The sequence below is a fragment of the Methylobacterium indicum genome (assembly GCF_017347565.1).
Lineage (GTDB): Bacteria > Pseudomonadota > Alphaproteobacteria > Rhizobiales > Beijerinckiaceae > Methylobacterium > Methylobacterium indicum.
Genome location: NZ_AP024145.1, coordinates 1793460 through 1848643, shown reverse-complemented (window position 1 = coordinate 1848643; position 55184 = coordinate 1793460). Strand labels below are relative to the sequence as shown.

The 55184-nt window shown below is 71.9% G+C and carries 54 protein-coding genes (2 of these 54 cut by a window edge); 23 read left to right on the top strand and 31 right to left on the bottom strand.

Annotated features, from left to right (window positions below):
* Positions 1-2498, top strand: partial view of a sensor histidine kinase gene (locus miv_RS08625; RefSeq protein WP_207182300.1) — the 3' portion only. Its footprint begins 58 nt before the window's first position; the window shows 2498 of its 2556 coding nt (coding positions 59-2556); its start codon lies beyond the left edge, outside the window; its stop codon occupies positions 2496-2498.
* A 91-nt stretch (positions 2499-2589) separates the two neighbouring features.
* Positions 2590-3918 (top strand): CHASE3 domain-containing protein, encoded by a 1329-nt coding sequence (locus miv_RS08620; RefSeq protein ID WP_207182299.1) that lies wholly within the window; start codon positions 2590-2592, stop codon positions 3916-3918.
* Between the two features lie 66 nt (positions 3919-3984).
* Here the strand turns inward: miv_RS08620 and miv_RS08615 are convergent, their stop codons facing one another.
* Positions 3985-4287: a GcrA family cell cycle regulator gene (locus tag miv_RS08615; protein WP_244748920.1), complete on the bottom strand. Its 303-nt coding sequence runs from the start codon at positions 4285-4287 to the stop codon at positions 3985-3987.
* 313 nt (positions 4288-4600) lie between these two features.
* Here miv_RS08615 and miv_RS08610 point away from each other — a divergent pair, with 313 nt between their 5' ends.
* Together miv_RS08610 and miv_RS08605 are read left to right on the top strand one after the other, a co-directional pair.
* Positions 4601-6316 carry an inorganic phosphate transporter gene (locus miv_RS08610; protein ID WP_207182298.1) on the top strand — a complete coding sequence of 572 codons (1716 nt, stop codon included), beginning with the start codon at positions 4601-4603 and terminating at the stop codon, positions 6314-6316.
* Between the two features lie 97 nt (positions 6317-6413).
* Entirely contained in the window at positions 6414-7427 is a 1014-nt protein-coding gene (locus miv_RS08605) for an NAD-dependent epimerase/dehydratase family protein (RefSeq protein WP_207182297.1), read from the top strand.
* A 270-nt stretch (positions 7428-7697) separates the two neighbouring features.
* Here miv_RS08605 and miv_RS08600 read toward each other — a convergent pair whose 3' ends face one another.
* Genes miv_RS08600 through miv_RS08590 form a run of 3 tightly spaced genes read right to left on the bottom strand, consistent with a single transcriptional unit; the run spans position 7698 to position 9611 of the window.
* Entirely contained in the window at positions 7698-8174 is a 477-nt protein-coding gene (locus tag miv_RS08600) for a DUF3237 domain-containing protein (protein WP_207182296.1), read from the bottom strand.
* Positions 8175-8195: 21 nt separating this feature from the next.
* Positions 8196-9041, bottom strand: coding sequence for a DUF1206 domain-containing protein (locus miv_RS08595; RefSeq protein WP_207182295.1), 846 nt, complete (start codon positions 9039-9041; stop codon positions 8196-8198).
* A gap of 12 nt (positions 9042-9053) precedes the next feature.
* A complete protein-coding gene (locus miv_RS08590) occupies positions 9054-9611 on the bottom strand; it encodes a tellurite resistance TerB family protein (protein ID WP_048430800.1) in 558 nt (185 codons plus the stop codon).
* A gap of 100 nt (positions 9612-9711) precedes the next feature.
* Here miv_RS08590 and miv_RS08585 point away from each other — a divergent pair, with 100 nt between their 5' ends.
* Both miv_RS08585 and miv_RS08580 read left to right on the top strand, forming a co-directional pair.
* Positions 9712-10509, top strand: coding sequence for a DUF3750 domain-containing protein (locus miv_RS08585; protein ID WP_058617769.1), 798 nt, complete (start codon positions 9712-9714; stop codon positions 10507-10509).
* A 117-nt stretch (positions 10510-10626) separates the two neighbouring features.
* Entirely contained in the window at positions 10627-10842 is a 216-nt protein-coding gene (locus tag miv_RS08580) for a hypothetical protein (protein ID WP_048430801.1), read from the top strand.
* 9 nt (positions 10843-10851) lie between these two features.
* Here miv_RS08580 and miv_RS08575 read toward each other — a convergent pair whose 3' ends face one another.
* Both miv_RS08575 and miv_RS08570 read right to left on the bottom strand, forming a co-directional pair.
* Positions 10852-11847, bottom strand: coding sequence for a LacI family DNA-binding transcriptional regulator (locus tag miv_RS08575; RefSeq protein WP_207183433.1), 996 nt, complete (start codon positions 11845-11847; stop codon positions 10852-10854).
* Between the two features lie 151 nt (positions 11848-11998).
* On the bottom strand, positions 11999-13039 hold the full coding sequence (locus tag miv_RS08570; protein ID WP_207182294.1) for an L-idonate 5-dehydrogenase: 1041 nt from the start codon (positions 13037-13039) through the stop codon (positions 11999-12001).
* A 162-nt stretch (positions 13040-13201) separates the two neighbouring features.
* On the opposite strand from miv_RS08570, the gene miv_RS08565 reads away from it, so the two are divergent.
* Positions 13202-13969, top strand: a complete 768-nt coding sequence (locus miv_RS08565; RefSeq protein ID WP_207182293.1) for an SDR family oxidoreductase — start codon at positions 13202-13204, stop codon at positions 13967-13969.
* A gap of 117 nt (positions 13970-14086) precedes the next feature.
* Here the strand turns inward: miv_RS08565 and miv_RS08560 are convergent, their stop codons facing one another.
* From miv_RS08560 to miv_RS08545, 4 genes are all read right to left on the bottom strand, one after another.
* Positions 14087-14368 (bottom strand): hypothetical protein, encoded by a 282-nt coding sequence (locus miv_RS08560; protein WP_207182291.1) that lies wholly within the window; start codon positions 14366-14368, stop codon positions 14087-14089.
* Between the two features lie 11 nt (positions 14369-14379).
* The gene (locus miv_RS08555) at positions 14380-16266 is read right to left on the bottom strand and encodes an OmpA family protein (protein ID WP_207182289.1); all 1887 of its coding nucleotides are present in this window, start codon (positions 16264-16266) and stop codon (positions 14380-14382) included.
* 184 nt (positions 16267-16450) lie between these two features.
* Positions 16451-18085 carry a porin gene (locus miv_RS08550; protein WP_207182287.1) on the bottom strand — a complete coding sequence of 545 codons (1635 nt, stop codon included), beginning with the start codon at positions 18083-18085 and terminating at the stop codon, positions 16451-16453.
* A 362-nt stretch (positions 18086-18447) separates the two neighbouring features.
* Complete coding sequence (locus miv_RS08545; protein ID WP_207182285.1) at positions 18448-20280, bottom strand: ABC-F family ATP-binding cassette domain-containing protein; 1833 nt, start codon at positions 20278-20280, stop codon at positions 18448-18450.
* Between the two features lie 116 nt (positions 20281-20396).
* On the opposite strand from miv_RS08545, the gene miv_RS08540 reads away from it, so the two are divergent.
* The 4 genes from miv_RS08540 to miv_RS08525 all read left to right on the top strand — a co-directional run bounded on the left by miv_RS08540 (position 20397) and on the right by miv_RS08525 (position 23624).
* Complete coding sequence (locus miv_RS08540) at positions 20397-20885, top strand: DUF4365 domain-containing protein (RefSeq protein WP_207182281.1); 489 nt, start codon at positions 20397-20399, stop codon at positions 20883-20885.
* Positions 20882-21262, top strand: a complete 381-nt coding sequence (locus miv_RS08535; RefSeq protein ID WP_207182280.1) for a hypothetical protein — start codon at positions 20882-20884, stop codon at positions 21260-21262. The genes miv_RS08540 and miv_RS08535 overlap by 4 nt, the downstream gene beginning before the upstream one ends.
* A 92-nt stretch (positions 21263-21354) precedes the next feature.
* A complete protein-coding gene (locus miv_RS08530) occupies positions 21355-21597 on the top strand; it encodes a BrnA antitoxin family protein (RefSeq protein ID WP_207182279.1) in 243 nt (80 codons plus the stop codon).
* A 194-nt stretch (positions 21598-21791) separates the two neighbouring features.
* Entirely contained in the window at positions 21792-23624 is a 1833-nt protein-coding gene (locus miv_RS08525) for a gamma-glutamyltransferase family protein (protein WP_207182278.1), read from the top strand.
* Between the two features lie 60 nt (positions 23625-23684).
* Here the strand turns inward: miv_RS08525 and miv_RS08520 are convergent, their stop codons facing one another.
* From miv_RS08520 to miv_RS08510, 3 genes are all read right to left on the bottom strand, one after another.
* Positions 23685-23891: a hypothetical protein gene (locus miv_RS08520; RefSeq protein WP_048430683.1), complete on the bottom strand. Its 207-nt coding sequence runs from the start codon at positions 23889-23891 to the stop codon at positions 23685-23687.
* Between the two features lie 66 nt (positions 23892-23957).
* A complete protein-coding gene (locus miv_RS08515; protein ID WP_048430684.1) occupies positions 23958-24272 on the bottom strand; it encodes a polyhydroxyalkanoic acid system family protein in 315 nt (104 codons plus the stop codon).
* Positions 24273-24360: 88 nt separating this feature from the next.
* Positions 24361-24732: a septal ring lytic transglycosylase RlpA family protein gene (locus miv_RS08510; protein WP_048430685.1), complete on the bottom strand. Its 372-nt coding sequence runs from the start codon at positions 24730-24732 to the stop codon at positions 24361-24363.
* Positions 24733-25377: 645 nt separating this feature from the next.
* On the opposite strand from miv_RS08510, the gene miv_RS08505 reads away from it, so the two are divergent.
* Positions 25378-26568 (top strand): site-specific DNA-methyltransferase, encoded by a 1191-nt coding sequence (locus miv_RS08505; protein ID WP_207182276.1) that lies wholly within the window; start codon positions 25378-25380, stop codon positions 26566-26568.
* A 143-nt stretch (positions 26569-26711) separates the two neighbouring features.
* Positions 26712-27317, top strand: a complete 606-nt coding sequence (locus tag miv_RS08500) for a hypothetical protein (protein ID WP_125901124.1) — start codon at positions 26712-26714, stop codon at positions 27315-27317.
* 650 nt (positions 27318-27967) lie between these two features.
* Here the strand turns inward: miv_RS08500 and miv_RS08495 are convergent.
* From miv_RS08495 to miv_RS08455, 9 genes are all read right to left on the bottom strand, one after another.
* On the bottom strand, positions 27968-28252 hold the full coding sequence (locus miv_RS08495) for a DUF6894 family protein (protein ID WP_244748917.1): 285 nt from the start codon (positions 28250-28252) through the stop codon (positions 27968-27970).
* 247 nt (positions 28253-28499) lie between these two features.
* Positions 28500-28985 carry a F0F1 ATP synthase subunit B family protein gene (locus miv_RS08490; protein WP_089504192.1) on the bottom strand — a complete coding sequence of 162 codons (486 nt, stop codon included), beginning with the start codon at positions 28983-28985 and terminating at the stop codon, positions 28500-28502.
* Between the two features lie 22 nt (positions 28986-29007).
* Entirely contained in the window at positions 29008-29577 is a 570-nt protein-coding gene (locus miv_RS08485; protein ID WP_048430689.1) for a F0F1 ATP synthase subunit B family protein, read from the bottom strand.
* A gap of 200 nt (positions 29578-29777) precedes the next feature.
* Positions 29778-30005 (bottom strand): F0F1 ATP synthase subunit C, encoded by a 228-nt coding sequence (locus miv_RS08480; protein ID WP_048430690.1) that lies wholly within the window; start codon positions 30003-30005, stop codon positions 29778-29780.
* A 126-nt stretch (positions 30006-30131) separates the two neighbouring features.
* Complete coding sequence (locus tag miv_RS08475) at positions 30132-30887, bottom strand: F0F1 ATP synthase subunit A (protein ID WP_048430691.1); 756 nt, start codon at positions 30885-30887, stop codon at positions 30132-30134.
* A 90-nt stretch (positions 30888-30977) separates the two neighbouring features.
* On the bottom strand, positions 30978-31355 hold the full coding sequence (locus miv_RS08470) for an AtpZ/AtpI family protein (protein WP_058617766.1): 378 nt from the start codon (positions 31353-31355) through the stop codon (positions 30978-30980).
* A 158-nt stretch (positions 31356-31513) separates the two neighbouring features.
* On the bottom strand, positions 31514-34963 hold the full coding sequence (locus miv_RS08465; RefSeq protein WP_207182275.1) for a chromosome segregation SMC family protein: 3450 nt from the start codon (positions 34961-34963) through the stop codon (positions 31514-31516).
* 338 nt (positions 34964-35301) lie between these two features.
* A complete protein-coding gene (locus miv_RS08460; RefSeq protein ID WP_048431493.1) occupies positions 35302-35946 on the bottom strand; it encodes a DsbA family protein in 645 nt (214 codons plus the stop codon).
* A 181-nt stretch (positions 35947-36127) separates the two neighbouring features.
* Entirely contained in the window at positions 36128-36616 is a 489-nt protein-coding gene (locus tag miv_RS08455) for a DUF721 domain-containing protein (protein ID WP_048431494.1), read from the bottom strand.
* Positions 36617-36786: 170 nt separating this feature from the next.
* On the opposite strand from miv_RS08455, the gene mutY reads away from it, so the two are divergent.
* A complete protein-coding gene (gene mutY, locus miv_RS08450; RefSeq protein ID WP_207182274.1) occupies positions 36787-38019 on the top strand; it encodes an A/G-specific adenine glycosylase in 1233 nt (410 codons plus the stop codon).
* 46 nt (positions 38020-38065) lie between these two features.
* Here the strand turns inward: mutY and fcl are convergent, their stop codons facing one another.
* The 5 genes from fcl to miv_RS08425 all read right to left on the bottom strand — a co-directional run bounded on the left by fcl (position 38066) and on the right by miv_RS08425 (position 43096).
* Positions 38066-39073, bottom strand: coding sequence for a GDP-L-fucose synthase (gene fcl / locus miv_RS08445; protein WP_207182273.1), 1008 nt, complete (start codon positions 39071-39073; stop codon positions 38066-38068).
* Positions 39063-40139, bottom strand: coding sequence for a GDP-mannose 4,6-dehydratase (gene gmd / locus miv_RS08440; RefSeq protein WP_207182272.1), 1077 nt, complete (start codon positions 40137-40139; stop codon positions 39063-39065). The genes fcl and gmd overlap by 11 nt, the downstream gene beginning before the upstream one ends.
* Positions 40140-40883: 744 nt before the next feature.
* On the bottom strand, positions 40884-41405 hold the full coding sequence (ldtR, locus tag miv_RS08435) for a transcriptional regulator LdtR (protein ID WP_048431356.1): 522 nt from the start codon (positions 41403-41405) through the stop codon (positions 40884-40886).
* Between the two features lie 173 nt (positions 41406-41578).
* On the bottom strand, positions 41579-42040 hold the full coding sequence (locus tag miv_RS08430) for a DUF6163 family protein (protein WP_048431355.1): 462 nt from the start codon (positions 42038-42040) through the stop codon (positions 41579-41581).
* Positions 42041-42043: 3 nt separating this feature from the next.
* The gene (locus tag miv_RS08425; protein ID WP_207182271.1) at positions 42044-43096 is read right to left on the bottom strand and encodes an enoyl-CoA hydratase/isomerase family protein; all 1053 of its coding nucleotides are present in this window, start codon (positions 43094-43096) and stop codon (positions 42044-42046) included.
* Positions 43097-43348: 252 nt separating this feature from the next.
* Between miv_RS08425 and hemB the strand changes: the two genes are divergently transcribed.
* Genes hemB through miv_RS08410 form a run of 3 tightly spaced genes read left to right on the top strand, consistent with a single transcriptional unit; the run spans position 43349 to position 46117 of the window.
* Positions 43349-44398 carry a porphobilinogen synthase gene (hemB, locus tag miv_RS08420; protein ID WP_048430793.1) on the top strand — a complete coding sequence of 350 codons (1050 nt, stop codon included), beginning with the start codon at positions 43349-43351 and terminating at the stop codon, positions 44396-44398.
* A 56-nt stretch (positions 44399-44454) separates the two neighbouring features.
* A complete protein-coding gene (locus tag miv_RS08415; protein ID WP_207182270.1) occupies positions 44455-44826 on the top strand; it encodes a hypothetical protein in 372 nt (123 codons plus the stop codon).
* A 49-nt stretch (positions 44827-44875) separates the two neighbouring features.
* Positions 44876-46117 carry a threonine ammonia-lyase gene (locus tag miv_RS08410; RefSeq protein WP_048461570.1) on the top strand — a complete coding sequence of 414 codons (1242 nt, stop codon included), beginning with the start codon at positions 44876-44878 and terminating at the stop codon, positions 46115-46117.
* Between the two features lie 18 nt (positions 46118-46135).
* On the opposite strand, the gene miv_RS08405 is transcribed toward miv_RS08410, so the two are convergent.
* Together miv_RS08405 and miv_RS08400 are read right to left on the bottom strand one after the other, a co-directional pair.
* The gene (locus miv_RS08405; RefSeq protein WP_425312966.1) at positions 46136-47050 is read right to left on the bottom strand and encodes a transporter; all 915 of its coding nucleotides are present in this window, start codon (positions 47048-47050) and stop codon (positions 46136-46138) included.
* 129 nt (positions 47051-47179) lie between these two features.
* Entirely contained in the window at positions 47180-47464 is a 285-nt protein-coding gene (locus tag miv_RS08400; RefSeq protein ID WP_207183695.1) for a hypothetical protein, read from the bottom strand.
* Positions 47465-47770: 306 nt separating this feature from the next.
* On the opposite strand from miv_RS08400, the gene miv_RS08395 reads away from it, so the two are divergent.
* The 3 genes from miv_RS08395 to miv_RS08385 all read left to right on the top strand — a co-directional run bounded on the left by miv_RS08395 (position 47771) and on the right by miv_RS08385 (position 51258).
* Positions 47771-48292 carry an RDD family protein gene (locus tag miv_RS08395; protein ID WP_048431121.1) on the top strand — a complete coding sequence of 174 codons (522 nt, stop codon included), beginning with the start codon at positions 47771-47773 and terminating at the stop codon, positions 48290-48292.
* A gap of 163 nt (positions 48293-48455) precedes the next feature.
* Positions 48456-49208: an arginyltransferase gene (locus miv_RS08390; protein WP_207182268.1), complete on the top strand. Its 753-nt coding sequence runs from the start codon at positions 48456-48458 to the stop codon at positions 49206-49208.
* Positions 49209-49365: 157 nt separating this feature from the next.
* The gene (locus miv_RS08385) at positions 49366-51258 is read left to right on the top strand and encodes an autotransporter domain-containing protein (protein ID WP_207182266.1); all 1893 of its coding nucleotides are present in this window, start codon (positions 49366-49368) and stop codon (positions 51256-51258) included.
* A gap of 38 nt (positions 51259-51296) precedes the next feature.
* Here the strand turns inward: miv_RS08385 and miv_RS08380 are convergent, their stop codons facing one another.
* Complete coding sequence (locus miv_RS08380; RefSeq protein ID WP_207182258.1) at positions 51297-53054, bottom strand: hypothetical protein; 1758 nt, start codon at positions 53052-53054, stop codon at positions 51297-51299.
* 260 nt (positions 53055-53314) lie between these two features.
* Positions 53315-53782, bottom strand: coding sequence for a hypothetical protein (locus tag miv_RS08375; protein ID WP_207182257.1), 468 nt, complete (start codon positions 53780-53782; stop codon positions 53315-53317).
* 21 nt (positions 53783-53803) lie between these two features.
* Between miv_RS08375 and miv_RS08370 the strand changes: the two genes are divergently transcribed.
* From miv_RS08370 to purB, 3 genes are all read left to right on the top strand, one after another.
* The gene (locus miv_RS08370; RefSeq protein ID WP_165602022.1) at positions 53804-53959 is read left to right on the top strand and encodes a hypothetical protein; all 156 of its coding nucleotides are present in this window, start codon (positions 53804-53806) and stop codon (positions 53957-53959) included.
* Between the two features lie 53 nt (positions 53960-54012).
* Entirely contained in the window at positions 54013-54117 is a 105-nt protein-coding gene (locus miv_RS33705; RefSeq protein ID WP_280529465.1) for a CU044_2847 family protein, read from the top strand.
* 141 nt (positions 54118-54258) lie between these two features.
* Positions 54259-55184 carry the 5' portion of an adenylosuccinate lyase gene (purB, locus tag miv_RS08365; RefSeq protein ID WP_207182256.1) on the top strand. It continues 385 nt past the right edge of the window, so 926 of the gene's 1311 nt are visible here — the first part of the coding sequence; the start codon lies at positions 54259-54261; its stop codon lies off the right edge, out of view.

Genomic DNA, 55184 nt, shown 5'->3' with positions numbered 1-55184 from the left:
TCGCCTTCGTGATCGCCCTGATCGGGCCGGGGCTGCTGTTCACCGCGATCCTGCTCGGCCGCTACGCCGCCCTGGACCGGGTCCGCTTCGAGCAGGACGCGCGCGAGAGCGTGCGCGGCATCGCGCTCACCATCGACCGGGACATGGCCGGGCTGGTCTCGGTGCTCCAGACCCTCGCGGCCTCGCCGCGCCTGCGCAAGAGCGGGCTCGACGGCTTCGAGATGCAGGCCCGGGCGGTGCGGGAGACGACGGGGCTCGACCTGTCCCTGCGCCGGCCGGACGGGACGCAGCTCCTCAACACTGCGCTGGCGCCCGGCGCGCCGGTCCCGCAGGACCCGCACAAGGAGGATGCCGAGGTCCTGGCGACGCGCCGGCCGGTGGTCGGCGGCGTCAGGATGGGCGCCCCCGGGCGGCCACCGACCTTCGACGTGGCGGTGCCGGTGATGGTCGATGGAGCGCCGGCCTACGTGCTCAGCGTCACCGTGCCGGTGGAGCGGCTGCGCCAGATCCTGGTCCAGGACCTCGCCCCGGGCTGGACCACCGGCATCGTCGACCGCGCGGGCCTCCTGCTCGCCCGCTCGGAGGATCACGCGGCCCTGGCGGGCCAGCCGATGCTGGCCGCCTTGCGCGGGCGCCCGACGGCCGCCGACGGCATCTGGGAGGGCGTCGACCGGCGCCGGCAGCCGGTGCTCTACGTCGAGACCCCGGTCCGGGCCACGGGCTGGGCCGTCGGCGCCAGCATCCTGCGGGAGCGGGTCGAGGCGCCGTTGCGCCACTGGATCCTCGCCTTCGGCGGGTTCGGGCTCCTGGCGCTGGCCGCCTCCTCGTTCCTGGCGGTGCGGCTCTGGACGCGGGTCGCCGGGCCCTTGCGCCAGCTCGCCACGGCCGGCGGGGCGCTGGCCGCCGGCCATCCGGTGCCCCGGGTCTCGACCCCGATCCGCGAGATCCGCCAGCTCGCCGACGTGCTGGCCGACGCCTCGCAGAGCCTGCGCCGGCGCATCGCCGAGCGCGACCAGGCGCTGGCCGAGCAGAGCCGCAGCCTCGTCGCCCTGCGCGAGAGCGAGGCGCGCTTCCGCCACATGGCCGATTCCGCCCCGGCCCTGATCTGGATGACCGACGCCGAGGGCGAAATCGTCTTCGCCAACATGCATTACGAGTACCAGTTCGGTCGCTCGGTCGAGGCGCTGACGCGGGGACGCTGGCGCGAGATCCTGCACCCGGACGATCTCGCCGGCTTCGAGGAGGCGTTCGTCCGGGCCTTCACGGCCCGCACGCCGTTCCGGCACGCGACCCGGGTGATCGACCGGCACGGGGCGACACGCTGGATCCTGTGCGAGGGCGTGGCGCGCCTCGACGACCACGGCCGCTTCCTCGGCTATACCGGCTGCAACGTCGACATCACCGAGGCCAAGGGGGCGGAGCTCGCCCTGCGCGAGGGCGAGGAGCGCCTGCGGCTGGCGCTGGCCGCCGGGCGGCTCGGCACCTGGGAGATCGACCTCGCGACCGGGCAGCACCGCCTCTCGGCCCGCTCGGCCGAGATCTTCGGCCAGGCCCCGCTCTCGCACGAGGGCTGGACCCGTGCGGTGCATCCGGAGGACCGGGCCCGCATCGAGGCGGCGCTGTCCGCCCTTCTGGCCGAGGAAGCTCCGTACCGGACCGAGTTCCGGATCCGGCCCGAGGCGGAGACGCCGCACGGCAACGGCACCCGCTGGGTCAGCGCCCAGGCGATCGTCCAGCGCGATGCCGGCGGCCGGCCGCGCCGGGTGATCGGCATCCACCAGGAGGTGACCGAGCGCAAGCGAGCCGAGGAGCACCTGCGCCTCCTGGTGCACGAGCTGAATCACCGGGTGAAGAACACGCTCGCCACCGTGCAGTCGATCGCGATGCAGAGCCTGCGCGGCATCCGGGGAGCATCCGCCGACGCGGCGAAGGCCGCCTTCGAGGCCCGCCTGATCGCCCTGGCGCGGGTCCACGACGTGCTCACCCGCGAGAGCTGGGAGGGGGCGGAACTCGCCGAGGTGGTCAAGGACGCGCTCGCGCCCCATGACGGCCCCCAGTCCCGCTTCGCCGCCGAGGGTCCGGCCGTGCGCCTGCCGCCCCGCATCGCCCTCTCGATCGCCATGGCGCTGCACGAGCTCGCCACCAACGCGGTCAAGTACGGCGCCCTCTCGGTGCCGGCGGGCCGGGTCGCCCTGTCGTGGCGCGTCGCCGAGGGGCGGCTCGCCCTGCACTGGCGGGAGAGCGGCGGCCCGCCGGTCGACCCTCCGGTCCGCACCGGCTTCGGCTCCCGGCTGATCGAGCGCAGCCTCGCCCGCGAGCTCGACGGCACGGTGGACCTGAGCTTCCCGCGCGAGGGCGTGACCTGCACCATCGTGGCGCCGCTCTCCGACCCGACGCCGCCGCTCGCCGCGCCGGCGGCGGGCCCGGCCGGACCGGATGCGGCGCAGCCGGAGAGCGGGGGCGGCGAGATGCCGGCCCCGGCGCGGGCCCGGAGGTAGGCCGGCCGGTCGATTGCGGCCGGCGCCGGTCTCCCCATATCGGTCGGAGCCGAGGGCCCGTCCCGCGCCCGGCGCCGGACCCGCCCCGCCGATGACGCCAGACGCGCCCCCCTCCCCCGCCCCGGCCCGCCCGCGCGTCCTGCCGCGGGTCGGTCCGGTGCGCAGCCGGGCCGGGATGACCTTCGTGGGGGCGGTGCTGCTGCTGCTCGTCGGCTCGGCGAACGGGCTGCTGCTCGCCTGGCAGAGCACCGTGCAGCACCGCATCACCCACACGTTGTCGATCGACCGCGCCCTGATGCAGGTGCTGGCCGACCTTCTCGACAGCGAGACCGGGCAGCGCGGCTACCTGCTGACCGGCGACGCGGCCTTCCTGGTCCCCTACACCCAGGGCCTCGGCCGGGTGGCCGCCGAGATGCCCCGGCTCGCGGCGGAACTGCGCGGCAACACCGAGCAGGAGACCCGGCTCGCCGCCCTGCGCCCCGCCATCGACCGCAAGTTCGCCGAACTCGACCGCACGATCGCCCTCGACCGCGCGGGCGATCGCACCGGCGCGCTCGCCCTGGTCCGGGCCGGCGAGGGCAAGGCCGAGATGGACGAGATCCGTCGGATCGTCGAGACGATGAGGAGCCGGGAGGACGAGCTGCTGATCGGCTACCAGCGGCACGCCCACCAGATCGAGACCTGGGTCGGCCTCGGCAGCGTCGTGTCGGTCGGGATCATGGCGCTCCTGGCGGTGCTGGCCCTGCGCGAGGCGGCGCGGCGGGCGGCCCTGTCGCGCTTCCTGCCGGCGGAGCTGGCGCCGCTCCTGGAGCACGGCGGCAGCATGGAGCAGGGCGGCGGCCTGCGCCTCGGCGAGCGGCGGCACGCCGGCATCGCCTTCGTCGACATGCGCGGCTCGACCACCATCGCCGAGCGGGCCGACCCCGAGACGGTGGCGATCCTGATCACGGGCTTTCGCCGCTGCGTCGTCCAGGCCGCCCGGGAGACCGGCGGCATGATCGACAAGTTTATGGGCGACGGCGCGCTGGTGGTGTTCGGGGTGCCGGAGGTCCGGGCGGACGCCGCGGCGGGCGCCCTCGCCTTCGCGGAGCGGCTGGAGGCCCTGGTCGAGGCCTGGAATGCCGGCTCGACCCACGACCCGGTGCGGATCGGCATCGGGGTGCATTGCGGCGAGGTGTTCGTCGGCGTGGTCGGCGACGACGACCGGCTCGAATTCACCGTGCTCGGCGACGCGGTCAACGTCGCGGCTCGGCTGGAGCAGGCGACCAAGACCTTCGGGGTCACCACGCTGGTATCGCAGGCGGCCCTCGACGCGGCGCGGCCGGGAGAAGGCCCGCACGGCGCCGCATGGCGCGAGGTCAGCCGGACGGCGTTGCGCGGGCGCCGCGAGGGCTTCCCGATCTACGGCCGCGCAGCGTGAGCGCCGCCCCCGCGGGCGCCCGACGAAAACAGGCGCCGGACGGGTAGCGGAGCCGGCCGGCCTCTGCTATCGCAGCCGCCCCGGACGGGTCGGCTCGAAGACGATCCGGCGGTGGAAGGCGCACCAGCTCTTTCCGTCCTGCACCGGCGCGCCGCAACAGACCGCTCGGTCGTTGGGTTCGCCGATGATGAATTTGCACACGAAGGCGCCCGATTGGGCGAAGGGAACCCGGAGGCTCGGGGAGGGCTCCTCGACGGCGTCTGCGGTCACGATATGCGACATGCGCACGAGCTGGTTCATCGGGTACTGACTCGCTGGCCTTCCGTCACCCTCGACCAGAAGGGCATCGGGCCGGTTCGTTGAAGGCAACGGCCTCGCCGCCCGTGAAGGCGCCGGACTCGTTGCCCGTGGGGAGCCGCGCCTCCATGACCCGTGCGCACACGCATCGCAGCGGCAGCGGTGATCCGTTGAATTTGGGGTTGCGTTTTGCAGAACGCAAGCCCCTTAGGCATTTACACATGGTTTTCGCACGTCCGGCCGCCTCCGCGGCGGTCCGCGGCGACAACCGACCTTGCCGTCGACTTGACCCGGCGTCGATGTGGCCCGCCGACTTGCCGCGTCATCGACTTGCCATCCGGGCGCCCTATTCCTTGAGGGGCAGCCCCGCCGGAGCGAGTCCCTCATGTCCGACGCCGCCCTCGCCCGACGCCCCGCCGGGGCGGCGCCCGGTCCCGCCGGCCCGGGATCTGGAGAGGAACCCCGCACGGGGCCCCGCTTCGGCCACCGCATCCACCCGGCCGCCACGGTCGGGTTCCTGGCGGTGCTGGCCGCGGGGCTCGCCTATGCGGGCTACAACCTCGTCGCCGACATGCGGCAGGCCGGCCAGCCGCCGCTCGCCGTCGGGGCCTTCGCGCTGCTGGGCCTCGCCCTGCTGATCGCGCTGGCCTTCGAGTTCGTGAACGGCTTCCACGACACCGCCAACGCGGTGGCGACCGTGATCTACACCCACTCGATGCCGCCGCTCGCGGCGGTGATCTGGTCGGGCGCGTTCAACTTCCTCGGCGTGATGGCCTCGACCGGTGCGGTGGCCTACAGCGTCGTGACCCTGCTGCCGGTGGAGCTGATCCTCCAGGTCGGCTCGGGGGCCGGCTACGCGATGATCTTCGCGCTCCTCGTCGCGGCGATCGTCTGGAACCTCGGCACCTGGGCGCTCGGCCTGCCGAACTCCTCCTCGCACGCCCTGATCGGCTCGGTGATCGGCGTCGGCCTCGCCAACCAGCTGATGGCCCCCGACCACGCCGCCTCGGGCGTCGCCTGGGGCCAGGCGCTCGGCGTGCTCGAATCGCTCCTGTTCAGCCCCCTCGTCGGGTTCGTCTGCGCCGCGGGGCTGCTGTTCCTGCTCAAGCGCGTGGTGCGCCGGCCCGAGCTCTACCGGGCGCCGGAGGGCGAGGCGCCGCCCCCGCTCTGGATCCGCGGCCTCCTGATCCTGACCTGCACCGGCGTGTCCTTCGCCCATGGCGGCAACGACGGCCAGAAGGGCATGGGCCTGATCATGCTGATCCTGATCGGCGCCGCCCCGACCGCCTACGCGCTCAACCGCACCATGCCGGATTCGAGCACGCCGGCCTTCGTGCAGGGCTCGCAGGGCGCGAGCCGGGTGTTTCGCGCCCATGCGGGCGGGACTCATGCCGGCGGGACTCACGCCGGCGGGACTCACGCCGGCGGGACGGCGGTGCCCGACGCGGCCGGCGCCCGCGCCAAGGTCGGCGAGGCCCTGAAGGCGAAGGCGCCGGCCGAGGCCCTCGCCGCTCCCGAGGTCCAGGCGGCGCTCGCCGCCCTGTCCGACGACATCGCCGCCCAGGTGCAGAATTACGGCGCCATCCGGCACGTCCCCGCCGAGGCGACCCAGAACCTGCGCGCCGACATGTACCTCGCGGGCGACGCGGTGCGCCTGCTCACCGGCGAGCACTCGCCCTTCACCGGTGACGAGACGCGGACGCTCCAGGAGTACCGCCGCACCCTCGACGACGGCACCCGCTACATCCCGACCTGGGTGAAGGTGGTGGTCGCCCTGGCCCTCGGCCTCGGCACAATGGTGGGCTGGAAGCGGATCGTCGTCACGGTCGGCGAACGCATCGGCAAGCAGCACCTCACCTACGCGCAGGGCGCGTCCGCCGAGGCGGTGGCCGCCGGCACGATCGGGCTCGCCGAGGCCTACGGTCTTCCGGTCTCGACCACCCACATCCTGTCGAGCGGCGTCGCCGGCACGATGTGGGCCAACGGCACCGGCCTGCAGATGGCGACGGTGCGCAACCTGGCGCTCGCCTGGATCATGACGCTGCCGGCGGCGATCACGCTCGCCGGCGGGCTGTACTGGGCGCTGCGGCAGGTGTTCTGAAGGCGCGGGTTCCGAGACGGGCCGGGCTGGCAACCCGCCCCGCGCCGGTGTAACCGCCCCGGGCGGGCGCGTGTCCGGCCCGCGCCAGGGACCCGCCATGCGCTTCCTCGTGACAGGCACGGCCGGCTTCATCGGCTTCCACCTCGCCCATCGCCTGCTCGAGGCCGGCCACGAGGTCGTGGGGGTCGACGGGCTGACCGACTACTACGACGTCGCCCTGAAGCGGGCCCGGCTGGCGCGGCTCGAGGCCCTGCCGGGCTTCGCGTCGCACGAATTCCTGCTGGAGGAGCCCGGCGCCTTCATGGCCCTGATGGGCGAGGCGCGGCCGGACGTGGTGGTGCACCTCGCGGCGCAGGCCGGGGTCCGCTACAGCCTGGAGCACCCGGAGGCCTATGTCGCCGGCAACGTCGTGGGCACCTTCCAGGTGCTGGAGGGCTGCCGGGCGCATCCGGTGCGCCACCTCCTCTTCGCCTCGACCTCCTCGGCCTATGGCGGCAACCCGACGGTGCCGTTCCGCGAGACCGACCGGGCGGTGTGGCCGCTCACCATCTACGCCGCCTCGAAGCTCGCCGGCGAGGCGATGGCGCATTCCTACGCCCACCTGTGGAAGATCCCCACCACCGCGTTCCGGTTCTTCACCGTCTACGGGCCGTGGGGCCGGCCCGACATGGCGTTGTTCCTGTTCACCCGGAAGATCCTGGCCGGCGAGCTGATCGAGGTCTACGACCACGGCCGCGCCGTGCGGGACTTCACCTATATCGACGACCTCGTCGAGAGCATCAGTCGGCTGATCGACCTGCCGCCTCCCCCGCCGGGCGCCGACCCGGTCTCGCCCGCCGACACCCTGAGCCCGGTCGCGCCGTTCCGGATGGTCAATATCGGCGGGGGCCGTCCGGTGAGCGTCGCGGCGATGCTCGACGCGCTCGAAGCCGCGCTCGGCGTGCGGGCGGTGCGCCACCTGCGCGACCTGCCGCCCGGCGACGTCGAGCGCACCGAGGCCAGCCCCGACCTCCTGCGCGACCTCGTCGGCTACGTGCCCTCGACCCCGCTGGATTCCGGCATCCCGGCCTTCGTCGCCTGGTACCGCGCGCATTACGGCATCGGTTGCTGAGGTCCGATCCCGTCGCGCATCAGCACCGACGCCCGTTCGGGCTTGCCCTGCGCCTTCGAACGGGTCCGTTCGAAGATGAGGCGGCATGATTCCAGGGTTTGCCGGTACCGGCGTCCGTCATTGGCGCATGGATGCGCAGCATGGCAGACCCGCCACGGCAGGGGCGCCTTCATCACGGTCGAGATGGATCGGCCACCTTTCGAAAACGCCCGGTCGCCGTCATCGCCCGCCGTGATGGCGTCGGCGTAGCGGGCGTTTCGCGAGGCACCCTCACAGCACGGCGTAGACGTCGTAGTTCGGCCCTTCCGGCCGCCGCTGTCCCACCCCGACGGCGATCGTCCGGTCGAGCCAGGCGAGATCCGGGGCGCCGGTCTCGAAACGCAGAGCCGTGCGAAAGTAGTAGTCCTCGGGGTCCACCGCCTCGCCGCGGCCGAGCCGGGCCAGCACCTCCGGCGGGCCGGCGCGCAGGCCCGTATACCGGCAGTAGACGAGGCCGCCCGTCGTCGTCCGGAGCGTCAGGCGCACGTCGAGATGCGTCGTGCCGTCGGGCTCGACCCGCAGCCAGTCGCCGGCCGGGCCGGGCAGCACCTCGGCGGTGAGGCGCGGCCCCGCCACCGTACCGCCGGTGACCGGCACGACGCGCAGCTCGGCGCCGCGGGACGGGCCGATGCCCTGCGGCGGGCCGACCGTCAGGCTCATGCGGAACAGGAACGCGGTGCGGAGCGGCAGCGGCTCGGGCGTGTCCATGGGTCTCCTCCGAGGTTGCTCTTATCGCGCGATCTCCTCCACCGCCCGGCGCGCCGCGTCGAGGTCCGGCGGGTCGATGTGGCGGTAGCGGGCCTGGACGAGGCCGAACATCCCGAACGCCGCGAGGCCGGCCGCCGTGAGGCCCAGCAGCACCCAGCCGTAGGGTTCGCCACGCAGCGCCTGGAGGGCGCCGCCGAGGCCCTTCACGTCGCTCGACCGGCTCTCGATCGCCGCCGCGATCAGGAATCCGCCGATCAGCCCAAAGGTCAGGGCCCGGGCGGCGTAGCCGAAGCGGCCGACATGCCGCACCCAGTCGCGGGCATCGTGCGGCACCGAGAGGCGCTTGCAGACGTCGCCCTTCCAGGCCTTCAGCGCGAAGGCGAGGCCGGCCCCGATCACCACGAGGCCGACCGCACCGACGAGCCACTGGCCGAAGGGCTGCTGCAGCAACCAGGCGGTCCAGTCCCGCGCGCCCTGGTCCTCGGCCTGGCGCGCCGTTCCGCGGCCGAGCGCCGCCGCCATCATCGAGAGGCCGAGACCGCCATAGGTCACGCCGCTGACGAGGTGGCCGGCCCGGGTCGCCAGCCCCTTGGCCGAGCGGCCGTAGCGGTCGGCGTCGGTCACCGCTTCGACCACGCGCCAGAGCGCGAAGGCGGCGAGACCCAGCGCGACGAGACCGAGCAGGATCCAGCCGAACGGCCGCTCCAGCAGGATCAGGAGGGCGCTGCGGCTGCCCCCGGTCTGCCCGCCGACGCCGATCGCGGCGAGCACCGCGAGGCCGCCGACGAGGCAGTAGGTGACCCCGCGGGCGCCGTAGCCGAGGCGAGCGAGCAGTTCGAGGGCTTGCCGGCCATCGGGAGGGCGCATCGGTGGCTCCGGTCAGGCCGCGAGGCCGGATTCGACCCGCGCGACCGCGTCGTCGTCGAGGTCGAGGGCCTCGGCCAGCATGCGCAGGAAGGTGCGCTCCTGCATCGTGTCGGGATCGATGGCGAGGCGGGCCGCGGCGTAGACCCGGGCGCCGGCCTCGGGGTTGGCGACCCGATCGGCGATCTCGTCGATCGTCGCCGGGTCCTCCAGCTCGCGGGCGAGCCATTGGCGGCCTGCGAGGTCGAGGCCGGATTCGGCGACCGCCGCGTCGAGCCGCTCGCGCTCGCGGGCGTCGATCACCCCGTCGGCAGCGGACGCCGCCACCATGATCCGCAGGCAGAGCGTCGCCTCGTCGTCGCTGAGCGCACCCGCATCGAAGGGCATCGCGGCCGTGCCTTGTGCCGTCCCTCGGGTCGCCCCCCGGACCGGCCCGGCCTCGGGCTCCCCGCGCTGCGTCGCTCGCACGGCGAGGCCGGCGATCAGCGCCAGCCCGCCGAGGGCCGCGGAGGCCGCGAGCCCGCCGCGGCGGCTGCGCACCAGGGCGTCCAGCACCCGTTTCACCTCGGCCATCGCGTCCTCCCGTACCCGTCCGCAGTACTCGTTGCAGGCCAACAACGGTCTCGCCCGGCCGCGGTTGCGCCGCCACGCTCCGACGACCATCTTCACCACCATGCTGATCGCCCTGGCCTGGCTCGCCCGCACCCTGGTGCTGGCGCTCGTCCTCCTGTTCCTGCTGCCGCTCGCCGCCCACGCCCTGTGGTGGTGGAGCCGCGACGACCTCGCCCCCGACTGGGCCACCGCCGACTGGTCGAGCGCCCGGCTCCTGCCCGCCCCCGCGGCGGCCCCGGATGCCCTGGTCCGGATCTACGCCGCCCGGGTCGGGCGCTGGCGGGGCATCTTCGCGCATCACACCTGGATCGTGGTCAAGGAGGCCGGCGCCCCGCGCTACACCCGCTACGACGTGGTCGGCTGGGGCCTGCCGGTGCGCAAGGACGCCTACGCGGCCGATGCGCGCTGGTTCGGCAACCCGCCGCAGGTCGTGCTCGCCCTCGACGGCGAGGCCGCCGCCCGCGTCGTGCCGCGGATCCACGCTGCGGTCGCGACCTACCCGCACCGGGCGGCCGGCAGCTACAGCGCCTGGCCGGGGCCGAACTCCAACACCTTCGTGGCCCACGTCCTGCGCGCCGTGCCCGACCTCGCCGTCGCGCTGCCGCCGACGGCCCTCGGCAAGGACTTTTCGGAGCGCGTCGTCGCCTGGACGCCGAGCCGCACCGGCGTGCAGCTCTCGGCCCGGGGCTATCTCGGCCTCGCCCTCGGCTGGGTCGAGGGGATCGAGGTCAACGTGCTGGGTGCGGTGGCGGGGCTGGACCTGCGCCGCCCGGCCCTGAAGCTGCCCGGCTGGGGCCGCATCGGCATGGATCCGGCCGGCGCCACCGAGACGCTGATCGCCCCGACGCCGAGCCGCTGAGTCCGGCTCCCTGCGCCACGCCACCCACGCCACCGGGCCGGCAATCTTTCGACACGCGTTCGTGAACCAAATCATGGTGCGGCGCGTTATCGCTGGCCCAGAGATTTGCAGTGCGACATGCCCGATTCCCGCTTCGTCAAGGCCGATACGGCCCCCCCGCCGTTCGCCGGCCCCTTCGCCCCGGTTCTCGCCGGCGTCTCGCGCGGGTTGCAGGATCTGTTTCCGCTGGTCGAGCCGCCCCGGGCCGCACAGCGTGGCCCGGTGGACGCGGAACGGGAAGCCGTCGCCCCGGTCTTGCGGCCGCGCCCGGCGCCGACGCCGCACCTGATCTGATCCGTCACGCTACCCCGTGGTCTCCCGCAGGAGCAGGCTGAACCCGAGATCGATCACCGTCGGCTGCTCCGCCTCGCCGTCCAGAAGCCGGAGAAGCAGGTCACCGGTGCGCCGGCCGATCTCGACGGGATCGACCGCGATGGTCGAGAGGCGCGGCACGCATTGGCGGCCGATCTCGAAATCGCCGAAGCCCAGGATCATGAGATCCTGCGGCACCCGGACGCCGCGGCGCTGGCACTCCATCAGGGCTCCGAAGGCCGAGATGTCGGAGACGAGGAAGACCGCCTCGGCCCCGCCGCGAGCCAGCAACTCCGTCATGGCCTCGGCCCCGTGCGCGAAGGCGCCCGCCGCGCGGCCGTGATGCAGGATCAGGCCGTCGGAAAGGCCCGCTGCCGCGAGGCCGTCCCGCAGGCCCCGCAGGCGCTCCTCTCCACGGAAATCCCGGGCCTCACCGGTGCGCTCCGGCCCGAGGCCGGCGATGCGGGCGGCACCGAGGCCCGCGAGGGTTCGTGCCGCCAGCCGTCCGACCTCGTAGTTCGAGAATCCGACCGCCCGGTCGATCGGCGCCTCCGGCCGGTCCCAGATCTCCACCACCGGCACCCCGGCCCGGGCGAGGAGGTCGCGGGTACCCTCGGGGCGATGCATCCCCGCCACCACGATCGCGTCCGGGCGGCGCGACAGCATCGCGCGCACCACCGTCGCCTCCTCGGTGGCCGAGTAGCCGGTGAGGCCGATCAGGGGCTGATAGCCGCGCGGGCCCAGCACCGCGGTGAGCCCGGCGGCGGTATCGGCGAAGTTCGGGTTGGTCAGGGTCGGGACGATCAGGGCGACGAAGCCGGTGCGCCGCGACGACAGGCTCCCGGCCCCGCGATCCGGCACGTAGCCGAGCCGGTCCACCGCGGCGAGCACCCGCGCCCGCGTCTCCTGCGAGACGCGGCCGGGCGCGGCCAGCGTACGCGAGACCGTCATCGGCGAGACGCCGGCGAGGCGCGACACGTCGCGCATCGTCGGCACCCGGCGCGGGGGCGTGGACTCGTCGGCCATGGTGGGGCGCCCAAGCAGACTTCGCCGAAGCGGACACCGGTTCGGCGGCAAAAATCTGCGACACGACAACAACCTAAGCGGGCGAAGCGTTGGCCTGCCAACGCAAGTCTGCTCAGAAGGCGAGGTGGACCTTGATCGCCCGGCTGCGGTCGGCGGCGAGCGCGAAGGCCTCGTCGGCCCGGGACATCGGCATCTCGGCCGACAGGATCGGCGCGACGTCGATCCGCCCGGCAGCCAGCAGCGCGATGGCCGTGCGGTACTCCTCGTGGAAGCGGAAGGCGCCGACGAAGTCGATCTCCCGGGCCATCAGGAGGTTGGCCGGCACCGGCACGTCCCCCGGCGGCATCATGCCGAGCTGCACCACCCGGCCGCCGGGCCGCACCACCCGGAACAGCGAGGCCAAAGCCGCCGGGGCGCCGGTCGCCTCCAGGGCGACATCGAAGGTACCCTTGTCGGCCTCGTAGGCCGCGAGCCGCTCGGGCTCGGAGGCGACGTTGATGGTCTCGGTCGCGCCGATCTCGCGGGCGATGGCCAGCGGCGCCTCGGACAGGTCGGTGCAGACGATCCGCCGCGCGCCGGCGAGCCTCGCCGCCATCAGGCACAGGAGCCCGATCGGCCCGGCTCCGGCGATGAGGACGTGGCGGCCCAGGAGTTCGCCCGCCCGCCGGATCCCGTGGAGCGCCACCGCCAGGGGCTCGCCGCAGGCGGCGACCCGCATCGGCATCGTGTCGGGAATCGGCACGCATTGGTCGGCGCGGGCGAGGAAGAGCTCGCTGAAGCCGCCCTGGACATGCGGGAAGATCGCCGCCGAGCCGAAGAACCGCATGTTGCGGCACAGGTTCGAGCGGCCGGCGCGGCAATAGTCGCAGGAGAGGCATGGCCGGCTCGGATCGACCGCGACCCGGTCGCCGGGCTTCACGCTCGTGACCGCGGCCCCTACCCGGGTTACCGTGCCGGCGACCTCGTGGCCGAGCACCATCGGCTCGCGCAGGGAGAAGTCTCCGACCCGGCCCTTGCCGTAATAGGACAGGTCCGAGCCACAGATGCCGCCGGCGCCGAGCGCCACCACGACCTCGTCCGCCTCCGGCTCGCGCAGCGAGATCGTTTCGACCCGCAGGTCCTTGGCGGCGTGGATGCGCGCGGCGAGCGTCATGGCGAAACCTCTCCTCCCGGTCGGGCTTCGGGGCGGCCGGTCCGGCGCCGAGAAGCCGCTTGCTTTGGTACCGGTACCATGCTTCCCTTTGGGCACGAGCGCAACCGCAAGGAGCGGCCCCGAAGGCTGCCGGCACGGAGCGCATCCGGGAGGAAATCGCCGGTGTCGACCGCCTTGTTCGATCTGTCGGGCCGCCGCGCCCTGGTGACCGGCTCCAGCCAGGGCATCGGCCTGTCGCTGGCGCTCGGCCTCGGCCGCGCCGGTGCGGCGATCGTGCTCAACGGCCGCGATGCGGCAAAGCTCGACGGCGCCGTCACGGAACTGCGGAACGAGGGCATCACGGCCGAGGCCGCGGCCTTCGACGTGACGGATGCGGGCGCCGTGAGGGCGGGCATCGACCGGATCGAGGCCGAGATCGGCCCCCTCGACATCCTCGTCAACAATGCGGGCATCCAGCGCCGCGCGCCGCTCGAGGAGTATTCGATCGAGACCTGGCACGAGCTGATGCGGACCAACCTCGACAGCGTGTTCTATGTCGGCCAGGCGGTGGCCCGGCACATGATCGGGCGCAAGCGCGGCAAGATCATCAACATCGCCAGCCTCCAGAGCGAGGCGGCACGCTACTCGATCGCGCCCTACACCGCCTCGAAGGGCGCGGTGAAGAACCTGACCAAGGGCATGTGCACCGACTGGGCCCGCCACGGCCTGCAGGTGAACGGCATCGGCCCGGGCTACTTCGCGACGCCGCTGAACCAGGCCCTGATCGAGAACCCGGACTTCGACGCCTGGCTGAAGAACCGCACGCCGGCCGGGCGCTGGGGCCGGGTGGAGGAATTGCAGGGCGCGGCGATCTTCCTCGCCTCGGCGGCGTCGGACTTCGTCAACGGGCAGATCCTGTACGTGGACGGGGGTGTGCTGGCGACGTTGTGAGGGATGGTCCTCGTCCTGCAGCGGCGTGCCTCCATCGCCCGTTCCTCGGATGAGGGGGCGGGCCGTATGGCCTCGCTCTACAAGTCCAGTCTCAGCGACAATGACGTCGCCAAGTTCTCAAGGCCGAGCCCGGCGCGTCGAGCGCGACAGGCCGCCGGCCGCGCAGCCGGCGAGGTAGACCGTCAGCATGGCGGCGGCGCTCTCGACCCAAAAGCCCTCGCGCCCCGGTACGAGGCCGGCGAGCGCCGTCGCGAGGCAGGCGAGCGCGAGAAGCGCGACGAGGGCGGCGGCGACCCGCGGCAGGCGGCCGGCGGGGGGCCCGGCCCAGAAGCCGGTGCCGAGGCCGATCAGGAGCGCGGCGAGACAGCCCGGCCAGGCGACGGAAGCAAGGAGCAGCACGGGACGAGGCCTCAGGAGCGGAGCGCGAAGGCGACCGCCCGGCGGTCGGACGCCTCGGCGGGCGCCGGGGCGATCCGGTCGGCGGGGATGCCGGCCTTGAGCAGGTAATCGACGATCGCGGCGGCGCGCCGCTGCGGCAGGCCGGGATCGGGCATGGCGGCGGTCTCGACGGGCTTCGGCGCCGGCTTCTCGGCCGGCCGGCCGGGCTTCGCCGCGGGCTTGGACTTGCCGGAGGCTTCCTTGAGAGGGGCCTCCTTGGGCGCGGCCTCCTTGGGCGCGGCCTCCTTGGCGACGGGGGCCGGGGCGCTGCCGGGCGGGTCGTCGTGGCCGGCGACCTCGATCCGGGCCTGCGGGCAGGCGCGGGCGAGGCCCGCCACCTCGTCGAGCACGGGGTAGAAGGCCGGCTTCAGATCGGCGCTGCCGGGGTCGAAGCGCAGGGCCTGCCCGCTCGCCAGCGTCGCGAAGGTCTCGCGGCACTCCGCCGGGTCACGCTTCGGCGGCGCGCCGCGGGCGCCGACCGCGACCTCGATGCGCCATCCCGCCGGGGCGAGACGCCCGGCCTCGGCGGCGACGCGGCGGGCGCTCTCGGGATAGAGGCCCTCGCCGGCGATCCGCAGGCTCTGGTCGCGCACGCTCACCTCGCCCTCGGCGAGCTGGACGAGGGCGCCGATTCCGGCGGTCAGGCCCTCGACGAGGGCGGGCGGCGCGCCCTCGGCGATCCGGGTGCGGTCGATCACGCGCTCGCCGTAGAGGTGCGGCCGCAGGGCGGCGCGCAGGGCGGTGCGGGCCTCGGCATCCGGCAGGTGGCCGGTGAGGGTGAAGGCGTCGGGCCCGCGCCGGATCGCGACGAGGTAGGGCGAGACCGGGCTCGCCGTCAGGGCGAAGGCGCCGCGGGAGATCCCCGCCGGCAGGGTGGCGGCGGCCGCCTCGGCCTCGCGCACGGCCTGGACGTCGATGGCGCTGCCGCGCACAGACAGGGTCGATCCGTCGAGGGCGACGCTGCCCTCCCGCACCAGGGCCAGGATCGCGAAGGCGCGGTCGACCAGCGCCCGGGCATCGATGCCCGCCGGCAGGCCGCGGGCGGTGCGCATCGCGTCGCTCACCGGGGCGCCGTCGGCGAGGAGCCGGGCGGCGGCCAGGATCGCGGCCCGGTCGGCCTCCGACGTCGCGTAGCCGTCGAGGCGGATCCCCGCGGGCCCGCGGCTCGCCGACCAGACGAAGGGCGAGACCAGGGCCGGCTCGACCGCGACCTCGCCGACCGTGTAGCCGGCGGGCGGGTGGGCGAGGTCGGACCGCAGGGCCGCGTAGGCCTCGACGCTCGCCGCCTCGCCGCGGACCGACAGGACGCGGTCGCTCAGGGCCGCGGTGGCGCCGGGCTTCAGGTGCTGCACCTGGGCGACGAGGAAGCGGGCGGCCTCGGAGAAGTTCTCCGGCGCGCCGCGGGCGGCCCGGGCGGTGTCGCGCAGGACGAGCCCGGCGGGCAGCCCGGCGCCCAAGAATTCCGCCAGGGCGGCGCGGCCGGTCTCGGCCGGGCGGTGCCCGATCAGGTCGAGGCGGTCGGGCGCACGGGAGGCGACCGCCCAGGTGAAGGGCGAGACCTCGGCGACGAGGCCGGTCCGGTCGACGATCCGGCGCCAACCAGGCAGGGCCGCGAGCGCCGCGCGGGCCTGATCGCGGGCGCCCTCGCCCGGGGCCTCGCCGCTCGCCACGAGGTCACGGCCCCGCGCCTCGACCCGCAGCCACGGCTCCGCCGCGTCGCGTCCGGTCGCCGTCGCGACCGCCTCGGCTGGTGCCTCGAGAGCCGCCTCGAGCCGCGGCTCGGCGAAGGCCGTGGCGGCCACCCAGGCACCGGCCAGGAGGGGAAGGCCGGACAGCCAGCCGATCGAGCGAATGGCCACGGGGGAACCTCGTCGCGGAAAGACAGCGCGCGGCGGGGGCTTCGCGCGTGCGGGCCACCCTGGCGGCGGTTTCCGGCATCAGCAAGGCGTGGCGCGCGCAACGAAAAAGGGCCCCAGCGCGAACCGGGGCCCTTAAAGGGGCGTCCGAGGACGCGGCTCCCCGGAGGGAGCCGCGGGTCGCGACTTAGAAGTCGCGCTGGACGCGCATGCGGACCTGGAACGTGTCCGCGTAGTTGGTGGTCGGCAGCAGGGCACCGTTGGCGGCCACCGGCAGGCCGGCGGCGTTCACGGCGGCAGCGACGCCACCCGGAGCCTTGTTCTGGTCGATGACGCGGCCGTTCTTGATGTCGACGCGGTTGTAGAGACCCTCGACGCCGATATCGAGATCCTTGACCGGCGACCAGATGATGCTCGCACCGGCAACGAGCTGGCTGGTGTCGCGCAGGGACGCGCTGAACAGCGAGACGCCGGGGCTGTTGACCGGATTGCCGAGGCCGTTGAAGTTCAGGCCGCCGAGGAGCGCGCGGCTGGTCTTGCCGAACGACATCTCGCCGTAGCTGCCGATGAGCGCCGACCGCCACTCGGGCGCCCAGTAGTGCAGGTACGAACCGACCACCGTCCAGCTGGTCGACAGCTCCATCTTCCCGGTGATCGGGTTGACGGCGGCGTCGGCGAAGAAGGTCGGGAACGGCGCGCCCTGGGTGTTGCCGGCGCTGACGGTGTAGCCGCCGATATACGAGGAGTAGCCGGTATAGAGCTGGGCTCCCTCGCCGTACGAACCCTGCAGGTACAGGGAGTCGCCCGGAGCGATGAACGGCAGGTTGAACTTCAGGCCGCCCTGGACCGCCCAGCCGTATTCGGTGCCGATGCGGGGCGTCACGACCGAGCCGGGGGCGATCGTCGCGCCGCCGAAGGTCAGGACCGTCGAGGCGTTGCCGGCGTTAAGCTCATGCACGGCGGCCGAGAGCTGGGCCGAGCCCCAGGCCGCGTCGTAGCGCAGCGCGCCGACGAAGTCGGGCATGCGCGAGGCCTGGCGCACGTCGTAGAACGCCTCGCCGATCGGCACGCCGGCCGCGTTGTTGACCAGGACCGGGGTCAGGTTGGCGGAGGCCGCGGTGAAGATCTGGAACTGGCTCGCCGCGTTGCCGGCGGTGGCCGTGCCGAACAGCGGGGTCTTGCGGAAGATCGGGTCTTCGACCGAGATCGTCGCCGAGAAGCCCTGGCCGAAGGTGGCGGTGTAGGCGAGCAGGTTGGTCGAGGCGACGTCCGAGCCCAGCGAGGTGCCGATGATCTCGAAGTCGTGGGCGTAGAAGTCGTAGAACGAGGCCGCGCGACCGGCGGTGAGGCCGGCGAACTGGATGAAGGCCTTGTCGACGTTCACGAACTGCTGGGCGCGGGAGAACGTGTCGACGCCGGTCGCCGTGTAGGCGCGGGCGATGCGCTCCTGGGTACCCGACTTCAGGTAGGCGCCGGTGCGGCTCGACATGTCGAAGCGCACGAAGGCACGCAGCGTGCCGTAGGCCGTCTGGGTGCGGGCGTCGATGTTGAGACGACCCAGGCCCTGATAGCCCATCAGGTCGCCGTTGTTGCTCGACCGCGAGTAGCCCTGCGAGTAGCCGGCCTCGAAGCGGGCGCGGCCGGACACGCGCATGCAGGTGTCGGTACCGGGAATGAAGAAGAAGCCGGCCCCGTAGGCCGAGCAGACACGAACGTATTCGACAGGCGCCGCCTTCTTGATCGGCAGATCGGCAGCGTGCGCACCGGCAACGACGGTCAGGCCAGCGGCCGAACCGAGCAGAAGGCTCTTCACGAGCTTCATCGAGACCTCCAAAGTTTCGAGACCCTGGGGGTGAACGACTGTGTCCCGACGATCCTACTGGAGCCGAACCACGCCACTCTTTTCCCCTTGCGAACCGGCGCCCCCTGCATGGGGTGTCTGCCGGCCCCACCGGGTTGTTCCCGGTGCAGGGGCACCATGTGCTAGGCGCTAACAGCGATCAACCGAGATCCGCACCCACCATGGCCAAGTCGCCGGCTTTCCGCCCGAATGTTGCACGATCGCCACGAAACCTTACGCGGGTCAGCTAATTCCAGACGTTCCCGACGGAGAAACAGAAGAGCGGCGTGTCGTTCTGTCGTCTCTTGGGCCGCCCGGCGCCACCCGGGGCGCCGGGCGGCGGATCAGCCCTCGAGCTCCTCGCGCATCATCTCGAGTTCGAGCCAGCGCTCCTCGGCGCCCGCGAGGTCGGCCTCGGTGGTCGCGAGCGTACGGGAGATCGCCTCGAAGCGGGCGGGATCGCGGGCATAGAGCGTCGGGTCGTCGAGGGCGGCCCGGAGCTTGGCCCGGTTGCCTTCGAGGGCCTTCATGCGGGCCGGCAGGGTCTTGAGCTCGTGCTGCTCGTTGAAGCCGAGGCGCTTCCTGGCATCGGGACGAGCGGCGGGCTTGGCGGGATTCTTGACCGCATCCTTGGCCGCATCCTTGGCCGTGCCCTTCGGCGCCACCACCCCGCGCGCCTGCACGCCGACCCCGCGCTGGGCGACCATGTCGGAATAGCCGCCGGCATAGGCGATCCAGCGCCCCTCCCCTTCCGAGACCAGTACGGTGTCGACCACCCGGTCGAGGAAATCGCGGTCGTGGCTGACGAGGATCAGGGTGCCGGCATAGTCGCCGAGCATCTCCTGGAGCAGGTCGAGGGTCTCGAGATCGAGGTCGTTGGTCGGCTCGTCGAGCACCAGCAGGTTGCCGGCTTCCGCCAGAGCGCGGGCGAGCAGCAGGCGGTTGCGCTCGCCGCCCGAGAGCACGCCCACCGGCGTGCGCGCCTGCTCGGGCGAGAACAGGAAGTCCTTCATGTAGCCGATGACGTGCCGGCTCTGGCCGCCGACCTGCACGGTGTCGCTGCCGCCCCCGGTCAGCACGTCGGCGACGGTGCGCTCGGGATCGAGGGCGCTGCGGCGCTGGTCGAGGAGGTTGAGGGTGACGTTGGCGCCGACCTTCACCTCGCCGGAATCCGGCGGGAGGCGGCCGGTCAGGAGGTTGACGAGCGTCGTCTTTCCGGTGCCGTTGGCCCCGACGATGCCGAGCCGGTCGCGCCGGGCGATGCGCAAGCTGAGGTCGCGGACGATCGGGCGCTCGCCGTAGGATTTGGCGACGTCGCGCGCCTCGACCACCAGGGCGCCGGAGGCCTCGGTCTCGCTCACCGTCAGGGTCGCGGCGCCGACGGGCCCGCGATGCTCGCGGGCCTGGCGGCGCAGGTCGTGCAGGCCGGCGAGCCGCTTGACGTTGCGCTTGCGCCGCGCCGTCACGCCGTAGCGCAGCCAGTCCTCTTCCGCGGCGATCTTGCGATCGAGCTTGTGGCGGTCGCGCTCCTCCTCCTCGAACACCTGGTCGCGCCAGCCCTCGAAGGCGGAAAAACCCTGGTCGAGGCGGCGCGTCGTGCCGCGGTCGAGCCAGACGGTCGAGCGCGACAAGGCCTCGAGGAAGCGCCGGTCGTGGCTGATGAGCACGAGCGCCGACCGGCTGCCCTTCAGCTCGGCCTCCAGCCATTCGATCGCCGGGAGGTCGAGATGGTTGGTCGGCTCGTCGAGGAGCAGGATGTCGGGCTCCGGCGCCAGCGCCTGGGCGAGGGCCGCGCGGCGCGATTCGCCGCCCGAGAGCCGGCTCGGATCCTCCTCGCCGGTCAAGCCTAAGCTCTCCAGCAGGTAGCGCGCCCGGTAGAGTTCGTCGCCCGGCCCCATCCCGGCCTCGACGAAGGACAGGGTGGTGGCGTGCCCGGAAAAATCCGGCTCCTGCGCGAGGTAGCGCACCGTCGTGCCGGGCTGCAGGAAGCGCACGCCCTTGTCGGGCTCGACCAGCCCGGCGGCGACCTTGAGCAGGGTCGACTTGCCCGAGCCGTTGCGGCCGACGAGGCAGGTGCGGTCGCCGGGCGCGAGCGCGAGGTCGGCGCCGGACAGGAGCGGCGTGCCGCCGAAGGTGAGCGCGATGCCCTGGAGGGTGAGGAGCGGAGGAGCGGCCATGGCCGGGGGATACGGCAGCCGTTCGGGAAAGGCGAGCCCGGGCGGGGGCGTCTTGTGCGCCGTGCAGCCTTGACCTAGCAGGAGACGACTGCACGGCTTCGATTTCGCGGGGATGCATGGCGGATCGCAAGATCAGGACCCGCGAGCACGTCATCGCGGCCATGAGCCTGCACCATGTTGGCTACATCGTTGCGAAGGCCGGCTATGTTCTCGATGTTCCAGCGGCCGATTACGGCATCGACGGCCTGATCACGACCTTCGACGCCGATGGCAGCATCGAGAGCGGCTATATCTCGTTGCAACTGAAGGCGACAGACCACCTCACGGTCCGGAGGGATGGATGCATCGCTGTCCGGATCGATCTGCGCGACATCGATTTCTGGCTGGCAGATTTCTTCCCGGTGATCATCGTGATTTTCGATGCCTGCATGGAGATCGGCTACTATCTGGTCGTGCAAGATTACTTCAAGGCGCATCCGCTCACGGCAGCCCAACGACGGCGTGCCACGTTGACCGTCCAGATCGACCCGGAGGCGATCGTGAGCGATAGTGTGGTCTGGTCGTGGCGTGACCTGAAAACCGGGCACAGGAAGGCGCGGGCATGACGGACGTCCGGACGCAGACGGTCATTGACGCTCTGACGGGACTCGGCTTCGAGCGGAGAATGGCCAATGACAGCCATGCACTCTATGATCATCCGGCCGGCGCGAGCGTATCGCTTCCCCACAGCCGGCCTCACGTGTCCGGTGCGCTCCTGAAGGCGATCGAGCGTCAGGTGGCGGGGTTCGGCATCGCTCCGGCTCATGTCTTCGGTGAGAAAATCCACGCCCCGCACCGGGTTGCTCCGGTAGCCGGCGACGGTTCGGCCGACACAGCCGGTTCCGAGACCGCGCCGGCACGGCCCGCATTCGATCGCGAGACCGGCGGGCACAAGGCCGCGAGCCCGCCGAAATTGCGCCGACGCCGCGCCGCCGCGCAATAGCTTTCGGGTCGCATGATCCTCTCCCGGCTCCCGGCACGATTCACGATGAGCGCAAGCAAGCCCGCTACGCCCACCTTTTCCCCCTGACGCCTATGGGGGCGACCGACTTCGCCAAGGTCGACGCCCACACCATCACGGCCGAGGAATACGGCGAACTGCCGGAACTCACCGAAGCGGATCTCGAGGCGGCCGACACCTATCGGGGTGCGACCCTGATCCGCCGCGGACGGGGCCGACCTCCCGTGACACAGACCAAGGAGGTCGTCACGCTGCGACTCGATCCCGACGTCGTCGAGCGCTGGAAGGCGAGCGGCTCAAGGGGCAGACCCGGATGAATGCTGTGCTGCGCGAGACGATGCCATAGGCGTCGGCAAGGCGCGGCATCGCATCGCCGACCCCGGTGGATTGCATCGGTCTCGCTGCCGGTTAGAGCCTAATATCGCGGCCCCGATGCCGCGAAACCCTGCGCCTGAGCCACCTAAAATCCTGGGCCGCCTAATATCCTCGGCCACCTAAAAAAGGACCCCCGATGAGCGTCGCCAAACCCGATCCCTTCACCACCCGCCCCGAGATCGACGGGACCTTCGGGGTCGTCGCCTCGACGCACTGGATCGCCACCGCGGTCGGGATGGGCGTGCTGGAGCGGGGCGGCAACGCGTTCGACGCCGGGGTGGCCACCGCCTTCGTGCTCCAGGTCGTCGAGCCGCATCTCAACGGGCCGGGCGGCGACGTGCCGGTGATCCTGCACGACGTCCGGGTCGGGCACCCGCAGGTGATCTGCGGGCAGGGCCCGGCGCCGCAGGCCGCCACCATCGCGCGCTTACGCGACGATCTCGGCCTCGACCTCGTGCCGGGCACCGGGCTGCTGGCGCCCTGCGTGCCGGGCAGCTTCGACGCCTACATGCTGATCCTGCGCGATCACGGCACCTGGCGCCTCGCCGACGTCCTGGAGGCGGCGATCGGCTATGCCCGGGACGGCTACCCGCTGGTCGAGCGGGTCTCGGCCACCATCGCCACCGTCGAGGGGCTGTTTCGCGAGCACTGGCCGAGCTCGGCGGCGACCTACCTGAAGGACGGCGGCGTGCCCGCCCCCGGCAGCCTGTTCACCAACCCGGCTCTCGCCGAGACCTATGCGCGGATCGTGCGCGAGAGCGCCGGCGGCACCCGCGAGCAGGAGATCGAACGCGCCCGCCGGATCTGGTCGCAGGGCTTCGTCGCCGAGGCGATCGACGCGTTCTGCCGCGGTGAGCCGGTGATGGACGTGACCGGCACGCCCCATCGCGGCCTCCTCACCGGGGCCGACATGGCGGCCTGGCAGGCGAGCGTCGAGGCGCCGATCTCCTACGAGTATGGCCGCTACACCGTGCTGAAGGCCGGTCCCTGGACGCAAGGCCTCGCGACCCTGCAACAGCTCGCCCTCCTCAAGGGCTTCGACCTCGATTCCCTCGATCCGGCGGGGCCCGATTTCATCCACCTCCAGGTCGAGTGCGCCAAGCTGGCATTTGCCGACCGCGACACGTTCTACGGCGATCCCGCCTTCGTCGGGGTGCCGGTCGAGACCCTCCTGTCGGATTCCTACAACGCCGAGCGCCGCCGGCTCGTCGGCGAGACCGCCTCGCTGGAGCAGCGGCCGGGCACGATCCCCGGATACGGCAAGGCCCTCGACGCCCGGGTGAGCGAGGGCGCCCGCACGGCGGTGGGCTCGTCCGGCGCCGGGGAGCCGACGGTGGGCAAGATCGAGGCGACGGTTCCGCCGGACGATGCCCGCTCCGGCGTCGTGCGCGGCGACACGGTGCATTTCGACATCATCGACCGGCACGGCAACATGATCGCGGCGACGCCGTCGGGCGGCTGGCTGCAATCCTCGCCGGTGATCCCGGCCCTCGGCTTCTGCCTCGGCACGCGGGCGCAGATGTTCGTGCTCGACGAGGGCCATCCGGCGGCGCTCGCACCCGGCAAGCGGCCGCGCTCGACCCTCTCGCCGACCATGGCGCTGCGCGACGGCGCGCCCTACCTCGCCTGGGGCTCGCCGGGGGGCGACCAGCAGGACCAGTGGATCCCGCAATTCTTCCTGCGCCACGTCCATGCGGGCATGAACCTGCAGGAATCGATCGACGCGCCGGCCTGGCACACCGAGCACTTCCCGTCGTCGTTCTGGCCCCGCACGGCGCGGCCGGGGGTCGTGGTGGTGGAGAACCGGGTCAGCCCGCAAACGGTCGCCGAGCTGCGCCGGCGCGGGCACATCGTCGAGATCGGGTCCGACTGGTCGGAGGGGCGGCTCACCGCGGCGAGCCGCGACGGGCGACGCCTGCGCGCCGCCGCCAATCCCCGCGGCATGCAAGCCTACGCCGCGGGGCGCTGACGGGCCGGCCGCCGCGATCACGACGGGGCGGAGGTGCGCCGGGCACCTCCGCGCAAGCCGTCACATCGTCGGGTTGGCGGGGCCGGTCGGGGACGGATCGGGAGTGATCGCCGGGGAGTTGCCGGGATCGTTCACCGGAATCTCGACCGGCCGCTCGCCCGGCGCCTCGCTCGGCAGTTCGGGGCCGCCGGGATTGGGCGTGTCCGGACCGGGGGTCGGCGGCACCGGATCATAGGGCTGGTCCGGGATCGGGCCGGGATTCGACATCGGGGGCTCCTTCATGTCCTCCGAGTCCAAACCGGGGCGCCCGGCCCCGGTTCCGCGGCGTCCGGCCTACTGCTTGGTCAGCAGCTTGGCGCCGTTCTGGCTGACGATCTGCTGCACCTTGTGGGCGAAGAGCGACAGGAGCAGCGGCATCCGCACCTCGACCCGCACCACGTCGTCCTCGACGTCGATGTCGCCGTCGACCTTCTGGTTCATGGCGCCGACGAGGAAGGAGAGCCGGTCGCCGCTCCAGGTCGCGTCGGCCATGCTGAGGCCGGCCTTCTGGAGCATCTCCTTGGCCTGGCCGATCCCGTTCTCGAGCCGGCGGCGGGCCTCGGCCCGGCCGAGCTGATGGGGAATCACGACAACCAGGGGCTTTGCCATCACGTCACGCTCCGCTCGCACGAGTGAGCCTGATGTGGGGAGGCTTGGCCCAACGGCAACGCCGGGGGGCCTGATCGAAGGATGTCGGTCAGTCCACCACCGCGACGGCGACGCGGGCGACGCCGTTCATGCCGATGGCCCGGCCCGCACCGCGGGCGAGATCGATGATGCGGCCATGCGCGAAGGGCCCGCGATCGTTGATCCGCACCACCACCGAGCGGCCGTTGGACTGGTTGGTGACCCGCACCCGGGTGCCGAAGGGCAGGCTGCGATGGGCCGCCGTGAGACCGTTGGGATTGAAGCGCTCGCCGCTCGCGGTGCGGTGGCCGGACGCGTACCAGGAGGCCTTGCCGCTCTGGGCCTGCGCCGTCGACGACAGGGCGAGGCTCCCCAATCCGGCGAGGACCACCCCGCCCGCGAGAGCCACGATCGACCGACGCACAGGCTTGCCGCTGTTCATTCCACTGTCCTTGGCAGTTGCTGACGGCGGAGCCAATCGAGCCCAAACAGGACGAAACTATGACCGCCCGAAATGTGGCCGATCACGCCGCATTCTCGGCCGACATCTTGCCGATCGTTAAGGATCGACCGTTCAAGTCATGACCGGCCGCGAAACCTGACTGTCGACTTGGGCACCGGGACGAAAGCATTCCGGTTTTCAGCATTCGAAAGAAGCGGCATCGGCGCGCCGGCGGCTGCGTGGCAGTGCCTGGACAGACGGCCTCGGCCGTTCCGGCCGGGCTGTCGAGGTCGAACGGGGCGCGGGGTCGGGGGCTCCCGCGGGCAGGGGATCGTTCGGGCACGGGATCGTTCGGGCACAGACGCGGCGCCGAGGTTCGCCCTCCCCCACCCGCGCGGCGACGAACGAGCCCGCGCCTCGTCCTGGTCCCAACCGTCTCACCGCGATGGACGACGGCTAGGCTCAACGACAGCGGCGTCCTCGTCCTGTGATCAGTAGCGTTTCATTAACGGATAGGCCTATCCGTTCGACGACTAGGCAAGAAGTGCAGCCCCATTTCGAGACGTCATTCGTGTCCGCGGGAAACGTGACCTTTACCGTAGCGGCGGCAATGTCTGGTGGTCAGTCGCGTAACCGGTGTTTGCCATGGCTTCCCCGCGTACCGCGGTCGCCGGCGCCGCCGCCCGGAATCAAGTCTCGCGTACCGGGCGAGTGGTGTCGGCGCCGCGGATGGGTCTCGTTACCCCCGCACAGCGCCTTCCCCTGGACGAAGTCATCCTCGGGGATTGCCTCAGCGCCCTCGACCGGCTCCCGCCGGCCAGCGTCGACCTGGTCTTCGCGGATCCGCCCTACAACCTCCAGCTCGGCGCCGGCGCCCTGCTGCGTCCGGACCAGAGCGCCGTCGACGCCGTCGACGACGACTGGGACCAGTTCGCCAGCTTCGAGGCCTACGACACCTTCACCCGCGCCTGGCTCTCCGCCTGCCGCCGGGTGATGAAGCCGACCGCGACCCTCTGGGTGATCGGGTCGTACCACAACATCTTCCGCGTCGGCAGCGCGTTGCAGGATCTTGGTTTCTGGATCCTCAACGACATCGTGTGGCGCAAGGCCAACCCGATGCCGAACTTCCGCGGCAAGCGGTTCACCAACGCCCACGAGACCCTGATCTGGGCCTCGCGCAGCGAGCAGAAGGGCTACACCTTCCACTACGAGGCGCTGAAGGGCGGCAACGACGACGTCCAGATGCGCTCGGACTGGTTCATCCCGCTCTGCACCGGCGACGAACGCCTGAAGGGCGAGGACGGGCGGAAACTGCACCCGACCCAGAAGCCCGAGGCGCTGCTCGCCCGCACCATCCTGTCCTCGTCCAACCCCGGCGACGTGGTGCTCGACCCGTTCTTCGGCACCGGCACCACCGGGGCGGTCGCCAAGCGGCTCGGCCGGCACTTCATCGGCATCGAGCAGGAGCCGGCCTACGCGGCCGCCGCCCGCGAGCGCATCGCCGGCATTGAGCCCCTGTCGCGCGCCGCCCTCCTCACCGCGCCGACGAAGCGCGCCGAGCCGCGGGTGCCGTTCCTGAGCCTGCTGGAGGCCGGCCACGTCCGGGCCGGCGAGACGCTCACCGACGAGCGCCGCCGCCACAAGGCCCTGGTGCGCCCCGACGGCACGCTGGGGGTCGGCCCCGCCTCGGGCTCGATCCACAAGATCGGCGCCCTGGTCCAGGGCCTGCCGGCCTGCAACGGCTGGACCTTCTGGCACGCCGAGCGCAATGGACGCCTCGTCTGCATCGACGATTTCCGCGGCACGATGCGGGCCGGGATGGGCACGGCCGCCTGACGACCAGCCTGTGGCCCCGGGGCCACGGGCCTTCGCGACAGCTACAATCGCGAAACATGTCGCTTGTCGATTGACCTTGCGTCAGACACTTCTGGTTCTCCGCGACCGCCACGGGCGGCGCGAAGAACCGGGAGGGTCCGACGATGGGTCGATGGTCGTGGGCGGTCGCCGTGCTGGCGGCCCTGTGCGTGGCAGCGTGCAACACCGTCGCCCCCAACCGGCTGTCCTTGGCCGACACGGCGCAACTGCGCTTCACCGCGATCGAGGTCCGGAGCACCGGCGCGGCCATCAACTGGACGTCCGCCGAGGACGACTACTTGCGCAGCCGCAACCTGTCGCTGACCGATCCGGCCCTGGTGCGGACGCCGGAGGCGCAGGGATTCATCCGCGATCTGGCGGCGCGGCGCCTCCAGGCGGCCCTGGAACGGGCGCTGGCTGCCCGGCCCGAGGGCGCCCGACCGGCCCGCCTCGTCGTCACCCTGATCGCGGCCGACATCCCGTCGGCGGCGCAGCGCATCCTCATCGGCGGCTCCCCGACGATCCGCGCCACCATCGAGATCGTCGACGCCCGCACCGGCACGGTCCTGACCACCTATTCCGGCGATCGGGGCATCCAGCCGGCGGGCCATGGCGTGATCGGCGTGATGGTCGACGGGGCGCTCACGGCCGGCGGCATGGACGACCTCTACGACCGCGCCGCCAACGACCTCGCCCGGCGTTTCCGGACCTGGCTCGCGGCCGGGGCGTGACCCGCCCGGCGGCACCAGGCCTGCGTGTGGACGCGATGATCGCGTCGTTCGGGTTTACGCGCAGCCCTCGATGACGGTGCCGGGCGACGGGGCCGAGTGCGTCGCCCGCGTTCGGCCGGGACGGCGAACGCGTCACATCCTCCCCGGGCGACGCGAACGCGAATGACGGCGATGCCGATCCTGCAAGCGCCTCGACGAACTGGTGCAGGCTTTCATGGAAGCCCCGGCCCGACGCATCGTATCGGCCCCGCTCGAACGTGCCGGCATGGTTCGTCCCATCGACAACGAACTGGACGGAGGCCGTCCCGGGTGCAGGGATCGGGCCGGCGCCGATCGTGACGAGCATGCCGACGAGCGAGTCGGCCGCCCCGAACCGCACTGAGCAGACTTGCGTTGGCGGGCCAACGCTTTGCCCGCTTAGATTCTCGTTTCGTCGCAGGCTCTTGCCGCCGAACCGGGGGCCACTTCGGCGAAATCTGCTTAGGGCAAACCGGACGCGTCAACCGGGCGTCGGACGAAGCCGTTGCGGAGCAACCGACGTCCGGGGGCGCCGCGATGGTCCGAAGGGATCCAGGACCCTCCTTGCGGGTCCCAGCGTCGCTCCGGAGCGAGGCCGCGACCGGACCCCATCGATCGGATCGCGCCGGCTCTCAGTTCACGAAGGTCCGGCTGCGGCTGTCGCGGGCGCGCACGCTCGTCAGCGGCAGGCGCAGGATGCGGCGGTGGTGCTGGTCCTCGACCCGGACGGCACTGTGGGTCCAGTCGCAGGTGATCTCGCCATCGTCGAGCAGGCCGGACGCGAGCTTCGCCGCCATCTCCAGGGCGTCGGCCGGGCCGCACAGGTCGACCCCTTCGGGGTCCAGGATCAGGCGACGTCCCTTCTGGACGTGAAAGTAATAGACGGTCATGGCGACCCCGGCGGCGATTCGTCTCATCCTATGACATATCGGATGAGGCCGGGCGATTGGACCTGTGTCATAAGCGGTGCTGCATATGCAGCTTTGAAGATGTCGCGCGGCCCGGGCTCGGCGCAGCCCGAACCGAAACTTCTTATGAACCTCAAAGATCTTGCGTCAGGACCGGACACCACTTCGTACGTGTACGAACCTTTCGCTTCCGGCCAAAAAGAAAGCCGCCCGGAGGCGGCTCTCGTCGGCACAGGTCGTGGCAACCGTGTCCGGGTCAGGCCCGCAGGCGGGTGCGGACCTCGCCGAGGCTGCGGCGCACCAGGTCCTGGGCGGCGTCGCCGCTGACCTTCTCCCGCAGGATGGTCTCGGAGACCCGCACGGCGGCCTCCGCCGCGGCGGCCCGCACCTCGGCGGTGGCCTGGGCCTCGGCCTGGGCGATCTTGGTCTCGGCCGCCTTGGTGCGGCGGGCGACGAACTCGTTCAGCCGGGCATGGCCCTCGGCGGCGGCGGCTTCGGCCTCCGCACGGGCATTGGCGACGATCTCGGCGGCCTCGCGCTCGGCGTCCGAGCGACGGCGCTTGTAATCCGCCAGGACGGCCTCGGCCTCCTCGCGCAGGCGACGGGCCTCGTCGAGCTCCTTGCGCACGCGGGCGCCGCGCTTGTCGAGCCCGCCGATGATCTGGTCGAACAGACCCATCTTCCAGGCGATGCCGCAGAACACCACGAAGGCGACCGCGACCCAGAACTCCGCATCGAACAGCATGTCGGTGATCTCCTGCGGCTCAGTGCGCGGTCTGAGGCCGGGTGCGGTCGTAGGCCGCCTCGACGGCGGCGCGCTCGGGCGCCTGGCCGGTCAGGCGCTCGACGATCGCGGTCGCGGCGTCGGTGGCCACCTCGCGCACGCTGCCCATCGCGGTCGCGGTGCGGCTGCGGATCTGGCCCTCGGCCTCGGCGAGCTTGGTCGACAGGTCGGCCTCGAGGGACTTGCGGCGCGTCTCGGCCTCGGCGGCGAGCTGCTCGCGGGTGGTCTGGGCGATGCCCTTCGCCTTGTCCTGGGCGTCCTTGAGGGCGCGCTCGTAGGTGTCGCGGGCACCGTCGGCCTCGGACTTGGCGCGGGCGGCCTGGTCGAGGTCGCCGGAGAGCCGGGCCTGCCGGTCGTGCAGGATGCCGGCGATCTGCGGCAGGGCGATCTTCGACATCAGGTAGTAGAGCAGGCCGAACGAGAGCGCGAGCCAGAGGGTCTGCGCGACGAACGTGCTGCTCTCGAACGGCGGGAAGCCGCCGCCATGCTCGGAGGCCGGCTCGTGAATCAGCCCCTCCTTGAGGGGGGCGGGTGCATGTGGCTGCGCCATGGTGTCGTCCGGGTGTGGGGGAGACGAAGCGCTCCCGCCGAGCGCTCGGCCGGGCCGGCCGTCGCGCCGCCACACCTCAGCAGGGGCGGCGGCTGCACGAAATCGTCCGAGGCGGTCCCTCCATCACGCGCGCGCACCGGAGCCTCGTGTGAAGCCCGGTGCGCGGGTGGACCACCTCGTTGAGGGTAATCCTCGCCGGATCAGACGGCGAACAGCAGCAGCAGCGCGACGAGCAGCGAGAAGATGCCCAGCGCCTCGGTCAGCGCGAAGCCGAGGAGCAGGTTGGCGCGCTGGCCGTCGGCCGCGGAGGGGTTGCGCAGGGCGCCGGCGAAGAACTGGCCGAACAGGTTGCCGAGGCCCATGGCGGCGCCCGCCATGCCGAGGCAGGCGAGGCCGGCGCCGATGTACTTCGCAGCAACGGGATCCATCGTGATGCTCCTAAGGTCGTCTAGTCGTCTGGCGGGTGGTATCCGGCCGCGACACGGCGAACCGGGGTGGGAAGCTCGGGGGTTGCGTGTCCGGGGGGCGAGGCCTCGCGCGGAGGCCTCGTGCCCTTAGTGGCCCGGATGCAGGGCGTCGCTGAGGTAGATCGAGGTCAGCGTCGCGAAGACGTAGGCCTGCAGCACCGCGACCAGCATCTCCAGCGCCGTGACGGCGACCGAGAGGGCGAGGGGCAGGGGCGAGAGGATGCCCCAGACGCCGGCGGCGAGCAGGGCCGGGACGAAGCCCGCGAAGATCTTCAGCGCGATGTGGCCCGCCAGCATGTTGGCGAAGAGACGGACCGAGAGGCTGATCGGCCGCGAGATGAACGACACGACCTCGATCACCACGATCAGGGGCTTGAGCCAGCCGGGCACGCCGGGGGGCACGAACAGGCCGAGGAAGTGGGTGCCGTGGGCCATGAAGCCGTAGATCACCACGGTCAGGATCACCACCAGCGCCAGCATGAAGGTGACGATGATGTGGCTGGTCACCGCGAAGGCGTAGGGGATCATCCCGAACAGGTTCAGCAGGAGCACGAACATGAACAGGGAGAAGACCAGCGGCACGAAACGCTCGCTGCCGTGGCCGGCCGACTGGTGCACCGTCTGGCCGATGAACTCGTAGAACACCTCGGCCAGGGACTGCGCCCGGCCCGGCACCACCGCCCGGCTCTTCGTCGCCCAGATCGTCAGGAGCGCGATCAGCCCCACCGCCAGGAACATGTACAGCGCCGACTGGGTGAAGGCGATGTTCTGGTGTCCGATATGCCCGAACGAAACCAGCGGCTTCAGCTCGAACTGGTGGATCGGATCCATCTTGACGGCCATGCCGGTCCCGCCCCCTCGTGTGTCGCTGCCGCGGGTCTTCCCGCCGCGCTGCCAATCCGTGCAGGCGGATGCACGGCATCCACCGGATGATCAAGACCCTGGCGGGCCTTTCTTCGTGTCCGCGACCGGAAAAAATCCGGAAACGCGCATCACGTTGTAGATTCCGGCTCCGAAGCCCAGGACGAGCAGGACGATCAGGCCCCAGGGCTTGGTGCCGAGGAGTCGATCGCAGCCCCAGCCGAGGAGGCCGCCCGCCAGGACGCCGGCCACGAATTCCGTGGACAGCCGCATGGCGACGCCGAGGGACGAGGGCTGGCCGCGATCGTGACGCGACGAAGGATCGGGAGCCGCCGCGGGGCGCTTCCGGTCGATCTGCATCTCGAGACGCTTGAGCCTCGCGGAGAGGTCGTCGTCGGGGGTGGAGCCCTCACCGGCACCGTCCTTCCCCCGCGTGTCGTTGCCGCTCATGGCGAAACCTCGCGCGTGAAGGACTGAGGCGGTCCGGTCCGGTTACCCCCGTCGAGCGGGCGCACCATAGTTTCGCCCACCTTGGGAGTCAAGGCGCCCAAGACCGACGTTAAGTCATTGGACTTTCGGTGTATTTTGCACCGCACGCACGCCCCCCGTCAAACCGTCTCGGCCAGCCGCTCGGCGGTCGCGAGATCGACCGAGACGAGCTGCGAGACGCCCCGTTCGACCATGGTCACGCCGAACAGCCGATCCATCCGCGCCATGGTGATCGGGTTGTGGGTGATGACGATGAAGCGGGTGTCGGTGTCGCGCGCCATCGCGGCGAGGAGGTCGCAGTAGCGCTCGACGTTGGCGTCGTCGAGGGGGGCGTCGACCTCGTCGAGGACGCAGACCGGCGACGGGTTGGTCAGGAACACCGCGAAGATCAGCGCGGTCGCCGTCAGCGCCTGCTCGCCGCCCGAGAGCAGCGTCATCGTCTGGGGCTTCTTGCCCGGCGGCCGGGCCAGGATGTCGAGGCCGGCCTCCAGCGGATCGTCGGAATCGACCAGCGTCAGCTCGGCGGTGCCGCCGTTGAACAGCGTCGTGAACAGGCGCTCGAAATGCCCGTTCACCGCCGTGAAGGCGGCGAGCAGCCGCTCGCGCCCCTCGCGGTTGAGGCTCTGGATCGCCCCGCGCAGGCGCCGGATCGCCTCGATCAGCTCGTCGCGCTCGCGCCCCAGCTCGTCGCGACGCCCCTCCGTCTCGCGCAGCTCCTCCTCGGCCCGCAGGTTCACGGCGCCGAGCCGGTCGCGGTCGGCCTTGAGGGCGGCGAGCTTACCTTCGATCGTCGCGGGTTCCGGCAGGGGATCGCCCGGGGTCGCGCCGGCGAGGCCGTAGAGCCCTTCGGGCGTGGTCTCCAGCCCGTCGGCGATGGCCCGCACGACCTCGGCGAGGCGGCGCGTCAGGGCCTCGTGGGCGGCGGCCGCCGCGCCCCGCGCCTCGCGGGCCGCCGCGAAGGCATCGAGGGCCCGGCGCGCCCGGCCCTCGGCCTCGGCGAGGGTCGTCTCCCCGGCGACTAGGCGCTGGCCGGCCCTTTCCCGGGCCGCCTGCGCGGCGGCGGTCGCGGCGGCGAGGCGGCGGCGCTCCTCGGCAAAGGTTTCGGGGGCTTCGGCCAGATCGGCCTGCTCCTCCTCCGCAGTAGCCAGCCGTTCCTCGAGCTCGTCGAGGATCGCCTCGGCCCGCTCGCCCCGCTCCTGCCAGCGCGCCCGGTCGGCCGCCAGGGCGCCGCGGCGGGCGGCCGCCTCCTCGGCGGCGCGGGCGAGCGACAGGCGGGCGGCCCGGGCCTCGGCGGCGGCGAGGCGACGATCCTCCGCCTCGCGGCGGGCCCCCTCCAGGCGGACGGCGAGATCCTCCGGCTCGTCGAGGGCGGCGATCGCCGCCTCGGCGGCCTCGACCCGGGCCGCCGCTTCCTCGGCCTCCAGGGCGATGCGGCCTTCCGCTTCGGCCAGCGCCATCCGGCGGGCGCCGGATTCGGCCACCCGGCGCTCGGCCTGGGCCAGGGTCTCACGCGCGCCGTCGAGAGTGCGCCGGGCGAGCCGTGCGCCGTCGGCCGCCCGGGCCTCGGCCGCCGTCGCCTCCTGCACCCGCGCCTGGAGCGCGTCGTGGGTCTCGCGCGCGGCCTCCGCCGCCTCGCGGGCGAGGGCGGCGGCCTCGTTCAGGGCCTCCAGCCGGTTGCGCTCGGACAGGCGCCGCGCCGCCGGCCGCGGGGCTTCCGCGGCGGCTTTCAGCCCGTCCCAGCGCCAGAGGTCGCCCTGCCGGGTGACCAGACGCTGGCCCGGGGCGAGCGTCCCGTGGACGGCGGCCGCCTCCTCCCGCGTGACCACGCCGACCTGGCGCAGGCGGCGCGTCAGCGCCGCGGGCCCGGCGACGAAGGCCAGCAGCGGTCGCGCCCCGCCGGGCAGGGGCGCGTCGGTCCCGGGATCGGGCGGCTCGGCCCAGTGGGTCGGCGCCCCGGGGTCGGTGGCGGCGTCGAGGTCATCGCCCAGCGCCGCCGCCAGGGCGGCCTCGTAGCCCGGCTCCACCGCCAGGGCGTCGAGGACCGGGGGGAAGCGCGCCTCCGCCACCGGCGCCACCAGCCGGGCGAGGGTGCGGGCCTCGGTGTCGAGCCGCGCCGCCTCGCGCTCCGCCGCCGCCAGGACCGGCCGGCCCCGGCTCTCGGCGTCGCGGGCTTCCGTCACGGCGTCGCGGGCGGCCGCCGCCGCCTCCTCGGCGCTCTCGGCCACCTCCCGCGCCTCGTCGAACAGCGCGCGGAGGCCGGCGAGTCGTTCGGTCTCCGCGTCGCCGGCCGCCATGGCCTCGCGGGAGAGGCGCGCGCGCTCCGCCGCCAGACGCCCGGCCCGGGCGCGCTCGTCGGCGACCGCCCGCGTCAGGGCGCCGCGTCGCGCCGCGTGCTCGGCCTGCGCGCCCTGCGCGGCCGACAGCGCCGCCTCCGCGCCCGCGAGGCGGGAATCGGCCTCGGCGGCCAGAGCGTCCGCCTCCTTCCGCGCGGCCTCTCCGTCATCGGCCTCCGCCAGGGCCGCCGCCTCGCCGTCGAGCCGTTCCAGGGTCGCCCGTGCGTCGTCCCGGGAGGCGGCCTCGCGGGCGAGGTCGCGGCGCAGGTCGGCGATCCGGCGAGCGAGGTCGCGCAGGCGCTCGGCGCTGCGGCGCTCCTGCGCCTCCAGCTCGGCGGCGGCCAGCACCAGGCGCTGCAACGCGGCCGCCGCCTCGCCTTCCGCCTCGCGCAGCCGCGGCAGGGCGGCGGCCGCGATGCCCTGCGCGGTGGCCGATTCGACCTGCTCGGCTTCCGCCTGCGCCAGCTGCGCCAGGGCCCGAGCCAGGGCGGCCTCCGCGGCCAGGGCCTCGCGGCGGGCCCCCGCATGGGCGATGAGGAGGAGCAAAGCCTCGTGCCGACGGATCTCGGCGGCGATCGCGCGGTAGCGCTGGGCCGAGCGGGCCTGGCGGCGCAGCGAATCGACGCCCGCGGTGATCGCCGTCAGCACGTCCTCGACGCGCGACAGGTTCTCCTCCGCGCCGCGCAGGCGCAACTCGGCCTCGTGCCGGCGGGCATGCAGGCCGCCGATGCCGGCGGCATCCTCCAGGATGCGGCGCCGCGCCTGGGGCTTGGCCGCGATCAGCTCCGCCACCTGGCCCTGGCGCACCATGGCGGGGGAGCGGGCCCCGGTCGCCGCGTCGGCGAACATGAGCTGCACGTCCCGGGCCCGGACCTCGCGGCCGTTGACCCGGTAGGTCGAGCCGGCGCCCCGGTCGATCCGGCGCGAGACCTCCAGGGCGTCGGCGGCATTGAAGGCGGCGGGCGCGGTGCGGGCGCTGTTGTCGAGCGCCAGCGTCACCTCGGCGTGGGAGCGCCCGGCGCGTCCCCCGGAGCCGGAGAAGATCACGTCGTCCATACCGGAGGCCCGCATGCTCTTGTGCGAGCTCTCCCCCATCACCCAACGCAGGGCCTCGACGAGGTTCGACTTGCCGCAGCCGTTCGGCCCGATCACCCCGGTCAGCCCGGGCTCGATCAGGAACTCGCTCGGCTCGACGAAGGTCTTGAAGCCGACGATGCGCAGGCGCGTGAATTTCATGGGATGGCGCGGTGCGCGGATCGTGTGGGTCGCCCGTCCCCGCAAGCGCAGGGCCGTCCGGGGAAGTTTCGAGACAAGAAGAGCGCGGGTGTCCCCTCTCCCCGCGGGCGGGGAGAGGCTTTCGTCCTCCTCGTCGGGGACGAAAGGAGCGCGAAGCGCGAGGGTGAGGGGGTGTTTCCGGAGGAGTCTCATCCGTCGAGACCCCCTCACCCTCGCCCTGCGGGCTTCCTGAGCCCCTTCGGAGCTCAGGCCTCTCCCCGCCCGCGGGGAGAGGAGGGACCCGCGATCGAGTTAAGCATCGTGCGTATTGGTGCGGCGTTCAAGCGAAACGCCCTGCCTCACGCCCCCACGATCGGCTTGATCACCTTCTCCATGCCCTCGATCGTCATCTCGCCCTGGTACTTCTGGCCGTTGATGAAGAAGGTCGGCGTGGCGTTGACCTTGAAGGTCGTCATCGCCTTCTCCTTCACGGCATTCACCGCGTCGTAGAGGGTCTGGTCCTTCAGGGTGGCCTCGAACTTCTCCTTCGAGAAGCCGGCCTGGCGCATCATCTGCTCGAGGGCGTCGAGGGGCTTGGGGACGAAGGCCCAGTTCGCCTGCTGGTCGAACAGCATGTCGGTGATCGGGTAGTAGCGTGCGCCGTTGTCGGCCCGGGCCAGCATGAAGGCCGCGGTGGCGAGCGGATCGAGGGGGAACTCGCGCAGGGTGAAGCGGACCTTGCCGGTATCGACCCAGCGCTCCTTCAGCGCCGGCCAGGTGGTCTTGTGGAAGGCGGCACAGTGCGAGCAGGTCATCGAGGCGTACTCGATGATCGTGCAGCGGGCATTGTCGGGCCCGAGCCAGAGGTCGCCGAGGGGGCCGGGCTGCATCAGGCCGTCCACCACCGGGCCCTGGGCGAGAGCGCGGAACGGCAGGGCCGGCGCGAGCAGCGCCGCGCCGAGGGCCGAGCCGGTGAGTGTCAGGGCCTCGCGACGGGTGAGCATGGCAGGCGTCCTCGTAGGGCGGATGCGGAAGGGTCCGCGGTCGTCAGTGCGGTAGAATCCCGGCCGCCTCGTGGCAAGCAGCCGCCGCATCAACTTCCTTTGTGCCGTCGCGTGCCGCGGCGGCGTCCGGTCGGGCTTGCGGCGGACCGGACGCCCGCGGAACACGCAGGAGGCGGTCTGGTCAGCGCGGGCGCTGCGCGCCCAGTACCGCGAGGCCGAGGCGGTCGAGGGCGTCGCGCAAGGCGGCCTCGCTCACGCTCGACACCGCGAGCGCGACCTCGCCGCGGCGCACCGGGTCGAGGGGCGGGGGAGCGGCCTTGCGGCGCTGGGCCTGGGCGACCCGGTCCTGGCGCATCCGGATCTTGCCGACGCAGGCCCAGCCGTAATGGCGGTTGATGCGCTCGATCACCAGGGGCACGAGGTGCTGCAATTCGAGGGCGAAGGCGCCCTCGACCCGCACCGTCAGGGTGCCGGGCTCCGGCCTTTGCTCGCGCGACGCCCCGCGCCGGCGCGACCATTCGAGCTTCTCCGGCTGGCAGGCCCGGGCCAGCCGCTCGCCGACGATCTCGCTCCAGGACGCCAGGATGTCGGTCGAGGCGAAGCCCTGGGCCGCGAAGACGGGGCCGAGGGACCGCTCGATCAGCTCGCTCAAGGGTTTGGGCCGTGCCATCGCCCGTCCGTCCTGGTGGATCGCCGCGTCCGGCGTGAAGCCCCGACCGATAGGGTTTTCGTGTGAGGGAACCCTTAACCCTCGGGCCGTCGGCCGCCAGGGCGGTCGTTCGGCGATTGCTCCCGAAATCCCGCTCCCGCCACGGCCGAAAACCCGCTAAGGCGGGCCGCATGGTAGCGCCCGCCGCGTCGCACTCAAGGCCGGAAGCCGCCGACCTCCTGGTCTGGTACGACCGCCATCGCCGCGCGCTGCCCTGGCGCGCGCTGCCCGGCGTCGCGCCCGATCCATACCGGGTCTGGCTGTCCGAGATCATGCTGCAGCAGACCACCGTCGCTGCGGTGAAGCCCTATTTCGCCCGCTTCCTGGAGCGCTTCCCGACCGTGGCGGCGCTCGCGGCGGCCCCGGAGGAGGCGGTGATGGGGGCCTGGGCGGGCCTCGGCTACTATTCCCGCGCCCGCAACCTGCATGCCTGCGCGAAGGCGGTCGCGGAGGCGGGCCGCTTTCCCGACACGGTGGAGGGCCTGCGCAAGCTCCCGGGTATCGGCGCCTACACGGCCGGGGCCATCGCGGCGATCGCCTTCGACCGGCCGGCGGCGGCGGTGGACGGCAACGTCGAGCGGGTGGTCTCGCGGCTCTACGCGATCGAGACCCCGATCCCGGCGGCGCGCCCCGAGATCCGCCGCCTCGCGGAAAGCCTGGTGCCGCAGACGCGGCCCGGCGACTTCGCCCAGGCCGTGATGGATCTCGGCGCGACGCTCTGCACCCCGAAGCGGCCGGCCTGCGCGCTCTGCCCCTGGATGCAGCCCTGCCGCGCCCGGGCCGAGGGCCTGCAGGAGACCTTTCCGCGCAAGGTGAAGAAGGTGGCGGGCGCGCTGCGGCGCGGCGCCGCCTTCGTGGTGCTGCGGGCCGGCGACGAGGCGGTGCTGCTGCGCACCCGGCCGCCGGAAGGGCTCCTCGGTTCCATGGCCGAGCCGCCGACGAGCGAGTGGCGGGCCGATTACGATCCGGCCCAGGCTCTCCTCGACGCGCCCCTCGATGCGCGCTGGAAGCGCCTGCCGGGGATCGTGCGCCACGTCTTCACGCATTTCCCGCTCGAACTGACGGTCTTCCTCGCCCGGGTCGGCGCCGGGACCCCGGCGCCCGAGGGCATGCGCTTCACCCCCCGGGCCGGCCTCGAGGCCGAGCCCCTGCCCGGCGCGATGAAGAAGGTGCTGGCCCACGCCCTGGAGCAGAAGCTGGCCGCCGCTCCGCCCGCCCCCGCTCCCCCGCCGGAGCCCGACCTCGCGACGCTTCCCGAGCCCGTGCCGCCGCCGCGTCGCGCCCCGCTGCCGAAGGTGCTGTCGCGCCGCCCGGCCGCCGCGGCACCGGTGACCAAGGGCCCCGGCCGGCCCAAGGCCCGTTAGGAGACCGGCCCGGCCGGCGAGCCCCTCGGCGGCCGGGCCGGTTCGGTCACCCCGGGGCCGCCTCCGCCACGTTCTCGAGGAACCACCCGTAGACCGAGCGGATCCCGTCCGGCAGCGGGATGCGCGGGCTCCACCCCATGCCCCGGAGCGTCGCCGCGCTCATCAGCTTGCGGGGCGTCCCATCGGGCTTGCTCGTGTCCCGGGCGATCCGCCCGCGGAAGCCCACGACCTCGGCCACCATCTCGGCGAGGTCGTAGATCGCGATGTCGGTGCCCGACCCGACATTGACGTGCTCCTCGCCCGAGTAGCGCTGGAGCAGGAACACCAGGGCGTCGGCGCAATCGTCGACGTGCAGGAACTCGCGCCGGGGCGTGCCGGTGCCCCAGATGACGAGTTCGTCGTCGCCGCGCCGCTTGGCCTCGTGCGCCTTGCGGATGAGCGCCGGCAGGACGTGGCTCCCGGCGAGGTCGAAATTGTCCTCCGGCCCGTAGAGGTTCGTCGGCATCGCCGAGACGAAGTCGCAGCCGTGCTGGCGGCGATAGGCCTGGGCGAGCTTGATCCCGGCGATCTTGGCGATCGCGTACCACTCGTTCGTCGGTTCGAGCGGACCGGTCAGCAGGGCGTCCTCGGCGATCGGCTGGGGGGCGAATTTCGGATAGATGCAGCTCGACCCGAGGACGAGCAGCTTCCCGACGCCGCTGCGGCGGGCCGCCTCGACGACGTTCGCCTGGATCATCAGGTTGTCGTAGAGAAAATCCGCCGGGTAGGTGGCGTTGGCCAGGATGCCGCCGACGCGGGCGGCCGCCAGCACGACGGCGTCGGGACGCGCCGTCGCCATCCAGGCCTCGGTCTCGGCCTGGCGCGTGAGGTCGACCGTGCGGCGGTCGGCGGTCAGGATCTCGCAGCCCTCGCGGGCAAGGCGCCGCACCACCGCGCTCCCGACCATGCCCCGGTGCCCGGCGACCCAGACGCGCTTGCCGGCGAGCGGGTAGAGGATCTCACTCGGCGAGGTCTCACGCGGCAAGATCTCACGCGGCAGGGTTTCATTCGGCATGGCGCGGCTGCTCCCGGGCGAGGGTCGCGAGGTCGTGGCGCACCATCTCGGCGCAGAGCTCGCGCCACGTGGTGTCGTGGGTCCAGCCGAGCTTCTCGTGCGCCTTGGTCGGATCGCCGATCAGGAGGTCGACCTCGGTCGGCCGGAAGTAGCGCGGGTCGACCTCGACGAGGACGCGGCCGGTGCGGGTGCAACGCGCCGTCTCCTCGACCCCGCGGCCCGACCACTCGAGCCCGATCCCGGCCTCCGCGAAGGCGGCGGTCACGAAGTCGCGCACCAGGGTCGTCTCGCCGGTCGCCAGCACGTAGTCGTCGGGCTGCTCCTGCTGCAGCATCAGCCACATGCCGCGGGCGTATTCGCGGGCGTGGCCCCAGTCGCGGCGGGCGTCGAGATTGCCGAGATAGAGCGTGTCCTGCCGGCCGTGCTTGATCGCGGCCACCGCCCGGGTGATCTTGCGGGTGACGAAGGTCTCGCCGCGCAGCGGGCTCTCGTGGTTGAACAGGATGCCGTTCGAGGCGTGCATCCCGTAGGCCTCGCGGTAGTTCACGGTGATCCAGTAGGCGTAGAGCTTGGCCGCCGCGTAGGGGCTGCGCGGATAGAACGGCGTCGTCTCGCTCTGCGGCACCTGCTGGACGAGCCCGTAGAGCTCGGAGGTCGAGGCCTGGTAGAACCGCGTGTGCTGGGTCAAGCCCAGGATGCGGATCGCCTCCAGGATCCGCAACGTGCCGAGGCCGTCGGCGTTGGCGGTATATTCCGGCGTCTCGAAGCTGACCTGGACGTGGCTCTGCGCCGCGAGGTTGTAGATCTCGTGCGGCTGGACCTGCTGGATCACGCGGATCAGGTTCGTCGAATCGGTCATGTCGCCGTAGTGGAGCACGAACCGCTGATCGAGGACGTGCGGATCCTGATAGAGGTGCTCGATGCGTCCGGTGTTGAACGACGACGACCGTCGTTTGATGCCGTGGACGATGTAGCCCTTCTGCAGCAGGAGTTCCGACAGGTAGGCGCCGTCCTGCCCCGTCACGCCGGTGATCAGGGCGACCTTCCTCGCATTCTCGATCGTCATCGTTCACCACAAATTACTTAGGTATTTCTGAAATTATATTTTAAAAATATTTTCTGATCAAGATGGAACCTGCGCATACCGCGCATTCGACAGACCGGCCCGCCGAGAGGGTCAACGATCGGCAAAGACCGGGCGCGACACTCCCGGGTAGCGCCGTCGCGCCCGACACCCGGACCGCCCCAGGACCCTGCCGGGGCCCGCACCCCGGGGAACCGCGCCGGAGAGCGGTGGTGGCCGGCGGCGACCGTGACGAGACCGGAGCATTGTCCGACGTGGCGGATGCCGGCTCGTCGCAGAAAACGTGGCAAAATCAGAGATTGGAGTGCTTCGCGACGGCAGCGCCACGGTACACGACATTGAAGAAAGTGGAGGCCACCACGCGGGCGTTCCACCCCCTTTCCCGGACGACTGGAGCGTCAGCGGAAGGAGATCCGGGATCCAGCCGAGGACATGCCGCGAAGCGGCTCAACCTGTTGCACGGTCGCAGCCAATGAGACGCTTCGCGGGCTTTTCGTGCTGGATTCCGGATCTCTTTCCGCTTCGCTTCAGTCGTCCGGAAAAGGGGGTGGTTTGCAATGGGTCATTGCAATGGTTCATGGAGCCTGGCTGCACGGTTCCCGGCCAGGGTCGTGTACCGTGTGGCAGCGCGACCGTGACGTCCTCTCGCGGATGTCTCCGCCACCCTCGCCCCAGGGCCTGGGTCGGCGCCCGGGAGCGATCACCGCGGGCGGCGCCCGGCGGACGTCAGAGGCGGTAGCGGATCTGGTCGGTCCAGAAGCGCTCGAGCCGGGCGAGCGCCACGTTGAGGCGGCCGAAATCGTCCTCCGAGATGCCGCCGATCGGCTGGATCGTCTTGGCGTGCTTGTCGTAGAGCCCGCGGACGATCTCGTGGACCTCGCGGCCCTTGTCGGTGAGGCTGATGCGGACCGAGCGGCGGTCGGTCTTCGAGCGGGCGTGGTGCAGGTAGCCGGTCTCGACCAGCTTCTTGACGTTGTACGAGACGTTGGAGCCCAGGTAGTAGCCGCGGGTGCGCAGCTCGCTCGCGGTCAGCTCCTTGTCGCCGATGTTGTAGAGCAGCAGCGCCTGGACGCTGTTGACGTCCTCGCGGCCGCGGCGCTCGAACTCGTCCTTGATCACGTCGAGGAGGCGGCGGTGCAGGCGCTCCACGAGGTGCAGCGCCTCGAGGTAGTGGGGGCGCACCGCGGTCTCGACCTCGGTCTCGGGAGCGGAGATCGTCTGAGCCGCCTTCATCGCCTGGGACTTCATGGAAACGCCTCACTCTGTACGGGGGTGCTCGGCGGTGTCTCCCGCTCCGCTTATGGGTTCAAATTAGGCGCACCCCGTGAATGTGAGTTTAAACGACAGGATAAATTCTCGATTTACCTCTGTCGGTAAACCGAAGATGAACCGGATCATTCACTTTCGAGAAAGGTTGAGGATCAGCGTAGTTCGCGCGAAGCCAGCCAGGATACGGTGAAGTAGACCAGGATGATCATGCCGTCGAAGGCGAGGCTCGGGAGCGACATCGGCAGGAGCTGCGGCGTCAGCAGGGCGAGCACGATCGCCGAGGTGGCGGCGAGCAGCCAGACCACCCCGCCCCAGGCGGTGGCGAGCCACAACCCCACCGCGGCCAGCAGGTTGATGACGCCGAAATAGACGATCACCGCCTGCCGGCCGATCGGAGCGGTCTCGAACGGTGCGGCGTTGGGGCGGGCGCCCAGGATCTCGGCCCAGGCGCTCAGGCCCTTGACCATCCAGACCACCGCCACGATCCGCATCAGCCAGACCAGGACCACGTCCCAGCGCGTCTCGGGCCGCGGCGCCCGGCGCTCGATGCGGTCGGCCGTCTCCTCGGGACCCGCCCGCCGGGGACCGCCCCGGACCTTGCTGAGCGAGCGCATGGCCTAAGTGAAGCTCGGCTCGCCGGGCATCGGCGCGAGATGGGCGTCGACGTCCGCGGCCGTGACGGCCTCCAGGGTGGCGGGCCGCCAGTCCGGCTTGCCGTCCCGGTCGATCAGCACCGAGCGGACGCCCTCGTAGAAATCGTGCCCGCGCAGGATCCGGCACAGGATGCGGTATTCGAGCCGCATCGCCTCCGGGAAGGACAGGGAGGCGCCGCGGCGCATCTGCGCCAGCGCCAAGTGCAGGCTGGTGGGCGAGCGGGTGCGAATCGTCGCGGCGGCCTTTTTCGCGAAGTCGGAGCCGGCGGCGTCGAGGCGGGTGAGCACCCCGGCCACGGTGTCGGCCGAGAAGCAGGACGCGACCAGGGCCCGCTCGGCGTGGACCGGGCCGGCGGCCGGCGCCTCGTGGGAGCCGATCGCCGTCTCGACCGGCCGGCCCTCCGCGAGCGCGTCGCGAATCGCCGGAAAGGCCGAAGCCGGAGCGGCGTGGGTCGCGAGCCCGAAGGCGACGACGTCGCCCTGCCCGATCCGCTCGCCGGTGAGCGCCAGGTAGGTGCCGACGAAGCCCGGCAGGCGCGGCAGCGCGTAGGTGGCGCCGACATCGGGGAAGAAGCCGATCCCGGTCTCCGGCATCGCGAAGGCGGTGCGCTCCGCCGCGACCCGGTGCGAGCCGTGCAGCGACACGCCGACGCCGCCGCCCATCACGATGCCGTCGATCAAGGCGACGTAGGGCTTGGGGTAGCGCTGGATCAGCGCGTTGAGCTCGTATTCCTCGCGAAAGAAGGTCTCGGCCTCGGCATGGCGCCCGGCGCTCCCCTCCTCGTGGATGCGGCGGATGTCGCCGCCGGCGCAGAAGGCGCGCTCGCCGGCGCCCTGGATCACCACCCGGGTCACCGCCGGGTCCGCCGCCCAGGCGTCGAGGGCACGGCGCAAGGCCCGCACCATCTCGAGGGTGAGCGCGTTGAGCGCCTTCGGCCGATTGAGGGTGAGGAAGCCCGCCGCCCCCCGCCGCTCGACGAGCACCGTGTCGTCCGCCGTCCCGCCCGCGTCGCCCATGGTGCCTCGCTCCCCCGGTTAAGGGCGGTTAACCGCCCTGGGCCCGTCGCGTCAACGCCGCCACCCGTCTCCGCGTCCTGCCGGGCGCCCGCGGACCTGCCTGGCGCCTGCGGACCTGCCTGGCGCCCGCGGCCCTGCCATGCGGCCGCGCCCGGGTTCTGGCGCCGCCCGGAACGTGCTACCTGCGGATTGGACGAATTCGACGAAGATCAGGCCCGACCTGGAGCGGGCCGCGAGGAGGCCCGACCCCGGATGTCGCAGATCCAGCCGATGCCCCGGCCGCTCGCCCGGGAAGCTGCCCGGACCGAGCCGGCCTCCCTGGGACTGACCCAGCGCCCGCGGCGCAACCGCAAGGCCGAGTGGTCGCGCCGCCTGGTGCGCGAGACGACGCTGACCGTCGACGACCTGATCTGGCCGATCTTCCTGATCGAGGGCGAGGGCCGGCGCGATCCGGTCGCCTCGATGCCGGGCGTCGAGCGCCTGACCGTCGACGAGGCGGTGCGGGCGGCCGAGAAGGCCGCCTCCTTGCGCATCCCGGCGATCTCGTTCTTCCCCTTCGTCGAACCGTCTTTGCGCGACGCCACCGGCTCCGAGGCGCTCAACCGCAACAACCTCGTCTGCCGCGCGGTACGGGCGGTGAAGAAGGCGGTGCCGGAGATCGGCGTCATCACCGACGTCGCCCTCGACCCCTATACCAGCCACGGCCATGACGGCCTCCTGGAGGACGGGGTGATCGTCAACGACGAGACGGTGGCGCTCCTCGTCGAGCAGAGCCTGATCCAGGCCGAGGCCGGCACCGACGTGATCGCCCCCTCCGACATGATGGACGGCCGCGTCGGCGCGATCCGGGCCGGGCTCGACCGGGCGGGTTTTCGCGATGTCCAGATCATGACCTACGCGGCGAAGTATGCCAGCGCCTTCTACGGCCCGTTCCGGGACGCGATCGGCACCAGCGCCACGCTGGTCGGCGACAAGCGCACCTACCAGATGGATGCGGGCAACACCGACGAGGCCCTGCGCGAGGTCGCCCTCGACCTCGACGAGGGGGCCGACTCGGTCATGGTCAAGCCCGGGATGCCCTATCTCGACGTGATCCGCCGGGTGAAGGAGACCTTCTCGGTCCCGACCTTCGCCTACCAGGTGTCGGGCGAGTACGCGATGATCGCGGCCGCCGCCCAGAACGGCTGGCTCGACGGCGAGCGCGCCATGATGGAGAGCCTGGCTGCCTTCAAGCGCGCCGGCGCCGACGGCATCTTCACCTACTTCGCCCCGCGGGTCGCCGAGCGGCTGCGGCAGGGGTGATTGCGAAGAGGGTGATCGCGGCGAGGGTGATCGCGGCGAGGGTGATCGCGGCGGGAGTGAGACCGAGGCTCGCGGCGCTCGCGGCGCTCGCGAGCCTGGCCGCCTGCGCCGGCAGCCCGGATGCCGAGCAGGCCCGGATCTGCCGGCGGGCCCTGCCCACCCTGGTGCCGGCGGGGACCCGCATCACCGTCCTGCGCACCGCGACGGGCCCGCAGGAGCGCAGCATCCGGGTCGACTTCGCGCAGGAGCGCGAGGGCCGCAGCCCGCTGCCGCGCTACGCGGTCTGCGAGTTCTCGGGGATGAGCCGTACCGACCTCTCGGGGCTGACGAGCGACCGCGGCCCGGTCGGCGGCGCGGCGCTCTACCTGCTCAAGCACTACTACCTCGACACGCCGGACGCGGCGCTGGCCGATCCGGGGCCGGGCTGACGCCGGCGCGGCCGGGCCCTATGGTGCCGCCACCCCGGAGAGCCCCCGCGTGAGCCAGCCCTACGCCATCACCCCGGACGACGTCGTCCGGGCCTCCCACACCATCCGCGGCCATGTGCTGCGCACGCCCCTGGTGCCGGCGCCGCGCCTGTCGGAACTCACCGGGGCGCGGGTGCTGGTCAAGCACGAGAACATGCAGGCGACCGGGGCCTTCAAGGAGCGCGGCGCGGTCAACCGCCTCAGCGCCCTCACCCCGGACGAGCGCCGCCGCGGGGTGGTGGCGATGTCCGCCGGCAATCACGCGCAGGCCGTGGCCTATCACGCCCGGCGCCTCGGCATCCCGGCCACCATCGTGATGCCGGCGACGACCCCACTGGTGAAAGTGGAAAACACCCGGGCCCACGGCGCCACCGTGGTCCTGGAGGGCGAGACCCTGGTCGAATCGGCGGCGGCCGTCGATCGCCTCGTCGCGGCGCACGGCTTCGTGCTGGTCCACCCCTACGACGATCCCCTGGTGATGGCCGGCCAGGGCACCATCGCGCTCGAGATGCTGGAGGACGCCCCCGACCTCGATTGCCTGGTGGTGCCGATCGGCGGCGGCGGGCTGATGAGCGGCATCGCCGTGGGCGCGAGCCTGCGGCCGCGGGTGGCGCTCTACGGCGTCGAGGCCGCGCTCTACCCCTCCTTCCTCAACGCCATCGACGGCGTGGACCGGCCGATCGGCGGCCCGACGCTGGCCGAGGGCATCGCCGTCAAGACCGTCGGCCGCCTGACCCTGCCCATCATCCGCGACCGCGTGCGCGAGATCGTCCTCGTCGACGAGCCGCAGATCGAGCGGGCGGTGCACGACTACGCCACGCTCCAGCGCAGCCTCGCCGAGGGCGCGGGCGCCGCCGGCCTCGCCGCGCTCCTCGCCCGCCCCGACCTGTTCGCCGGCCGCACCGTCGGGCTGGTGCTGTGCGGCGGCAACATCGACGCGCGGTTGCTCGCCTCCGTGATGGTGCGCGAATTGGAGCGCGCGGACCGGATCATCTCGTTCCGCATGACCGCGAGCGACCGGCCCGGCGTGCTCGGCCAGGTCGCGGGGCGCCTCGGCGACCTGGGTGCCAACATCCTGGAGGTCTCGCATGGCCGCCTGCATCTCGACGTGCCGGCCAAGAGCGTCTCGATCGACGTGACCATCGAGACCCGCGGGCCCGGCCACACCGCCGAGATCCTCCAGACCCTGCGCGAGGAGGGGCTGGAGCCGCGGCGGATCGGCCCGCTCGGGACCGCGGCGACGGGAGGCTGACCCGCCGCCGCGTCAGGCTCAGCGCGCCTGCTCGCGGGTGACCAGGGTGCGGCCGGGCGCGGCCTCCTGCTTGTCCTGGTAGAGCGGGACCACCGCCCGCAGCCACGCCCGGGTGTCGCGGCCGCCGTAGTTGCGGTCGATCAGGTCGCGGGTGACGTAGGCCTGAAGGTTCACCGGGCCGAAATTGTAGCCGATCAGCCCGCCGACCGCGATCTGCCCCTGCGGGCGGGACCCCGCCACGCCGGTCGGCAGGTCGGTGGAGGCGAAGGCGACGCCGCCGACCTGCCACTTGCCGAACTTCTTCGTCGCGGTCAGGTCGAGGTTCATGTAGTCGGGATAGACGACGCCCGACTTCGACGTGGTGTCGAGGAACTGGCCGTAGAACAGATGGCCGGTCAGGTTCCAGTCGTTGCCGACGTAGCTCAGCGCGAAACGGTGGGTCAGGGACGAGGTCTGGGTCGCGAAGCCCGTCTGGCTCGGCAGGTAGCCGCCGAGCAGGTAGCTGAAGCCGAAATCGTTGCCGAGGTCCCAGGCGAGCTGGGCGGCGAGCAGCGGCTGGCCGAGGCCGCTCTGCCAGTCGCTGTCCTGCGGCCTGACCGCCGAGTACGAGCCGGCGGCGAAGAGCTGCAGCCGCCCGCCGAGGATGTCCCAGGGCGTGGCCCAGGCCAGGGTCGTGGCATTGACGTTGAGCGGCGTCACCCCGGGGCCGGTGTCGCGGACGCCGAAATTCGTCGTGGTGATCCAGTACACGCCGTGCGGGATCTGCGCACCGACCGGCAGCCCGAGCGACTGGCCGGGCTGCGCCGCGGAGCCGGCCCGGGCGGGCTCGGCCGCCGCGACGAGGCCGGAGGTCGCAAGGACCGCCCCGCCCAGCGCGGCACGGGCCCGTTCCCATCCGCTCCGACGCGCTCTCCCGTTGGGGTCTGCTGCCACGGATCGTCCTCCCGTTCGTTTGATTCATCGACGAGCGACGGCGTGTTTTTCTGTCTGGCGTCGTGGCGCCGTCGCTGCTCCGTCCTGTCCCCGCGTCGCGCCGAGGCGGACCCGCCCCGGCCGGACGCGTCAGCGGCGTCCCGGCTGGACCGCCCAGCTCCGCATCCCCGGCGCCTGCAGCGCCGGCCCCGTCCCCGGCCGCTCGGCCACCATCGGCGCACCGAGGATCTGCCCCGTGCCGCGCATCTGGGAGTGGGACGAGCGCGGGTCGTGGTAGGGGTGGTGGACGTAGCTGCTCATGTGGGCGCCGCCCGCCGGCATGCGCCCGCCCCCGCCGCCATCGGCCAGGGCCGCGCCGGCGAGAAGGGGCACCGCCAGCGTGGCGGCGAGCGTCGAGAGGACGAGCGTCTTCATGGGGCGATCCTCGATGCCGGAGCGGTTTCCCCCGTGACAGGATATCCTGCCGCTGCCGGAAGCCGCCGTCTGCGATATCGAGATCTTGTAAGAGGATATATTTTACTGATGTGCGTCCGCACACATCAGTAAAATCCCAAGTTAATCCCTCGTCATCTACGGCAATGTGCGCAGCGGCACGCCGAGCGTCGCCGTCCGGGATTTTTTCGGGATGACGCGGCTGCGAGACCGCGCGCCACCGTCGCCCTTGAGACGGAGACGAGCCGCGCCCACCTTATCGCGAGGTGCAGAACGGAGACGGGTGCGATGGCGAATTCCTGGCAGACGGGCCCGCAAGGGGCGCCCTATGGCGGGCCCTACCAGGGCGCCTATCCGCCGGCCGGGCCGGGCTGGGGCGGGCCGCCGGTGCGGGTGGCGCACGGCTCGCTGTCGCGGCGCTTCATGGCCTACCTGCTCGACATCGTATTCATCTTCGGCTTCAGCTGCCTGCTGTGGCTGGCGATCTCGTTCCTCGGGGTCATCACCTTCGGGGTGGCGTGGGTGCTCTACGCGATCCTGCCGGCGAGCGGCATCCTCTACAGCGCCATCACGGTCGGCGGTCCGCGCCAGAGCACGCTCGGCATGCGGATGCTCGGGTTGCGGGCGGTGCGGGCGACGACCGGCGGGCCGGTGGACTGGATCACCGCCTCGGTCCACGCGCTGCTGTTCTACCTCGCGCTGTCGACCTTCCTGCTCTGGCTCCTCGACATCGGCATCGGCGTGGTGCGGGCCGACCGGCGGATGGGCCACGACCTCGTCATCGACCTCGCGGTGGTGCGCGACATCTGAGGCCACCACCGCCCGGAGGCTGCAACCTTCTGGCGCCTGCCGCGCTTAAATCCCGGGAATCGGCGCCGGCGCGCCACCCGCCTGTTGAGGCGGGCCGCGCCGGTGCTATCCTGGCCTTCCCGGCGGCGCAGATGCCGGCCCCTGCCTGCGAGCACGACGAAGCGTGACCAGCCATCCGCGGGACGCACCGCAGTTCTACCTCACGGCGCCCTCGCCCTGCCCCTACCTGCCGGGGCAGCAGGAGCGGAAGGTCTTTACGCATCTCGTCGGCCGGCGCGCCCGCGACCTCAACGAGATCCTGACGCAGGGGGGCTTCCGCCGCTCGCAGACCATCGCCTACCGGCCGGCCTGCGAGACCTGCCGCGCCTGCATCTCGGTGCGGGTGGTGGTGGACGACTTCCGGCCGAGCGACAGCCAGCGCCGGGTGCTGAAGCGCAGCCGCGACCTCGTCGGCCAGGTCCAGCCCAACCGGCCGGCCTCGGAGCAGTACGCGCTGTTTCGCCGCTACCTCGATGCCCGCCATGGCGACGGCGGCATGGTCGACATGACCGTGCTCGACTACGCCATGATGATCGAGGACAGCCACGTCGACACCCATCTGGTGGTCTACCGCAAGCGCGGGCCCGACACCGCCATCAACGGCCGCGGCGTCGGCGGGCCGGTCGCGGTCTGCCTCACCGACGTGCTCTCCGACGGGCTGTCGATGGTCTACTCGTTCTACGACCCCGTGGAGGCCGAGCGCTCGCTCGGCACCTACATGATCCTCGACCACATCGAGCGCGCCCGCAGCCTCGGCCTGCCGTATCTCTATCTGGGCTACTGGGTCGAGGGCTCGCGCAAGATGCAGTACAAGGCCAAGTTCACCCCCCAGGAACGGCTGATGCCGAACGGCTGGGCCCGGGTCGAGGAGACCTGAGCGGCCCAGACCTGTCGCCGCCCGGCCACAGGACCGGGCCTTTTCCTTTTCGCCTCCGTAACCCGGCCGGACGAAGCTTGACCGGACGCGCCCGGCCCTGCCCCATCCTTGGGCCGAAGCGGTGCCGCGACGCCGCAGGCCCCGGGGGAGACGACGGATGGGCAAGGATTTCGGGCGGCTGCGCCGGACAGGTCTGATCGCCGTGTGGCTCGCCGGCACGGCGCTCGCGGGCGTCGAGGGCGCGGCCGCGCAGGGCGTGACCGGGCTCACGGTCTTCGGCGACAGCTACGCCGATACCGGCAACGTGGTGCGCCTCACCGGCCGGCCCCTCGGCTTTCCCTACGTGAACGGCCGCTACTCCAACGGCGCCAACTTCGTCGACGGGCTGCAGGCGATCTACGGCCTGCCGGATGCCGCGGTGACGAACTACGCCGTCGGCGGCGCCCAGACCGGCACCGGCAATGTCGGCTCGGCCCTGCTGCCCGGCCTCACCCAGGAGGTGGCGGCGTTCCTGGCCCGCGGCCAGCGCCTCGGCGCCGGCGACCTCGTCGCGATCAACATCGGCGGCAACGACGGCATCGGCGCGGCTTTGTCGGGGCTCACCGCCGCCCAGGCGCCGCTGCTCGGCCGGATCTCGGCGGCGAACGCCGTCGGCAATGTCGGGCAGATCGTCGGCGCCGGCGCGCGGACGATCGTGTTCAACGGCTTCACCACCCTGAACGGCCTGCCGCGGGTCGCCGCCTCCGGCAACGCCCCGGCGGCCGACCTCTTCGCCCGCACCTATTTCGACGGGCTGCAGGCCGGCCTCGCGCCGTATTCCGCCGCCGGCACCCGGATCTTCCTCCTCGACAACGGCCAGATCTTCCAGCGCATCATCGCCGATCCGGGCCGCTACGGCTTTGCCAACACCACCACGCCCTGCGCCCTCGCCGCCGCCTGCATCGGCGCCCCGAAGGCGGTGCAGAACACGTATCTCTCCCTCGACGGCGTCCATCTGACCGAGGGCGGCTACCTCGTCCTGTCGCGCTACATGGCGAACGCGCTCGCCGCGCCGAACGGCATCGCCGCCCAGGCCGAGCTCGGCCAGATCGGCACGACGAGCTTCGCCGGATCCCTGCTCCAGCGCCTCGACGCCTACCGGCTCTTCGCCCCCGCTCCCGGCGCGACGACCGGCGCGCTCGGCACCACCGGCGTCGCCCCGCTCGGCGCCCCGTCGAGCCCGCTGATCGTGTGGGGACAGGGCGGATACGCCGGCGGCAGCCGCGCCAGCCGCGGGTTCGCCACCGGCTACGATTACGACAGCCCGAGCGGCACGATCGGGCTCGAGGCCACGCCGATGCCGGGCGTGCGCTTCGGCTTCGCCTTCAACTACGCCAACCCGCACGCGTCCTTGCGGGGCGGCGCCGGCGCGATCGACGTCGACAGCTACGGCTTTGCCGCCTACGGCTCGTTCACCGGCACGAACCTCTTCGCCGACGCGGTGCTGGCCTATGGCCGCCACGACTACGCGGTCACCCGCCCCGGCGTGGTCGATCCGCTGAACGGCGCCACCAGTGGCGACAGCGTCGCGGTGGCGGCGAAGGCCGGCTACCTGTTCGACGCGTTCGGTCCCGTGCGCCTCGGCCCGATCGTCGGCCTGACCTACGCCACCACCCGGGTCGGCGCCTATACCGAGCGGGGCGACCCGGTGCTGACGCAGGCCGTCGGCGCCACCGGCCTCGAATCGCTCGTCGGCCGCGCCGGATTGCAGGTCCGCGCCGCGCCCTTCCCCCTCGTCGGCCTGCCGGTGCGCGCCTTCGTCAACGTCACCGCCGAGCACGAATTCCTGGATGGCGGCCGCACGCTGACGACCTCCTTCACCTCGACGCCGCTCCTGCCGATCCTCACCCCGCTCGGCCGCGGCGCGCGGGGCACCTACGGCCTCGTCGAGGCGGGCCTTGCCGCCGACGTGACGCCGGGCGTGAGCCTGACGCTCACCGGCGGCACCACCTTCGCCCGGACGGGTGGGGACGGGTATGCGGTGAATGGCGGGCTGACGATGCGGTTCTGAGGTGGCGCGGGCTGCGACCGGTCCGCACCACCGGTCACCTACTCGTCTGGGAAGTCGTTGAGGCGGCGGGTGAGGTCGTCCAGCATCCAGGCATCGACTGGCGCGAGACGGTTGGTTTCGTAGAGGTCGCGCACGATCTGAAGGGCGCGTTCGAGATAGGCGCGTTTTCCTGTCTTGACGACCTCCGACAAGTTGACGTTGGAAACCACGAGGTCGCGCTGCCACTGAGTGTTGGCCGGATCGCGCTGAGCGAGGCTCCGGGCAATGTCCAGCCCCGCTTGGTGCGCCGCCAGGGCTCCGGCTCCATCACCCTGCGCCATCAGAACGTCGCCGATCTTGTTGTGACTGACCGACAGATCGCGCTGCCACTCCGTGTTGGCCGGATCGCGCTGAGCGAGGCTCCGGGCAATGTCCAGCCCGGCTTGGTACGCCGCCAGGGCTCCGGCTCCATCACCCTGCACCACCAGAACGTCGCCGATCTTACTGTGACTGACCAATAGATCGCGCTGCCACTGCGTGTTGGCCGGATCGCGCTGAGCGAGAGCGGTGCGGAGCGCGAGCGAAGCCTGGTACGCCGCCAGGGCTCCGGCTCCATCGCCCTGCGCCACCAGAACATTGCCGATACGATCGTGACTGACCGACAGGTCGCGCTGCCACTCCGTGTTGGCCGGATCGCGCCGAGCGAGGCTCCGGGCAATGTCCAGCCCCGCTTGGTGCGCCGCCAGGGCTCCGGCTCCATCACCCTGCGCCACCAGAACATTGCCGATACGTTCGTGACTGGCCGACAGGTCGCGCTGCCACTCCGTGTTGGCCGGATCGCGCTGAGCGAGGCTCCGGGCAATGTCCAGCCCGGCTTGGTACGCCGCCAGGGCTCCGGCTCCATCACCCTGCACCACCAGAACGTCGCCGATCTTACTGTGACTGACCACTAGATCGCGCTGCCACTGCGTGTTGGCCGGATCGCGCTGAGCGAGAGCGGTGCGGAGCGCGAGCGAAGCCTGGTACGCCGCCAGGGCTCCGGCTCCATCACCCTGCGCCACCAGAATGTCGCCGATCCGGTCGTGACTGACCGACAGGTCGCGCTCCCACTCCGTGTTGGCCGGATCGCGCTGAGCGAGAGCGGTGCGGAGCGCGAGCGAAGCCTGGTACGCCGCCAGGGCTCCGGCTCCATCGCCCTGCGCCACCAGAACGTCGCCGATCTTATTGTGACTGACCGACAAATCGCGCTGCCACTCCGTGTTGGCCGGATCGCGCTGAGCGAGAGCGGTGCGGAGCGCGAGCGACGCCTGGTACGCCGCCAGAGCTTCGGCTCCATCACCCTGCGCCACCAGAACGTCGCCGATCCGCTCGTGACTGTTCGAGATATTGCGTTCGTCTTGATCCGCCATCGCTGCAGAACGAGCGCGGTAATAAGCTCCTAGCGCATCCTGGCTGTTTCCCAGCAAGATTTGGATATCGCCGATCTCGCCCCACAAAGCTGCATCGGAACCGCCAATCCGCGCGATTTCCTCAAGTATCGCCAACCTGCCGGTATGATCGGACACGATGCGCTGCACCTCGGCCTTCTCCTTCAGGAGCGGAATCAGGCGCCGTGCATGCGCTTCGTTCTCCTCGGCGATGCGTGCGGTCAGGACGCTCAGGGCTTCGCTCGGCTTGAGATCCCGAACCAGGCTTCGCGACCGCTCGACGGTGGCAGCGATGTCGACATCGTTCGACGGGGCCGGCGGCTTTCGGCCATGGGCCCGGGACGCCTTGATGTACTCCCGCAGCAGCCTCGGAATGTCGGCGACCGCCATATTCTGAGCTCCAAGTCTTTCGAGAATGGTCTTTCAAGAATGTCCTGCAAATCGGCAAACGGAATATGATTCTCCCTCGCGACCGGAAGGGCCTGGAACGCGATGAGATGCTCCCGGACGACCGTACCGGGCACCACGTAGGCTTCCCGGAGATGGGCCTCGCCGGCATTCGCCTGGAAGGTCGCGAGGCTGAGGATGCCGGCGAGCTGCTGGCCCCTGGTCAGGAAGACGGGTGAGCCGCTGGAGCCGCGCTTCGGCCATTAGCCGGCGGAATTCGCGCCGATGAACTGGCGCAGTCCATCCGCACCGATCATCTCGGCGAGCTTCCCCATGATCTCGACCTGGAACGATCCGCCCGGACGCCCGGGATCGACCAACCCGGCCAAGGCCTGTGCCTCCCCCGTCTCCCTGGCCGTGTCGGCGGCGGCCTGCAAGGCAACGATGTCGGGCGGGACCGCACTGGGCGACAGGAGCACCAGGTCCGGCGCAGGTCCCCGGCCGAGATCACAGTCGCTCAAGAGCGATCCGACGATGGCCGACGCGGCGGGATCGCGATGATCAGGAAAGACGTTTTCGACCTGCTTCTCGGTGCCTCCGTCTTTTGCCGTCGCCGTCGTCCAGACATGACGGCATGTCGCGACGTAGCCACCCTTGATGAACGCGCCGCAGCAGACGAAAGTCCGCCGTGGATGAGTCGCGTAGATGTGGACGAGGCTCTTCTGAATCATCGAGCGGCGGAGATCCAGATCATGACGGCCCGGATGATAGTCGAATTGCCGGACGGGCACCAAGTCCTGATCGGCGCGCCCGAGGGCGGGGCGATGGGGGAAATCGGCATCGCCGACGACGTCGCGCGCAAGACCAAGGACAGTTCGAGGCGGCGCTCGGCTCGCTCGCCGGCCTGAAGGCGGTGGAGGAGACGGTCGGCGCCCTGCCGAACCGGCCGGACGGGATCTAGATGGAGTTCGGCGCCTCGCTCACCGGCGAGTGCGACCTGTGGATCGTCTCGGGCGACACCGAGGCCGAGTTCAAGGTCACGCTGACCTGGGGAAACGGCAAATAGCCGGGGCAAGTCGCCGGGACGAGGGAAAGGCATGCACCGGTGGGCGGCGCGGGCACCCGCCCTCCCCTTCCTTGCCTTCTCGACCCGCTTCCCCTAGCCGTCGCGGCATCACCCCCGCCCCGACGAGCAGGAGCCCCGACGATGATCCCCCGCTACAGCCGGCCCGAGATGACGGCGATCTGGTCGCCGGAGACGCGTTTCCGGATCTGGTTCGAGATCGAGGCCCATGCCACGACCGCGCTCGCCGAACTCGGCGTCGTGCCGAAGGAGGCCGCCGCGACGGTGTGGGAGAAGGGCCGCGACGCGGTGTTCGACGTCGCGCGCATCGACGAGATCGAGCGCGTCACCAAGCACGACGTGATCGCGTTCCTGACCCATCTCGCCGAGATCGTCGGGCCAGAGGCGCGCTTCGTCCACCAGGGCATGACCTCGTCGGACGTGCTCGATACCTGCCTCAACGTGCAGCTCGCCCGCGCCGCCGACTTGCTCATTGCCGACATCGACGGGCTCTTGGCCGCGCTCAAGCGCCGGGCCTTCGAGCACAAGCTCACCCCGACCATCGGCCGCTCGCACGGCATCCACGCCGAGCCGGTCACCTTCGGGCTCAAACTCGCCCAGGCCTATGCCGAGTTCGAGCGGGCGCGCGCCCGTCTCGTCGCGGCCCGCGCCGAGATCGCCACCTGCGCCATCTCGGGGGCGGTCGGCACCTTCGCCAATATCGACCCGCGGGTGGAAGAGTACGTCGCCGCCCAGATGGGCCTCACGGTCGAGCCGGTCTCGACCCAGGTGATCCCGCGCGACCGCCACGCGATGTTCTTCGCGGTGCTCGGCGTCGTCGCCTCGTCGATCGAGCGGCTGTCGATCGAGGTGCGCCACCTCCAGCGCACCGAGGTGCTGGAGGCGGAAGAATACTTCTCCGAGGGCCAGAAGGGCTCCTCGGCGATGCCGCACAAGCGCAACCCGGTGCTGACCGAGAACCTGACCGGCCTCGCCCGCATGGTCCGGTCCTACGCGCTGCCGGCGATGGAGAACGTGGCGCTCTGGCACGAGCGCGACATCTCGCATTC

What these genes read in the sequence shown, in the direction of transcription:
- miv_RS08620 (WP_207182299.1), top strand. Translation starts at nt 2,590, where the DNA reads ATGACGCCAGACGCGCCCCCCTCCCCCGCCCCGGCCCGCCCGCGCGTC.
- miv_RS08610 (WP_207182298.1), top strand. Translation starts at nt 4,601, where the DNA reads ATGTCCGACGCCGCCCTCGCCCGACGCCCCGCCGGGGCGGCGCCCGGT.
- miv_RS08605 (WP_207182297.1), top strand. Translation starts at nt 6,414, where the DNA reads ATGCGCTTCCTCGTGACAGGCACGGCCGGCTTCATCGGCTTCCACCTC.
- miv_RS08600 (WP_207182296.1), bottom strand. Translation starts at nt 8,174, where the DNA reads ATGGACACGCCCGAGCCGCTGCCGCTCCGCACCGCGTTCCTGTTCCGC.
- miv_RS08595 (WP_207182295.1), bottom strand. Translation starts at nt 9,041, where the DNA reads ATGCGCCCTCCCGATGGCCGGCAAGCCCTCGAACTGCTCGCTCGCCTC.
- miv_RS08590 (WP_048430800.1), bottom strand. Translation starts at nt 9,611, where the DNA reads ATGGCCGAGGTGAAACGGGTGCTGGACGCCCTGGTGCGCAGCCGCCGC.
- miv_RS08585 (WP_058617769.1), top strand. Translation starts at nt 9,712, where the DNA reads ATGCTGATCGCCCTGGCCTGGCTCGCCCGCACCCTGGTGCTGGCGCTC.
- miv_RS08580 (WP_048430801.1), top strand. Translation starts at nt 10,627, where the DNA reads ATGCCCGATTCCCGCTTCGTCAAGGCCGATACGGCCCCCCCGCCGTTC.
- miv_RS08575 (WP_207183433.1), bottom strand. Translation starts at nt 11,847, where the DNA reads ATGCGCGACGTGTCGCGCCTCGCCGGCGTCTCGCCGATGACGGTCTCG.
- miv_RS08570 (WP_207182294.1), bottom strand. Translation starts at nt 13,039, where the DNA reads ATGACGCTCGCCGCGCGCATCCACGCCGCCAAGGACCTGCGGGTCGAA.
- miv_RS08550 (WP_207182287.1), bottom strand. Translation starts at nt 18,085, where the DNA reads ATGAAGCTCGTGAAGAGCCTTCTGCTCGGTTCGGCCGCTGGCCTGACC.
- miv_RS08545 (WP_207182285.1), bottom strand. Translation starts at nt 20,280, where the DNA reads ATGGCCGCTCCTCCGCTCCTCACCCTCCAGGGCATCGCGCTCACCTTC.
- miv_RS08540 (WP_207182281.1), top strand. Translation starts at nt 20,397, where the DNA reads ATGGCGGATCGCAAGATCAGGACCCGCGAGCACGTCATCGCGGCCATG.
- miv_RS08535 (WP_207182280.1), top strand. Translation starts at nt 20,882, where the DNA reads ATGACGGACGTCCGGACGCAGACGGTCATTGACGCTCTGACGGGACTC.
- miv_RS08530 (WP_207182279.1), top strand. Translation starts at nt 21,355, where the DNA reads ATGGGGGCGACCGACTTCGCCAAGGTCGACGCCCACACCATCACGGCC.
- miv_RS08525 (WP_207182278.1), top strand. Translation starts at nt 21,792, where the DNA reads ATGAGCGTCGCCAAACCCGATCCCTTCACCACCCGCCCCGAGATCGAC.
- miv_RS08520 (WP_048430683.1), bottom strand. Translation starts at nt 23,891, where the DNA reads ATGTCGAATCCCGGCCCGATCCCGGACCAGCCCTATGATCCGGTGCCG.
- miv_RS08515 (WP_048430684.1), bottom strand. Translation starts at nt 24,272, where the DNA reads ATGGCAAAGCCCCTGGTTGTCGTGATTCCCCATCAGCTCGGCCGGGCC.
- miv_RS08510 (WP_048430685.1), bottom strand. Translation starts at nt 24,732, where the DNA reads ATGAACAGCGGCAAGCCTGTGCGTCGGTCGATCGTGGCTCTCGCGGGC.
- miv_RS08505 (WP_207182276.1), top strand. Translation starts at nt 25,378, where the DNA reads ATGGCTTCCCCGCGTACCGCGGTCGCCGGCGCCGCCGCCCGGAATCAA.
- miv_RS08500 (WP_125901124.1), top strand. Translation starts at nt 26,712, where the DNA reads ATGGGTCGATGGTCGTGGGCGGTCGCCGTGCTGGCGGCCCTGTGCGTG.
- miv_RS08495 (WP_244748917.1), bottom strand. Translation starts at nt 28,252, where the DNA reads ATGAGACGAATCGCCGCCGGGGTCGCCATGACCGTCTATTACTTTCAC.
- miv_RS08485 (WP_048430689.1), bottom strand. Translation starts at nt 29,577, where the DNA reads ATGGCGCAGCCACATGCACCCGCCCCCCTCAAGGAGGGGCTGATTCAC.
- miv_RS08480 (WP_048430690.1), bottom strand. Translation starts at nt 30,005, where the DNA reads ATGGATCCCGTTGCTGCGAAGTACATCGGCGCCGGCCTCGCCTGCCTC.
- miv_RS08475 (WP_048430691.1), bottom strand. Translation starts at nt 30,887, where the DNA reads ATGGCCGTCAAGATGGATCCGATCCACCAGTTCGAGCTGAAGCCGCTG.
- miv_RS08470 (WP_058617766.1), bottom strand. Translation starts at nt 31,355, where the DNA reads ATGAGCGGCAACGACACGCGGGGGAAGGACGGTGCCGGTGAGGGCTCC.
- miv_RS08465 (WP_207182275.1), bottom strand. Translation starts at nt 34,963, where the DNA reads ATGAAATTCACGCGCCTGCGCATCGTCGGCTTCAAGACCTTCGTCGAG.
- miv_RS08460 (WP_048431493.1), bottom strand. Translation starts at nt 35,946, where the DNA reads ATGCTCACCCGTCGCGAGGCCCTGACACTCACCGGCTCGGCCCTCGGC.
- miv_RS08455 (WP_048431494.1), bottom strand. Translation starts at nt 36,616, where the DNA reads ATGGCACGGCCCAAACCCTTGAGCGAGCTGATCGAGCGGTCCCTCGGC.
- mutY (WP_207182274.1), top strand. Translation starts at nt 36,787, where the DNA reads ATGGTAGCGCCCGCCGCGTCGCACTCAAGGCCGGAAGCCGCCGACCTC.
- fcl (WP_207182273.1), bottom strand. Translation starts at nt 39,073, where the DNA reads ATGCCGAATGAAACCCTGCCGCGTGAGATCTTGCCGCGTGAGACCTCG.
- gmd (WP_207182272.1), bottom strand. Translation starts at nt 40,139, where the DNA reads ATGACGATCGAGAATGCGAGGAAGGTCGCCCTGATCACCGGCGTGACG.
- ldtR (WP_048431356.1), bottom strand. Translation starts at nt 41,405, where the DNA reads ATGAAGTCCCAGGCGATGAAGGCGGCTCAGACGATCTCCGCTCCCGAG.
- miv_RS08430 (WP_048431355.1), bottom strand. Translation starts at nt 42,040, where the DNA reads ATGCGCTCGCTCAGCAAGGTCCGGGGCGGTCCCCGGCGGGCGGGTCCC.
- miv_RS08425 (WP_207182271.1), bottom strand. Translation starts at nt 43,096, where the DNA reads ATGGGCGACGCGGGCGGGACGGCGGACGACACGGTGCTCGTCGAGCGG.
- hemB (WP_048430793.1), top strand. Translation starts at nt 43,349, where the DNA reads ATGTCGCAGATCCAGCCGATGCCCCGGCCGCTCGCCCGGGAAGCTGCC.
- miv_RS08400 (WP_207183695.1), bottom strand. Translation starts at nt 47,464, where the DNA reads ATGAAGACGCTCGTCCTCTCGACGCTCGCCGCCACGCTGGCGGTGCCC.
- miv_RS08395 (WP_048431121.1), top strand. Translation starts at nt 47,771, where the DNA reads ATGGCGAATTCCTGGCAGACGGGCCCGCAAGGGGCGCCCTATGGCGGG.
- miv_RS08385 (WP_207182266.1), top strand. Translation starts at nt 49,366, where the DNA reads ATGGGCAAGGATTTCGGGCGGCTGCGCCGGACAGGTCTGATCGCCGTG.
- miv_RS08380 (WP_207182258.1), bottom strand. Translation starts at nt 53,054, where the DNA reads ATGGCGGTCGCCGACATTCCGAGGCTGCTGCGGGAGTACATCAAGGCG.
- miv_RS08375 (WP_207182257.1), bottom strand. Translation starts at nt 53,782, where the DNA reads ATGATTCAGAAGAGCCTCGTCCACATCTACGCGACTCATCCACGGCGG.
- miv_RS08370 (WP_165602022.1), top strand. Translation starts at nt 53,804, where the DNA reads ATGACGGCCCGGATGATAGTCGAATTGCCGGACGGGCACCAAGTCCTG.
- miv_RS33705 (WP_280529465.1), top strand. Translation starts at nt 54,013, where the DNA reads ATGGAGTTCGGCGCCTCGCTCACCGGCGAGTGCGACCTGTGGATCGTC.